Below are 57,671 nucleotides of genomic sequence, written 5' to 3'. Positions count from 1 at the left end.
AGAAACGAGTCCGTATTTTGCAACGGCAACAATTGGCGGTCAGATAACTAATCAATATGCTAGAGAATACGGAGCTACGATTTTTGTGTTCACGAATGCTAAAATCGATATCAATAAAAGATTACAACAAGAAATCAACGAAGTAAAAAGCGCTATTATAAATGATTAATTTCAAGGACCTATCGTATTTAGAAACTGGAAATCTAAAACAGCAAGCCGCATTTCATGTTTTGACTAAACATAGAGTTTTGGAAAACCTTACTGAGTTTGATCCTATTTTGGTTGGCACGATTCCGATAAATATTGATATTGAAAATAGCGATTTGGATATTGCCTGCTACTGGAAAAGCAAAGTTGATTTTATTGAAAGGATTAAATCTTTATTCGAAAAAGAAAGCAATTTTACCATTCAAGAAATTGTGATTGATAACCATGAATCTGTTGTGGCAAACTTCTTTATTGAGACTTTCGAAATAGAAATCTTTGGACAAAATATTCCAACCGAACTTCAAAATGGTTACAGGCATATGTTCATTGAGCACCAAATTCTAAGCTCAAAAGACGAAAACTTTAGATTGGAGATCATAAAACTGAAAGAAAGTGGCATAAAAACCGAACCAGCATTTGGCTTGCTATTAGGCTTAAACGGAAACGTTTACCAAGAATTACTGGATTTCAAATTGCAAGAAAAAACGTCTTTTCTGAAAATTATAAAAAATAAAGTACTAAAATTGTTTGCATAACCGTATTTAGTGTGTATCTTTGCACCCGAAACATCGCGGGATAGAGCAGTAGGCAGCTCGTCGGGCTCATAACCCGAAGGTCACAGGTTCGAGTCCTGTTCCCGCTACTAAGACAAAAGCTTCAGAGAAATCTGGAGCTTTTTTGTTTATTTTAGGTTTATAAAATAATACCTGATTTAGATTACGGGTGCAAAGTCAGAGACATTCGTACAGCTTTTCATAAGAACTCTTCGGATAGCGTGGGAAAGTATTAATTAATTTTTAATTTTAATTTCTTTTATATAAAAATTATCCTTCCAATAATTACTAGGCAAACTAAGTTGATTGAATTCACTTTTAAAATGAAATTTATTATCAATCAAATCATAAACTCTATATGATTTCTTTAATTCTCCACCAACAATCTTATATACACAAAAATACCATTGTTTTTCTTTTCTTGTTTGAATAAGAATTGCATATTTCATAAAGTCAGATGTAAATGAACGTATTTGATCTATTGTAGAAATCCCGCTCTTTGGATTTAATGTTATTCCATTGATCACTTGAACAGAACCAATTAAACATTTTGAGTCAAAAGAAACATAATCATCAGTTTCGTTTAACACCTCACATTTACGTAATTCCGCATAATCATAAATATGTATGTGCACATTGTTTACTGGTAAATCAGTGTTATTTTTAAAATTAAAGCAAAAATTATTTACTGCCATAATAGCTAAATCAACATCTAAAGTACCACTACCTACTACATTATCATTTAATTTTAAAGCAGTTTTCGTCAATTGACGTGAGAGTTCTAAATTATCCTTTAGCAAAATAGCCAATTGTTCTTTTAGTTCATCATTAGAAGCATTTAATTTATCAATCTTTACATTCAAACTATCTTTAGCTATATCGCTTAATCTTTCCGATTCTTTTGCTTCATAATACTGCCTAACAGCTAAGACCCCAGGAACGAAACTTGCTAAAATAATTAACACTAATGTTATCATTGATTTTTTCATTTGTAATAATTCTTATTCAAAAATAAACTTTTAAAAAACATAAATTATATAATAATTTAGATCTATCAGCAAAAAAGTGAACCTCTTAAAGTATTTATTTACAACTTCTGTGCATATTCTTTTTCGTAGTTTCAAAGTAAAACTTTATATTTTATATACTAGATTCTTCAAATCATCTACTACACGGTTCGAAAATTGTCCCGTTAGGGCTACTAAGATAAAGCTTCAGAGAAATCTGGAGCTTTTTTGTTTTTTGAACTATTGTTGAAACTTTTATATTCGTTGTGTTCACGAGCGGGATGACTAACACTAGCAGGTAAAAAATTTAAGAAATATCAAAACTGTTACTTACTTCCCTTTATAAGTAATTGTCCAGTTCAGATTATCTAAATCTTCAATTGTGAAGAGATATTTTTTACTATAAATATTTTTACTGAAAATTGTTTTCCATCCATACTTATCTACACTATCTTTTTCAACAATGAATAATCTTGCCTGTTTATCTTCTAATGAATTAAAGTAATTGTTCCAATATCGAGGTCTATCAGAATTCGCAATTATTTGCCCTTTTTTAATTTCCTCAAAAACAAAAGGCGCATCATAATCTCCTCTTTTACTTTCAGAAAAGTCATCTTTGTACTCATAATAAAATGATCCATCATTCATACTATCATTTCCTGACAGGATACCAAATATCACTTTCTCTGAATTATTTTTTAAAAGCAACTCTCTCGTATCCAATTTATCGCACGAAAAAAAAATAATTAAAAGAGCAAAAAAAAGAAGAGCTTTAACCTTTAGCATATTTTAAATTTAAATAGCAACAATTTATATTTTATTCATTGAATTATTCCACAGAGTGCAAATTAAACCCAACAGATTCGGCTCCTACATTTTTCACTTTGTAATTTCTCATTTCTATCCCAAGTCCGTGATCTCCTTCAAATGTCGAATTGAAACAGATTCCAAAATAACCTTCATCTATTTTTCCTGCCATATGAATTGCTTTTGGTTTTATCATTAAATCAATAATTTGAGCATCCTTATTCATTGGATTAGGATATTTATTATCATCTTCAAATTCATTCAAGTAATCGTTCCATAGAAATGTATAATAATCAAAAATACCTTTTCGGATGTCTTCTATAAATGATTCTTGATTTCTAACAATATATTCAATTGTTGATTTATGGATTTCTGAAATCTCTTCATTATCAATTATTAATTGACAATTATCACAATTAAAAATTCTAATTGGCAATCTGCACACTAATTGATCATCACTAATTCCGAAATTTGGATACGTATAATTTTCCCAAATATATTGACTTGGATATTCTCTTCTATGCCATTCATCAAATATTTCTTGTGTGCTCATTTATAGTTTTAAAGTTTGAGTTAATTATTTCGTGTTCCGCAAAATCTTCTTCATCAGTGCTGCGCAAATGTCTCTGACTTTGCGCTACTCAAAACAAATATATCTAAAAAACATAAGCACCTCAAAGTCTCTGACGTTAAAACAAAACTTCTAACAAGAGATGAACGAAAAAAAGTCGGGAAACTTTTGAGACGTTTGTATTCAATATGGCAAAAAAAAGCGCAAAGTCAGAGACATTTGCGCAGCTTTTCATGAGGAATTCTTCGGAGATTGGACTAGCTATTTCATTAGCAATTTATATTTTAATTTAGCATCCTTGTCTTCTGGCTCTTTTTCAATGTATAACTTTAGATATTCAATCGCTTGTTTTTTTTGACCTGAAAACCTATATGCCTCACTTATATAATAATACCCATAGGTGGAGTCTGGAAAAAGGTGATTATTTAACTTAAATAAATCTATTGCCTGATTCGTCTTTTTTTCGAACAATAGCTTACAACCATATCTTTCAATAAGATTTTCTCTTAATGAATACTTCTTCGAATTGCGTTCTACTTCTCTAATTCCAGCTTCATAACCTTTATTGCATACTATCTTAATTATATCTTTAGTATAAAAAAAATTGTCAATTGATGGTGCTGAACCCACTAATTGTTTTTTAATTAGATTACTTACTTCCCAATAATTTTCGACTTCTCCATTTGTTAGAATAATAACAGTATAGCCCAAATCCGGATAAATCATTAGTTCACAAGCAATACCATCATGCCCACCGGTATGTCCAAAAATTCGGTGCCCGTTTATTTTGTTTTCTTCAAATCCATATCCATACATTCCTTCTCTATACTTCACTTTACCCGATGTACAAAGAGCAATATTTTCTTTACTAAGCAAACGACCGTTTTGTAAAGCATTGGCAAAACTCAGCAAATCGTCAACGGTTGAATAGCCGCCACCAGCAGGAGTTCCTTTTAATAAATTTACGAAAATATTATTTTTCCATTGTCCTGGTTCCTCTAATGACATTGTATAGCCAGTAGCTAAATTTGGAATAGCATTATCCAATTCGTAAGCATCAGTATTAATCATTTTTGAAGGTTTGTATATATATTCTTTTACGTAATCAAAATAATTTTGAGCCGACACCTTTTCTATGATTAATCCTAAAACCATGTATCCAGAATTGCTATACGAGAAGCTGGTACCTGGGGCAAAGGCTAGTTTTTTATTGACAAACAATGGAAGGTAATCAGAAACCGTTTTGAATTTTTCTTTTGCAAGCTTATCGTATTCCTCCCAAAAACTGTTCATTCCCGAAGTGTGCGTTAACAATTGGTGGATTGTTACAGAGTCGGCAACAGTTTTATTGGGATAACCTGCAAGATATTTGCCTACTTTGTCTTGAAGCGAAATTTTGCCCGATTCTACCAATTGCATAATCGCTATTGCTGTAAACATCTTGTTTATAGAAGCTAAGTTGAACTTTGTGTCTGGCTTATTTTTTATACTGTCTGGCAAATTGGCAAAACCAAATGCTTCCCTATATATTGGTTTGCCATTTTTTGCAATAAGAACAACCCCACTTAAGTTATTCTCTTTTTCAAGATTTTCTAAGTAAGACCTTATCGGATAAACTACACTTTCCAAATTTTGTGATTGGACCGCGATAGGTTGCAAAAGCGATATAAAGAAGATCGATATAATAAAATATATTTGACGGGTTGTCATATGGTATCATTTTATGATTAAAGAGACAAAACTACTTTAACCATAAAACGAAAAATTGTATAAATGTAAACCTATAAAAACAGCCAGTGTACTTGTTTTCTTTCTAGCGCAGTTGTTTTTTCAAAAAAAACTTTAGGAGAGAACCCTGTCAATGATTTGAATTCTCTTATCATATGGGACTGGTCAAAATAATCAACACTATATGCAATATCCGTTAAGCTGTTTCTTGTATTGTTTGATGAGTATTTATTAACCGCATTTCGAAATCTTAGTATCTTTTTGAATTGAGATGGAGTTTTGCAGATATGCCTGCCAAAGTGTTTGTTTAGCGTTGTACGTGAAATAGCATTTTTTTTACATAGTTCTGTAATCGTTAAAGCATCATTTTCTTCACACATAATTTCAGACAAAATAGTTTCAAGAAAATCATGCTGAAACCCTATTAATTTGGATAACCAATAACTTTCAACAGCTTGAATTTTTTCGGTATCATTTTGCAAGGAAAGAATTTCAATCATAGCTTTTCTATAATCTTTAAAAGGTGAAAATTCAGAAAAATTTGAACTATTATAGTGGCTTAATTCATGCTCCAAAAATGAATTAATAGCTAACGGCTTAAAATAGATAGTAATTTCTTTTATTTCTCCTTCGTATTGAACATACACCGGCTTATTGAAATTAGAAACCAAATTTGTTTCAATCTTATTGTCATCGCATTGCCCAATTATTAACTTATTTCCTTTATTAATAGTTTTTGATTTTTCACTTATTGATACAATGGTAAAAATAGATGGGAAGGTTATATATTGGGCGGGGTTTTCTTTAGATGTATGCGTGAGTATATAAATACACTCTATGTATTTTTTAAGCAAAGGATTTAAAGGGGAATAAACTTTTATTTTCATAGTTTATAAAAATTGGATTCACCAGCTGTCAACGAGACTTTAAATTTGTTATGCATTGACAAATCTTTTACCGTTTGCCGTTTGGTTCACTAAAATTACTCCTAACTTATTTTATAAATGTGGTTATGCAAACAAAAAGAAGAGAAAAAAGTTAAGGTGTTCATTTTTAAAAATCATAATAATCAAAGATAATCTAGTTAGATGTTTGAATGCTTCCCGCTACTAAGAAAAATACCACTTAAAAAAGCTGATGTTTTTTTATTTTAAATCCTAACAGTTCGTTGGGCTTATATCCGCCACGACGGATGCCGATTCGAGTACTGTCCTCACTACCAATACAAAAGCTCCAGATTTCTCTGAAGCTTTTTTTAGAACTATCATTAAAACTGTTATATCCATTGCCTTCAAGAGCATTACGCTCAAATTAGCAGTCTAAATATTATTTAATACTGGGTTACTTCTTTAGCCAGATTACGTATTACAAACCATTTTGGGTTAGTCAAAAAAGATTCAGTGTTCCAATCTTTACTCTCAATATCTTGTAAAAGAATAAATAATTGTTCCAATTTAAATTTAATATCACCATCAATCAAGTTTTCTGAATGCAACTTATTGAGATTAATAGGATTCAGAAAGGTATAAAAATCACCCTCTAATTCTTCTAAATTAAATCTAATTAAATCATCCCTTTCATTAATGCTAATATGGTTTGGAATTGCCATTAATTTTAATGTCTCTTGTAAAGATCTAAAGATATCTACCATTGGGCTAATTCTTTTCCAATTCTGTTTCAGTATGCATCACACACGCCCACTTGCTGTTTTCTTTTATCCAAGTAGAAGTGCAGACACACTTTATAGGTTCTTTATGACTTTGATCTACTATCTCAAAATCGAGACGATATCCTATTACCGCAGTGTTTTCGGCAATTAGTTTTTCTTTTACATCATAGATGTTCAGCACTTTTATTTTATTGGTTTGCCCAGAGTCGAACATATTTTTGAACTCAGTCTCGCTGATACTCTGAATGCCATTTTTCCCGGCAACTATGCAAGGAAACAGCGTTAGGTTTCTTACCGTTTCATAGTCATTATTTTCAACTCCGTGCCAGTATTTTTTTTCCAATTCTATAATTTGCCCTTCCATATTATCTCGTTGTTAATTAGACATTTCACAAATTTCACATTAATATTGAAATAAAGGTGCTCTTTTAACATAGATTTAATTTCGTAAAAAAGCTTCTTAATAATCATCTTAATCAAACGAAATGGATTTAGGATCTATCAACTGTTGGCGTGAGCGTCTGGCTCGTGCTACGATTTTTTTAATTACTAACTCATAATTTTCAGGTTCAAACAATATGAAAAAATGAGAAAGAAAGAAGTTCCTGAATCTCTAAAGATTGTTGGAAATAATATAAATGAGATTATTAAAGAAAAAAACTAAAAGTTAGACATTTAGCGAGCGATTCTAATTTAGATATTGAAGCTTTAAGAAGATATATGTTAGGCAAACAAATTATGGGTATCGATAAAGTTATTAGAATTTCTAAAGCTTTAAGTGTCGAAGTATCGGAACTATCTCAGAAAACATGATTATTCTTCCCTTCATTAAAACATAAAACACAATAAAAGCATAGAAGAATATTCTCTCAAAAATAAAATTTTTCAATATTTTTAAAAATTATTTTTCACTTAAAAAACGAACATTTCGCCCACACAACCTCACAACAACAATTTATTAATCAAACAAATACAAAACAACTAACTCGATTAACATGCCAATACTGATCGTCCAAAATGGTTTTCCATCAAAAAAAAATTAAAAATTTTTCTCAAAATGCTTTGTACATCTCAAAAATAGTTGCACTTTTGCACCCGCAATAGCAAAGCAGGTCCGTTCGTCTATCGGTTAGGACGCCAGGTTTTCATCCTGGTAAGGGGGGTTCGATTCCCCCACGGACTACTTACTAAGACAAAAGCTTCAGAGAAATCTGGAGCTTTTTTTGTTTATATTTACTTCTTTAAATGTTTGAGGATTTTAGAACAGTATTAAAAGCGCACAAAACCTACAAATTGGCAATTAATAAAGACACAAATACAGCAAACACAATAACAAAGCAAACAAGAAGTTATGAATGAAGTAATTTCAGATTACAAACACAATCAGAAAATCAACCCAAATCTTAAAATGAAACACAAATTAATAGCCCTTTTATTTGTATTCGCCTTTGCAAATATGTCTGGACAAGCGCCCGCCAGCAAAACCAACTACACCAACAGCAAATTACCTGCAGAAGAAGCTGTTACTAATAAATCTCTAAAACCGCTTAAAAAGATTTCTCTAGACGATACCTCAATTTTAATTTACGATTACGACGGTTCGCTTTTTTCATGGGATCTGGAAGTCGAAAGCATTGTTTGGACAGTAAAAGCTTCAGATGCCCACACAGAGATGTGCGCCAACAAAATAACCATTCATGACGGAGTTGTGTATATTCCGTTTATTAATGGAGAAATTTACGCAGTAGATAATGGAACAGGAACTATTTTCTGGAAATCTAGAATAGGAAACATTACAGACCAGATTGTTCTAAAAGACCAAACTCCGATTATAGCTAACGGAAAACTTTTTATAACTGCTCAAAATCAAAATCAGAGCAGTAATTTATACGCTTTAGATTTAAAAGATGGCAGCTTGGCTTGGAACTACAAATTAGACACTCCAAACAACGATATTGAGCCACTTTTTTTCGATAATAAGATCTTTACCCAAAGCGGAACAAATGTATATTGTTTTGAGGCTAATACAGGAAAATTACTTTACCAAAAAAGCTTTGATGAAACCATGACCGGGAAACCAGTTACAGATGGCGAAAGTGTTTTTATAGCAGGCGATAAAAATTGGCTGTATGCTTTAAAACCAAATAGCCTTGATGTTTTGTGGCAGTTTAAAATAGAAGAAAACCAGAATAACGTTAAGGAACGTATAGTATGCCACGACAAAAAGCTATATTTTGCAGCGCAAGGGCCAGAAGTTTCTTCTATCTATGCTGTTGATTCTAAAACAGGAACTCAGCTTTGGAAAACAGATTTTAAAGGCGATAATGTGGAATACATCGTTAAAGAAGTTGATAATCTTTGGGGATACACTCGCAAAAAGAAGCTTTTTGAACTGGACTTATCAAACGGTGAAATTGCATTTGAAGAAAAACTAACTACACTGCCAATTTCCAATATAGAATTTCCTGCTGATGACAACCTACTTTACTATTATTGCGATGCAGGCTTAATTCAGTTTGATTTAAAAGAAAAAGACGAAAACGTATACTACATGCGTACCTCACTTAAAGACGATCCATATAGCGCTTATTTAAAGATAATTCGATAATAGCTTGCTGCTTTTTGAAATAAAAAAAAGACCATTTTTTCAAATGGTCTTTTTTATACTCTTTTGAGAAAAATTTACGCTCTAAACAAAGCATATTTATTATAGTTGTACAAAACTTTATCATAAGCAACATAAAGCGAAACTATTTTCTCTGACGATTCATTGAATGTGATTCCGTTATATTTTCTAAACAAGTAAATTTCTTTTAAACAATTAGAAAGACTTTGGTGAATTTCACTTGTAAAAGTCGGCAGTTTTTTATCTCCTACCAAAAGATCAACCTGGTAGTTGGAACTGCTTTTTGATAAGTTATTACCAATAATTCTAATTGTAAAAGTGGTTGGTTTTCCGTACTGTTCTCCTTGATATTGCAGTGTCATAATTTCTTCTTATTAAGTGATTAGTAATGCCGTTGGTTAATCGGTTTTTGGTTCTCCGGATACTTATATTAAAGTTATAAAAATTTAGGCAAACATAAAGAATTCAATTCTAAATTAAATGTTATTTTTTCAAAAAGACGAAACCTCTAGAAACCAGAAAACCGTAACGAATTACGGTTTTGGCAATTAACTAAATATATTTAATCAACTTGTTTAACGAGTGTAAAATTCATTCATAAGCATCGATTAATTTTGGGTAATTATTGTAATTTATTTTCTTGGTTTATTTCTAATAAAAACGGATTTCCATTTTCGTCTATCATGGTCATATTCAAAGCATCTAATAATGCTGTCTTTTTTGAAACCTCGCCTGTAAATTTATTGTACGAAAGATTCAATTCTTCAAGCTTGTTAAGCTTTTCAATTTCTTGCGGAATTGCGCCTGAAAATTCATTGTCAAATAAACTAAAATTTTCTAATACATTCCAATTAATAATTTCATTTGTCAAATTTCCCGACAGCTTATTATTATTCAGCAGCAATACTTTTAGACCAGAAATTTTATAAATCGAAACAGGCAGTTTTCCGTTTAATTCATTATTGCAAACAGCTAAAATTTCTAACTGATTTAGTTTTCCAATTTCCGACGGAAGCTCTCCAGATATCTTATTCATAAAAAGCTCCAAATCTTTCAATTTAGTCAACTGGCAAATCGAAGATGGAATTGCTCCTGATAATTTATTATCGGCAATATTAAGCATTTCTAACTCTTTCAGATTAAAAATGGCAGAAGACAAACTTCCTTCAATTTTATTTTTTTCCAGATTCAGCGATTCTAAATTCACAAGATCGTAAAAAGCTTCAGGCAATTCTCCCTGCAGATTATTATCTGCCAAATTGAGCGCGACCACTTTTCCGTTTTCGGCTTTAACACCGTACCAAGTAGAAACAGACAGACTTAAGTCCCATTTGTTTTTCCATTGCAAACCATTTGTTGCATGGTACAATTTTACAAGCGCTTCTTTTTCTTTATCCGAAATGGTATCTGCCAAAACGTTTAGCGAAAAAGCAAATAATAAAGAAAGAGTAATTAAAATTTTCATAACAGATTTGGGATTTGTTACTTGTGTAAAATTATGCAATTCACTGTTATAATACACCAAATATCGGCAAACTGTTTAAAAAAATTTTACAAGTAGGATTTAAGCTACTTTTATTATTTTTCAGAACCTGCATTTTTTTTGATTACATTTGATCAACTAATTCTAAAAACCTCACATTATGCAAATTAACTTCGTTGCTTTATTCCTTGCAGCAATTGTCACACTCGTAACTGGTTTTATCTGGTACAGCCCAAAAGTATTCGGAACAATCTGGATGAAAGAAAATAATCTTACTCAAGAAGAGTTAAAAAAAGGAAATATGCTTAAAATCTTCGGACTAACGTATATTTTTTCTCTAATGATTACAATGACTTTAATGTCTCTGACCATTCATCAGTCTGGTGCAATCGGAATGGTTGGTGGACCGCCATTAATTGACAGTGCAAAACCTTCATTTGCTGCTTTTATGGCAGATTACGGAATGGCCTACAGAACTTTCAAGCATGGTGCGCTTCACGGTTTTATGTCGGGACTATTTTTTGCTTTTCCCTTAATTGGAATCAACGGCTTGTTTGAAAGAAAATCTTGGAAATATATTTTTATCCATAGCGGATACTGGATTCTTACTCTGACCCTTATGGGCGGAATCATCTGCGGATTTGCTTAATATCATTTATAAAAAACCCGTTTGAAAAATTTATTTCAAATGGGTTTTTCTTAATAATAACTTAAACCCCATTAGTTATTATAAATATTATCTAATTTTGAAGAAATTAGCTCACTCTTTTGAATACAACATATTCTTTCCAGATTTACAAAAGCGCATCATTACTGCCTTTAGAATGGAACTCGCTTGCAGCAAATAATATTTTTTTGACACGAGAATATCTCGAAGTACTGGAAAATTCTTCTCCAGTAAATATGACCTGCCATTTTATTGGGCTTTTTGAAGAAAAAAAACTAATCGGAATTGCTTTAACGCAATTCTTATTTGCAGAAAAACTTGAATCTTTTGGAGAGCGTGATAAATGCTTAAAAACTTCGGTACGTAATTTTGCATTAAAGAATTTTGCTTCACACGTTTTATTTGTTGGAAACAATATGCTTACAGGACAAAATGCTTTTATTTTTGACAAGACCATCAAAGAATCCAAAGCGATTAAAACACTTCATAAGGCTATCAATCAGCTTAAAAAAGATTTGAAAGAAAGCGGAAGAAAGGTTCATATAACGAGCATAAAAGATTTTACAGCAAAAGAAATCGAACCGCTTCAGGCAGAATTCAAAAACAACTACACGTTTTCGACCCAACCAAATATGATTTTTGAAATCAATGAAAATTGGAAAACCGAACAAGATTATATTGATGCTTTATTAAAAAAATATCGCGATCAATACAAACGGGCACGCAAAAAATCGGAAGGAATTGTAAAACAGCAAATGTCTCTTTCTGACATTAAACAATATGAAGATGTGATTTACGATTTATATTTTCATGTTGCAAAAAATGCACCTTTCAATACCTTTTTTCTGGCGAGAAATCATTTCAGCTTTTTCAAAGAAATCATGGGAGACAACTTTCTTCTCTATGGCTATTTTTTAGATGAAAAACTAATCGGCTTCAACACTTTAATCAAAAATGGCGATGTAATGGATACGTATTTTCTTGGTTATGACGAAAGTGTTCAGCGCGAAAAAATGCTGTATTTAAATATGCTCTACGATATGATCGCTTATTCTATTAAGAAAGGTTTCAAAGAAATTGTTTTTGCCAGAACAGCTCTTGAAATTAAAAGTTCGGTTGGGGCAAAACCAGTTAAAATGTATGGTTTAATCACACATAGCAATGCATTGATTAACCATAACATTTCAAGGTTTTTTAATTATTTAGAACCAAAAACAGAATGGCAGGAACGTAATCCATTTAAATAAATCTACGGTACCGCAATTTTCATTTGCTTGTGCAGAATATGAATTTCTAAAGAAGTCTGAGCACCACAATATTCTCCATCAATTTGAAAATTAACGGGATAATCCGTTTTTATTTCAGCCTTATCGGTTGAAATAATCACAATATCATCAGAATCAATTGGCATATTTCCGGTAATTATTTTTCCGATTAAAAGTAGATCCAAACTTTTTAAAATCACCAGCTCAAACTTCCCATCATTCATAGCTCCATTTGGATTAATTACAACTCCAGTTCCATATTTCTGCGAATTGGCTATTACAATCATTCTTGCTACATGCTCTACCGTTTTGTTATTTGCCGAAATGGTAGCAACAAAAGGTTCCTCAGATTCTTTGAGCGTTGTGAAAGCTTGCAATGCATATCCCCAAAAACCACGCACATCACTTTCTTCATAATTTTTAACCAAATTGGCATTTAATCCGATATCACTTAAATGGATACTTTTTTTTCCGTTAATACAAATCATATCCATTTCGATATAATGGTGTAGAAACGCTATTTTAAGGTTCTCCTCTATTCCATCAGGAAGATTCAAGTCAACCGAAAGTCCGTTTGCAGAACCTGCAGGCAAAATCCCAATTATAACATCTTGCTCTTCTACCGCTTCAGCTACCATTTTTATCGTTCCGTCGCCTCCTGCAACAATAATGCGCTCTGGCTCATGTTCATTATATAAAGATTGTATGGTTCTTAGATCATTTTTTCCCGTAGTTTCGTAGACTTCCAAATTGAAATGATTGGTTGCTGCAAACTCTTCAACAGCATCAATAAGATCTGATTTATCCAAGTCACCAGAAATAGGATTTACAACAAATAGAATATTCTTTTTCAAAATTTTATTTTTAAAACCAATTAAATTAAGTAATTTACAGTTACATAAATATACGTAATTAATGAAACCAATTCTACAATTATATCGCGGTTATGCAAATGAGCAAGAGTTAATTGTAATGGGGCATGTTTTAAAAAGAGAAAACAAATACGATTTTGAGAAAAGAAAATTAAAAAATGCCACTTCGATACTCAGACTGTTCCGAATAAAAACCATTAAAAATTTTGATGTTTATCTTCATTATAATGGCGAAGTCATCCACACTAAAACATTAGATGATGGCTTTTTCAATTTTTGCATTCCATTAGAAAAAGAAACCCATTTTGGATGGATGTCTTACGAAGTGAGTTTAAAATATAAAGAAGAAACCATAACTTGCAAAGGCAGTTTTATTAGACCTCACAAAGGAAAACTCGGAATCATATCTGACATTGACGACACTTTTCTGATTTCACACACCAATAACTTTTTTCGAAAACTTTATATTTTATTATTTAAAAATGTAAATGACCGAAAAGTTTTTAAAGATGTTGTACCTCACTATCAAGCTTTAAGTTCTGCAGGAAGAGACAATGTCGAAGAAGTAAATGCTTTTTTCTACATCTCTAGCAGCGAATGGAATTTATACCGATTTATTGCTAAATTCACCCGAATTCACAAACTCCCTAAAGCCGTTTTTCTCTTAAAAGACATCAAAAGAGGAGTCACCGATTTCTTCATGAGCGGAAGAGGAAATCACGATCATAAATACGAAAAAATAAAGCATGTTGTAGAGTTCTACCCAACTTTAAAATATGTTTTAATGGGCGATGACTCGCAGCACGATCCAATGCTTTACGAAAGAATTTGCAAAATATTTCCCGTTACAGTTGTTGCGGTTTATATTAGACAAACGGGTAAATCTCCTAAAAAAGAAGTCCAAAAGATTCTAAAAAATCTGGAAAGCATAAATGTTTCCGTTTGCTATTTTAAAGAAAGCAGTAAAGCAATTGATCATTCTAGATCGATCGGGATTATTAAGTAGTTTGTTTCAAGTTTCAAGTTTTATAAAACGCAAAGTTCGCAAAGCTATCTATTGATAAAGCTTTGCGAACTTTGTAAATTGTAAATGCCAACTACAAAAAACTTAGCGTGCCTTGCGGTTAAATTTACTCGTCAACATGAAACTTGAAACCTGAAACCTGAAACAAAAACATTAAGCATTCAACCCATCAATTTCTTCTGAAACAACTTCCCAATCGATTAACAATTGCTCCAAATCTTCTTTCTTTTTATTGTAAGCAGTAAAAAATGAGGCATCTTCGATATGTTTGTCGTAATTAGTTTCTAACATCTTATCGTCGTGCTGAATTTGCTTTTCTAATTGCTGAATCTGGCTTTCGATTTTGCTTAATTTGTTCTGAAGGGCTTTTCCTTTCTTCTGATCTTCGTAAGATAATTTACTAGCTTCTTTTTCTTTTGCAGCTGGCGCATTTTTCACCACATCTTTTTTCTCTACTTCACGCATATTTTCAAGGTTGCGCTGTTCTAAGAAAAAGTTGATATCACCTAAATATTCTTTGATTTTTTGGTCTTTAAATTCGTAAACGATATTTGACATTCCTTGAAGAAAATCCCTGTCGTGAGAAACCAATAATAAAGTTCCGCCAAATTTTTGAAGAGCAGCTTTCAAAACGTTTTTAGATTTAATATCTAAGTGGTTCGTAGGCTCATCCATCAGCAAGACATTAATTGGCTGTAACAACAATTTGCAAAGTGCCAAACGGTTACGTTCACCTCCAGAAAGTACTTTCACTTTTTTCTCCACATCATCTCCACGGAACAAAAACGAACCTAACATATCACGTACTTTCATACGATTTGTGTCAGTTGCAGCATCTTCCATTGTTTGAAGCAAAGTAATTTCTCCGTCTAAGTATTCTGCCTGATTTTGAGCAAAATATCCTAATTGAACATTGTGTCCTAATTTGATATTTCCTTCATATTCAAATTCGTTTACAAGAGCCTTGATGAAAGTCGATTTTCCTTGCCCGTTTTGTCCAACAAAAGCAATCTTACTTCCTCTTTCAACCAGTAAACTTATATCTTTAAGAATCGTTTTGTCACCGTAAGCTTTCGTTACATGTTCAGCTTCAATAACAACTTTCCCAGGTTCTTTTGAAACTGGAAACGAAATATTCATTACTGAGTTATCATCTTCGTCAACTTCGATTCTTTCGACTTTATCTAATTTTTTAATCAGCGATTGCGCCATCGAAGCTTTTGAAGCTTTTGCACGGAATTTCTCGATTAATTTCTCTGTTTCCTCAATCTTTTTCTGCTGATTTTTTTGAGTAGCCAATTGCTTTTCTCGAATTTCATGGCGCAGTTCTAAATATTGAGAATATGGTTTATTAAAATCGTATGCTTTACCTAACGAAATTTCGATTGTTCTATTGGTAACATTATCCAAGAACATTTTATCGTGCGATACAATTACGACAACTCCAGGATAATTACGAAGGAAATTCTCTAACCAAATGATACTTTCGATATCTAAGTGGTTGGTTGGCTCATCCAGAAGCAATACATCGTTGGATTGTAATAATAATTTAGCCAATTCGATACGCATTCTCCATCCTCCAGAGAACGTTTCTGTTTGGTTATTAAAAACTTCTCTTTTAAAACCAAGACCTAAAAGAATTTTCTCTGTGTCTCCCACATAATTATAACCTCCAAGAAGTTCAAAACGATGTGTATAATCAGATAAATCTTCAATGATTTGCCCGTATTCTTCACTTTCATAATCGGTTCTAGTAACCAATTGATGATTGATTTCTTCCAGTTTTTTCTCTACAACCTTAATCTCTGTAAAAGCTTCATAGGCTTCTTCCAAAACGGTTCTTCCTTGTTCAAAATCAATATCCTGACGTAGAAAACCCATTCTGATATCTTTCTCTTGCGAAATAACTCCTGAGTCTGGTTTAAAATCTCCTGCCAGCATTTTTAGCATTGTAGATTTACCAGCTCCGTTTTTACCAACAAGACCTACACGGTCGCCGGCGCCTAAACGAAAAGTAACTTCTTCAAATAAATAGGTTCCTCCAAAAGAAACGGAAAGATTGTGTATATTAAGCATAATTTGAGTAAAAACTAAAGGCTGTGAAAAACCTTTATTTTATTAATAAAAAACAAACTGTAAATAAACCTTTGGCATTTACAATTTTGAAAGTGCAAAAGTATAACTTTTAATTGAAGTTTTTATACTGAAAAACAATCGCTTTTACCATATTCTAAAACAAAAAAACGGATTGAAAATTCAATGTGATTTTCAATCCGTTTTTAAAATTTAAATTATTGAATGCTTTTTTAAGCTTCTTTAGGCTCTGGCATTAAGATCGAAGCTAAAACAGAAATTAAAAGTACACCTCCAATTACTAATAAAGAATAAATAGATTCAATATGGTAGAATGGAGAAATAATCATTTTTATTCCGATAAATGACAAGATAATGGCTAGACCATATTGCAATTTACTAAACAAGTGAATAAAGTTGTCTAACAAGAAAAACAATGCTCTAAGCCCTAAAATTGCAAAAATGTTAGAAGTATAAAGAATAAATGGATCATTTGAAATTGCAAAAATCGCAGGAATAGAGTCTACTGCAAACAGTAAATCTGTAAATTCAATTACGGCTACAACTACTAAAAGTGGAGTTGCTAATTTTTTACCATTTTCGTATGTAAAGAATTTATCTCCGTCATACTTATCGCTAACTTTAAAGAACTTTCTAATCAATCTAGCTCCTCTAGTATTGTTGTAATCTTCATCATCGTCATCGTCTCCAGAAGACCAAGATTTAACCCCAGCATATACCAAGAACAATCCGAAAGCTGTCATGATTAAGTTAATATCATATTTAAATCCTTCTAATCCTGCAAGGCCTAAAAGTTTGTTTAAATACGTTAATTCGATTAAGAAAGCACCAGAGAAAATAAAGATTGCTCTTAAAACTAATGCTCCGATGATTCCCCAAAACAACACTTTATGTTTGTTGTTATTCGCAACATCAAAAAATTTAAATACTAATATGAATACAAAAAGGTTATCAACAGAAAGCGCTTTTTCGATCCAATATGCCGATTGAAATTCATAGAATTTAGCTGCACCTGCAAAATAGTACACTAAACCACTAAAGATCATGGCTAAACTGATCCAAACTAATGACCAAGTTATAGCTTCTTTATTTGTTACGACGTGACTTTTTTTGTTGAAGATTCCTAAATCTAGCAACAGCATAATAACTACTGCAACCGCAAAAACAATAATTAAACCGGGATGTTCCGAAAAGATTGGGTGTTGATTCATTTTAGATATTAATTAGGTTAATTTTTAAATTATATATTGGCCATTGTTACCACAATGACTCTTCCGCCCTCTTCATTAGAAAGCAGTATTTTTTTTCCGTGTGTAAGTTCTACCATTGTACCAATTGGAACTTCTTTGTCTTCAGTTAAATCTTTTAGCGAAGTCAGTTTTTGATTGACCAAAACCCACTTCCCATTAAAAAAAGTAAAGTAACCAACAGGCACTTTTTGCTGCGGTGTTAATTTCTCATTTCTGGCAATATTACGATTAACATGCCATTGAAACAAATATTGATCATTATAAACCATTAATCGATGATTCTCGGGCTTCCAAGTCGTTTCCTGAAACTGATAATACAGATCTAAAACAGGCAGTGTTCCTTGATGCGGAGTACCGCAAAAAGGACATTTTGGAGTATTTGTATTATCAAAAACATACCATTTTTGGTCGCAGGTCGGATTATGACATTTCTGCATTAAATCGGTTGTTTTTAACAATGCAATTTCCCATTCTTCTGCGTTTGGTCTTTGCATCGGATTGTGTAATCCGTCTATAAAAACTTTATCAAACAGGGTCTTCAAATAAGGTCCCGTTATGGTGTATGGCAATTTTGTTATATCTGCCCAAGGCAAATCCCATTTAGAAACTTGGTTTAATTTTGGCCTATTTGTAGCATCGGTTGGGTGTTCGATAAACATCGCTTTTTCGCCCATTGACAATAAATCGTCTTTTTCGGTATCTAAATCATGGACTTTTCCTCCTTTTAACGGATGCCTATGCAATAGAAACATATAAATCAAAACTGGCAATGCATGCAAATCTGTTAATCTGTTCGGCAATTTTCTGTTCGTATCATTTTTATCTAAATGTTTTGTTGAAAGAACCTCAGGGGCAATGAAACCTGGTGTACCTATAACCTCTGCTGGAAATACTCCTGGCACTACCAATCCATCAATATCTATTATACAGGCTGTTTTATCAATAGGATCTACCAGAACATTTTTATGAGATAAGTCAGAATGTGCCAATCCCATAGCATGCATTTTTTTTACACCTCTAGTTAAATTAACACAAATCTGAAAATAATTCAACCAATTACCCAATTCAGAATTTGCTACTCGAAGTGGATAATGAGGATTTCTAAATTTGGAACTTGAAAACCATAATCCTTCTTTTTCTTTTCCCTGAATTAAATCACTTGTTGCATATCCTTTCTTAAAAAAATAATTTGATTTATAAATAGGAACAATTACACCCGTCAAACCATTATAATCGATAACATCCGTTGGCCATCTGTAAACTTCATTTATAAAATAGTCTCCAGACTCTCCATTTGTAATTTGATCTAAAAATTTATTGGTAATTTTTTGCAGTCTTTCTTTCTGATTAAAATCTAATTTAGCTCTAAAAATAGCGACTACATATTTTCTGTCGGGACTAAAATAAACGTCTTTTACACCACCGCGCATCGGCTCTCCGTTATCAACAAATTGATACGTTTTGGTAGAGTCGTTTATTGATTTTACTGTAACTGTACTCATATTTAGTAAATTATAGCAAGCGTTCTGTCATCATGATTTCCTGGACTCCAAAAGTCCATCCAGATTGAAAGTTGTGTCGCAATATCTGCATTTTCATATTCAAAATCAACTTTAGATCCATCTTCATTATTGCCTTTTAAGTCAGACAGAAATTCATTCCATTTTTCTATTTTTTCTAAATTGGCTTCGACCACAAATTTAGGATCGTAAATTCCGTCTGTCATTAGTATTAAATAAGAGAAATCATCTACTAATTTAAAGCCGAAACGTGAAGAAAGTTTATCGCTTTGAAAAATTTCAGGCATGGTAATAAAACGTGTTCCACCACCAAATTCGCCTACATCGATAACATTCATCAATGTAATTTCGGTTAAATCTTTATTTAGCAAACCAATGGGACAATCCCCAACTCCAAAAGTTAAGATGGCATATCCGAAATCATATTTTTTAACTAAAGCAAAAATTAAAGTTGCATGAAATTTTTTCAGTTCTTCGTTATTCGCCGTCGCAAATTCTTCAATCTTTTGATTAACAAAATGAGCCGCTTTTGATAATGTATTGTAACCAAAATGACTTATTTTTTTTGATGAATCTGAATCTGTTTTATGGTAATGATGAAGTAAAATCTCGTCAAATTCTTTTAAATTTTCTTTATCTAGATTTTCTTCGAAGTACTCAATTAAAGTATCGCAAGCTAATTTTGAACCTTTTCTCGATAAAGCCGCCGAACCTGCGCCGTCTGAAACCGCCAAAACACTCCAGCCATTTGTATCAAAATTTTTGAATGCAAAATCGTCTTCTCTAAAAGAGCCCACATTGGCATGACTTCTTCCTCTTTTGGAAGCCACAACAATTTTTTTATCTAAAAAAGTACTCGCAACCGCTACATTATCTTCTTTAGCAAAAGGAGCATTTTTGTCACTTTCAATACTTTTCCAAAGTGATTTTGGGTCAGGATTTATAATTATGGTAAAAACTTTTTCGTTTAAAGGCGTTTCTTCCGATTCGCCATCAATTTTAAAAAGCATTTTTATTTTTAAATCGCCGCTTATTTTCGGATTTCCCGAAAGCACTTTTTCTTCGCGATCAAATGAAAGTCCGGTTTCTTCTAAATTTTCCATTTCGTACGAAATAATATCATCCCAACCCAATTGCATAAAATCAATTTTTGCTTGGTATGCTTTATTTACGGTACCGTTTGGCAGAAAAACAGATTGATTCGTAATATCATCTATTCGATTTATTAAGTTCCAATTTTGCATAATGATCTGCTGTTTTTCTTTTATTATTTTTACTGCTGCAATATTGTTTTCACTAGAAATAAAATCTTCAAAAAGCGATTGTTTGCCTTTTGGAATATCAATTTTATTCTGGAATAAAAAAGACTGAAGATATCTTTTGGTCTCTTCCATACGTATTATCCTTGCGTTCTGTTTACATCAAAACCACCTTCGCCATAACCGTAAGATCCTTGATTGTTACACCACGGGCATGTACTAATTTGCTCGTCGCCAATACAATGTATTTTTTCGCAAACACAAACTGCAAATGCAATTTGATTGCCGCAACATGGACAAGTTGGTGCACCAAACAATTCTTCTGTATTTACTTTTGTATTGAAATTACTATTATCAGCCAATTCAAAATAATTATTGTCAACTTGATAAGCGCCAACTAATTTGTAATTTTTTGACGTCAATTCGATTCCAGCATAAATAGATGGCGCAATATTTTTGCGGTATTTCATCAAATATGGTCTCTTAGTATTTTGACATTTTCCGCTTAAAACCACATAATTATCATCTACATATTGCTTGTTTGGTTCTTCTTTTGTCAAATCAATTTTAGAAAGCGTTTCTCCATCTAATTTTGCCAATTCAAAACCAGATGAATTATTTTCTACGCTAATACTGCTGGTTTTAATAGAATCTGTAACCCATTTAAAAAATTCTTTGTACGATTGTACATTTGTATTTTTAAAGTGAAGTACGTTTTCTGTCAACTGCCCTAATAATTTTGTATCCGTTTCGTTTCCAAATGAAACCGCAATTAAATTTGCAGTTCGCTGCCAATTATTTTTCCATTCGTTTATTGCTGCCTGCGTATCGTCTGTCGGAACTCCGTCAGTAAATAAAAAAACGATTGGTTTCCAATCTCCTTTTACTTCATAAGTCGTTTTAACAATATTATTTCTTAATTCATACATTAAATGCCCTAAACCTTTACTAAGCGATGTCCCGCTTCCAATTGGAAATCTAGGCGGATAAAAACTCACTATTTCCTGCAACGGTACTAAAGTTTTTGGCTGTCCTGCAAAAACGATGATAGAAACATAAACCGTTTCCAGAGCATGCGGATCTGTTTTTAATGCCTGAATAATAGTTGATAAACCTTCTTCAACTTGCTGAATAGGTTCTCCAACCATTGATTCTGAAATATCAATTAAAAAATATATTGGTAATCTTCTCATTTTAAAGGAATTTTAATAGCATTAAAAAAATAAATAAAAGGATAATTTGTGTCATATTAACTGCCAATCCAACGCCGACTTGAGCAGGTTTTACAAATGTTTTCAGGAAATTTAATATGGGGGAAAATATACTATTGAAAAAATCAAAATACGATTTAAACTGATGATGAAGCTTATCTTTATATGGCAATAATTTGGAATAAAAAAATAATGCAATAATCAGAATTTCAATAAGAATTTTAATTGTATACATTATGAAAGTGCCTTGATTATCTCGCTCGCTATTTCCTTAAAAGCCTCTCTTTCTGCGGTATTTTTGGTTGGATAGCCGTAAACTGCTATTCCGTTATTTGGTTGCATATAATTTATAGAGAAACAAGCGCCATAACATTTATTTCCTCCATTTAAAGGTATATCATGTTTCACTTTTAAATAAGCACAACTTTTTCTAACAATTACATCGTGGATAATAAAATCCTTTTTAATGTAATTCTGCTTTAAGATCTGCTCTACATTTTTAATATTGAAATCTTCAATACCTGTTGTCCCGTAACACATATTGATATTATCTATATTCATGGTGTCTAATATCTCATCTGAAGTTTGCTCTAAATTTTCAAGCTCATTTTCTTTTCCTTCATAATAAGCTTCATCCACTGCTGTGGCAACATGTATAAGCACTTTTGAAAATGTAAATAGCATATCAAGCATTTTTTTTAATTAAATCACAACTGTTATTTCGCTTGGCGGTGGCGGAAGCGTTACACTTTCTCCTGTTCCCTGGCTTTTATTTCCTTGTTCGATAGTTTCAGAAACCCATTTAAAAAATTGCTTTAAAGTAGAACTATCAGCAGAATCTAAATGGACAACATTGTCTGTAAGTTCCTTTAAAATACTGTCGTTGGCCATATGTCCGGCCGCACAACCTACAACTGCACCAAAATTTAAGGCTTTAATTTCTTGAATTTTTTCTCTGTAGAATTGAATATCTGATGGTTTTCCGTCTGTAAAAACAAATAATAATGGTTTCCAGTCGCCTTTTAAAATTGCAGATCCTTTTATAACTTCTGTTTTTACTTTCTGAATTACAAAATCTAAACCTGCTCCCGTATTGGTTGGACCACTTTGCGGACAAGTTATTTCAGGAAGCTGAAAATGAACCAATTCGGTTAAGGGTACAATTTCTTTTACTTCTCTGTCGTAGGTTATAATACTAATCCAAAGAGAATCTAATGCTTGCGCGTCTGAACGCAATGTATTAATCATACCACTTAAAGCATTATTCAAAGCTTGAATTGGCTCTCCGTACATTGAACCCGAAGTGTCTAGCAAAAAATATACTGGTAGTCTTCTCATAATAATTTTTAAAAACTAGTAAAACAATGAATTCGTGAACTATTAATTAGACGGTACAACCCCGCCTTTTACTGAATTTAAACCACAATGTTTAATTCAGATGGTGGCGGAGGTAATTCTTTTACATTTGTAAATTCTCTGCCTAAATCTTCAATTTTTGTAGAAGTTACACCAATTGAAGCTGTTACCCATTGAAAAAACTTGCCAATACTAGCGCTATCTGCGTTTTCTAAACTTACTACAGTATCGGTAATTTGTTTTAGAACATTGGTATCTGCACCGCCTCCCGCTGCACAAGCAACCGTAAAAGCTGTTTTTACTTTTTTAAATTCTGCCAGACCGCTTTCCCAATTATCTGTCGGAATTCCGTCAGTCATAATAAATACTAATGGTTTCCAATCGCCTTTTTGCTCTGTGGTTGTTTTTGCAACTTCAGTTTCTATTTTCTGTGCAGTCAATTTTAAAGCATCGCCTAAAGCCGTAACTCCAGTCGCTTTTAAATCAACCATTTGAAAAGATGCCAAATCGGTTAATGGAATAATCTGCTGTGCCGTACTGTCAAAAGTAATGACACTCAAAAAAGCAGTTTCTATGGCTTGCGGATTTTGTCGCAACGAACTGATCATCATTTGCACACCGTTTTTAACAGCTTCAATAGGTTCGCCAGTCATTGAACCAGATGTGTCTAAAAGTAAATATACAGGCAGTCTTCTCATGATATAACGATTTATACAGGAATATTATAGGTTGAAGTTTCAAAAGCGCTATAAATATTAGAGCTTCTTTTTAAAGTCGCTACTAAAAATGAAATAATGCATGAAAATATTACAAGTTTCTCAGCTTGATAAACAGATCTATCACCTGAGAAACTCTAATCCATGAATGTTTTCAATTTATAGGTAAGATTGAACTATTTTATGAATAGTCTGTCCTAAAAAAGTATCGTCTGTTGGATCTCCAATTGCGCTGAATTTCCATTCTCCATTACGTTTGTACAATTTACCCATAATAATAGAACGCTTGTTTACGTATTGACGGTCTGCGGCTACATTATACGACGCAAATTCAGAAACTACTTTTGTTGGAGTTCCTTCATACATTCTAATTTTTGCATAAGGAATTTGAGAAAAGTCTTCTTTTCCTGCATTATTCAAAAAGAAAAATATCTGATTTACTTTGGCATCAACTTTAGAAAGGTCAACTGTAATAATTTCATTATCCAAACCATCGTCGCCGCCTGTATCACCTGCAAGGTCATCACCGGTATGCTTCAATGCACCATCTACACTTATCAATTTACCTTTTGGCAAACCAAATTGTTGTAAAACTTCTACTCTGTAAAGTGGGGAATACAAATGATCACATAGTTTGTTTTGATCGTCGATTAATACACAGCTTAAATCTAAATCAATATCCACTACATTTTTTGATAATCCTAAAAAGCCTTTTGTTTCAATAGCTCCCCAGTTTACTCCAACACAGAAGTTGGTTAATGTTTCACCACTAGTTTTTCTTAAATCAATTTTTTGACCTTTGGTTAAGTTAATTGCCATTTGAGTTAATGTTTTAAAATTAATTATATTTATTTAAGTAATCTTGTAAACCGCCTTTCATTCCAATCCCAACAGCTTCAAATTTCCACTCTTCGTTTCTTTTGTAAATTCTACCAAATTCGACAGCCGTTTCTATAGAAAAATCTTCGTCAAGCTCATACTTAACTAACTCAACATTAGCTTGATCTAAAATTCTAATAAATGAATTTCTAATTTGTCCAAAATTTTGTCTTTTTGTATCAGCATGGTGAATGGTAACCACAAAACAGATTTCGTGAACTTCTGGAGAAATTTTAGATAAGTCGATGTATACTTTTTCATCATCGCCGTCACCATCTCCTGTTAAGTTATCACCTGCGTGAGTAACTGCTTGGTCAGGTGATTTTAAGTTATTGTAATAAATAAAATGATTGTCATTCGGAATTTTTCCATTTGCACCAACTAAAAAAACTGAAGCATCCAAATCAAAACTTGATCCTGTGCTGCTTGAATTACTATCCCATCCTAATCCAACAGTAAATTTTGGAGCATCGATACTTTGTCTTTGTCCTTTCTCTAAGTTAATTGCCATTTTATTTTTAATTAATATTAATATTCAACATTGTTTTTAAAATATTAGTCTGTTCATCAACATTCTGTAATTCATCCAGAAAATCGACAGACGAAATTTTTTCTAGATATTCATTTAGCACTTCTAAAACACTTTCAGGCAGTGTTGTTTTTATCGTACTAAGTTCATTTTTTAGGTCCGCATTTTTATTTTTCAGCCCTTTTATAATAATTTGTTTAGAAGAATCATTTTTAGAAAGATCAATTCCTTTTACAGCTTCTTCATTTAAGAAATAGAATGATTTTTCGTTAGCAACAAAAACAAATTTGTCATTAGAATCCCTGAATTCATAAACTTCTATAATCTCATTATTACAAACTAATCCGCAACAAAATTTGATCTTAAAACCTAAAATATTTAGTCGTCCTAAAAGCTTTCTTTCAAATCGTGCGTGTGCATTTTCATATACACTTTTATTAAACTGCGAAAGCTTCTCGTATTGATCAATAGTAATTTCTCTATAATATTCTGCTTGAATGCTTTGTGAGAAAGTCAACAAATCATTCCAATTGAAAAAAACATCTTTTTCTGTAACAAACAATTGATAGAGTTCTTCTATCTTTCTTGACATATTTTGAGCATGAAGCTGCAGTTGTTTTGCAAGCTTTGTCTCCCCGATTTCCGATTTTAATTTTGCTAAAATATCTTCGTTAATATAAATCTCATCTGAAATTAAAACATACTGCTGTTCTTTTGATTTTTTTAGTTTTTGAAACAAATCAATTAAACTGTTAGTATATTGAATATGAAAAAGTTCCAGTTTATTAATATCTAAAATTCTATTTTTTTCGAAGAGTTTGTGAATGATTTTTGTTCGTACCAAAACTCCAACAAGATCCTTGTGATTAAAGAAATTGGCTAACAATTCTAAAACCACTAATTTTCTATTACTCTCTTTTATTATTTCAAGATATCTTTCCTCTTCCTCCTGCATTTATTTAATTTCCAAACATTCAATTTTTATTAATCTTAGCTTACAACACCTTTTTTCAATTCTTGTTCTAGACTTTGTAAACCGGCATCAAGTTGTCTTCTGGTTTCTGCACCTTGCTCATGAATTTGCTTTACTTCTGTCAAAGTATCAATCAAAGATTTCGTTGTCATCTTAAGCGTTTCAAGAGAAACGACTGTATTTTCGTTTTCTTTAGCCACTTCAATACTATTTTGTTTCAGCATTTCAGCATTTTTCTGTAAAATAGTATTTGTTGTTTCTGATACTTTTCTTTGTACTTCTATATTTTGTTTTTGTCTTTGAAGTGCCACCGCAAGAGTAAGCTGATTTTTCCAAACTGGCATTGTTGTAGTCAGTATAGACTGTGCTTTTTCTGCAATAGAAGTATTATTGTTTTGCACAACTCTAATTTGCGCTAAAGACTGTAACATGATAAAACGTACAATCTTCATATCTGCCAGACGTTTGTCTAAACGATTGATGAAAGTTCTTTTATCTGATATTTGATAATCCTGATATTGAGCGCTATTTGCTTCCATTACAGCAAGCTCTTCGTTTAATTCTTTAAAACGAATTTGTCCTGCAATAATGTGTTTTTCCATTTCTTTGATAAGATTCACATTCCCATCAAACATAGTTTGAAGTGCGCTGTTATCTTTCACAGAATTAATCATTCCTGCTTTTACCTTATTACTGATTTTATCAATATTTACAGTAATTCTGTCGTATTCCTGAAATAATTTTTTTACGTCAATAATAAACTTATTAAGCAATGGAACTTTTGATATAAATCTTTTAAATGGACTTTGATTTAACTGCTCTACATCAATATAATTAAGTTCAGTTAATAAATCATTAATCAAACCTCCTACTTCGCCAGAATTATAAGTTCTTACATTCGTTAAGAAATTATCACTTTGTTTAGCAATAGAATTTTGAATTTCTGCACCATAATTCAGAATCGAATTGGCGTCATTTTCATTCAATTGGTTTGAAATGCTTTTATAACTATTTACTTCCGCTTCTGTAATTGAAGCTAAATTTACATTTCCATCTTTATCAATCAAAGCAGTATTCTCCTGAGTAACTAATTGATTCTCCATGATTTTTATAAGTGATTCTGTTGAATTGTAACAATAGTTTGTTCTAATTTTTTATCGCTTGTTGGTACTCCAACTGCGTTAAATTTCCATTCGTCGTTTCTTTTATAAAAAACACCTAAAATCATGGATACGTTACCGGCAAATGAAGCATCATTTGCAACATCGTAACGCGCAAATTCTTGAGTTACTCTAGTTGGAGTCCCTTCGTATATTCTGATAGATGCGAAAGGAATATCTTTAAAATCCTGACCTCTAAAACTGTTTATAAAAAACGCAACATGACTTGCAGAAGGCGTTAACTGAGAAAAATCTAAAGTGATAACTTCATTATCCAATCCGTCGTCACCATTTAAATCTCCCGTTAAATCATCTCCACTGTGTTTAATTGCACGATCATTAGAAATTAATTTTCTAAAGTTTACCGAATCAATATGATTTTTCTTGTCGTCATAAACAGCACAGCTAGCATCTAGATCTACTGCTTCTTTTTTTGTGCCAAAAAAACCTTTTTTCTCGATTGCTCCCCAATTCACACCTACACAGATGTTTACTAGTTTTGAGCCATTACTTTTTTCAAGATTAATACGTTGTCCTTTTTCTAAATTAATTGCCATATCTTAGTTATATTTATTTAAATAATCTTCCAATCCGCCTTTCATTCCAACACCCATTGCTTCAAATTTCCACTGCCCATCTTTATTGTAAATTCTTCCAAATTCAACTGCAGTTTCGATAGAGAAATCTTCTTCCAATTCATATTTAACCATTTCTGTATTGTTAGAATCATCTACAATACGAATGAATGAATTACGCACTTGTCCAAAATTCTGTCTTCTTTCTTGAGCATCATGAATTGTAACCACGATACAAACTTCTTTTACAGCGGGATTTATTTTAGTTAAATCTATTTTAATTTGCTCATCATCACCGTCTCCATCTCCTGTTAAATTATCCCCTGTGTGAATAACAGATTCGTCTGGAGCTTTTAGATTATTGTAAAAGATAAAATGAGAATCGGATAATATTTTTCCGTTAGCACCAACAATAAAAGCCGAAGCATCAAGATCGAAACTAGAACCTGTACTACTGTTGTTTGTATCCCATCCTAGACCAATTGTAAATTTTGGTGCATTAATATTTTCTCTTTGTCCTTTCTGTAAATTAATAGCCATAATCTAATCTATTTTTATTACGTTAATATTGTTTTGATATTCTAAAATCTGGTGATAATTATTACTAATTGCAAGATGAAATAATTCGTTACTTTTCTTTCTAGAAATATTAGAAATTAAATAAGCAAATTGTTTGTCATCCAGGCTTAATATATATTTTACGATTCTCGTATTGTATTGAAAATCTTCACTATTTACAATAGAGACAATGTCTTCTACGTTTTTAACCGCAAAATAATTGTAATGATTTTCTATTTTCGGATGAATCTCTTTATTAGTCAATTCTGCGTAGTAAACAAATAGAAAATCTCCTTTCACATTATACTGATCCAAAATTTTATTTACTGTATGCTCGTGGCTACCTGTTATTTTAATATCGTCTACAAAAATGCATAGTTTGCCCTCAATAAAATTACGATCGATGTAATACGTATCATTCGATATTAATTTTACTCTCTGTTCAAAATCTAAATTTCCGTAATCTGTTACGTAAGTTTGATTTCTATAAATTTTAGATTCAATACAAGCTTTTTTCCCATTTTTAAACAAATAGCTGTTTAGTTCTTTTTTAAAATAATAGCACAAAAAGTTGGATGCAGTTGGAATAGATAAATAAGGACTTGGTAAAATAACAATGTCTCTATTTGATAAAATTAAATCTTTATGTTGAGCAACAAATCCGTCAAAAAGATCTTCTGCAAATTTCTCTGCAAAAAACTTATCTCCAAATTTAAATCTGCTGTATTCTGTCTCTTTAAAAGGACAGATTTCTTCTTCAACAATTTTATGTAAACTATAGCTTATATTCACTTTTATATTTTTAATAGATGTGCATCAAAACCAAATTTTAATGCTCCATTATAATCAGCAATACTATTATCGCCAATATGTAAAACATCCTTTTTTTCTATTTTTTTATATTTATTAACTTCATCAAATACCAATTTAAAAATTTCAGTGTTTGGTTTTGAAAATCCGACTTCATCAGAATATATCTGAAATTTTAAATATTCAGCCAGATCATAATGTTCTAATATTTTTCTTAAAACCTTTCCTTTAATAAATGCTGTATTACTCAAAATATTTATCGATTTACCTTGATTAGTTACTTCTTTAAACATCTTTTCGATATCAGAATAAATTAAAACTGGCTTATACTTTAAAAATAGTTCTTCTGTATGGCTGTAAAACTCCTTTAAGCGATCTGTACCATTTTTATCAAAATCAACATTTAAAGCCGCTAAAATTAAATAATAAATTTCGTACGTATCAATATTTAATCCTGTTTTTTCGTTAATATTATTGCATAAAACATCGTAGTATCTTACGACTTCATTTACCCTTTCAATTCCATGCTCCATTTCAAAAAAGTCCTTAAATAACAGATTCCTTTTTTGTTTAAATTCTGGATTTGATTTTATTAATGTCAGCCATAAATCAAAAGAAAGATGGCTGTAATTTTTATGATTTATTTTCAAGAATCTCCTTTATTTAATTATTTCTCCCGAATAATATTTCTCTAAGAAGAAACCTAAATCAGCTCTGTAGCCAATTCCTGAAGCCTCAAATCTCCAGTTACCATTTCTCTTATATAATCTTCCGAATTCAACACCTGTTTCAATAGAAAAATCTTCTCCTAATTCATATTTAGCAATCTCCTGACCATTTGAATCGTCAACAATTCTAATATAAGAATTTCGGACCTGTCCAAAGTTTTGCTTTCTGCGCTCAAAATCTTCAATTGTAACTACAAAAAGGATTTCTTCTATTGCATCGTTAATTTTAGCTAAATCTACCTTTATCGCTTCATCATCGTCTCCATCACTATTTCCTCCAGTTGGATCATCACCTGTATGCAATAAAGCTCCATCTGGAGATGATAAATTATTATAAAAAACAAAATAGCTTTCACCTAAAAGTTTTCTATCAGCATTAATCATAATGGCTGAAGCATCTAAATCAAAATCATGGCCAGTTCCTTCATTTGGATCCCATCCTAAACCAACAGTAATATTAGAGAGGCCTATATCAATTTTTTGTCCTTTTTGTAAATTTATTGCCATTATTCTATTTTATATTAAAAAAATTAACTTGCACAATAATACGAAAAAGAAGACCATTAATAATGAGGAAAACCGTAAAAGCAAAAAAATTATCAACAAATTAAAGCACAATTCTATTAAAATTGCGTTGATTTAATTTTTACATAATAAATTATTTACCAACAAAAAATTACGACAAAGATTTATCTTAAACTAATGAGAATACAAGACCGAGCAAAAAACAAACATTATTGCTATATTTACATTTTATTCTAAAAACTCAAAATTGAAATTGTAAGCACTTTTATAAAGATTAATTCTTAGTTTACAATATTTCTAAAATTACATCAGCATTAAAATGTTTAAAAGAGGTTCCAAATTAAATAGCATTATAACAGGAAGTTGTCCAAAATGCCAAAAAGAAAGCATGTATGAAGACAAAAATCCGCTTCATTTGAGTAAGGTTCTCAAAATGAACGAGCATTGCAGCCATTGCGGATTCAAATACCAAATTGAACCTTCTTTTTTTTATGGCGCAATGTACGTTAGTTACGGATTAAATGTTGCGGTAGGAATTGCTGCTTTTATTGTTTCATTTGTCTTTTTTGGAGCCACAATCGAACAAGCCTTTATTGCAATTATCTTGACATTAGTTGCATTGTTTCCTTTTGTACTTCGTCTTTCAAGAAACTTATACATTAATATGTTTGTTTCGTACGATCCTAAGGCCGGTCAGGAATAAGAGATTTTAAATATCTTTTATGGAAGCGTTTTATATCTGCTTCTTTATCTATTGGAGTTCCGCTTTCAATATTATCATACAACATTTTCGCTAAAGCCGGTCCGAGCATTACACCACGTGTCCCTAATCCGTTAAGAAGATGAATCGATTCGTATGCTTCATGAGTACCTACCAAAGGTCTTCTGTCGGCAACTGTTGGTCTAACTCCAGCAAAATGTTTTACAATTTCAAAATCGCAGGTAATAATTTCTTTAATGCGATCTAAAAGCTCTTGTTTCCCTTCTTCGGTAGGAAGATCTGTTTTGTCATGCCAATTGTAAGTAGCTCCAACTTTAAACAAATTGCCTCCTACTGGTAAAATAAAAACACTGGTATTAACAATTAAATCCAATTTCAAATCTGGCGCTTTTATTAAAAACAGTTCCCCTTTTGTTCCATCCAAAGGGAGATAATTAAAATAAGGGTTTTTATGCAGCCCAAAACCCTCTGCAAAAATGATATGGCGTGCTTTAATATTTTTATACTGAATTCCTAAATCAAGAATTTCCAAGAAAGAACTATGGAAAGATTCTTCAAGAAGCAAATTATTTTCCTTTAAGTAGGTTTTATAGCTTTCTAATAGTTGTCCAGTTTTAACATAGCCTGTATGTAGAACTTCTCCATAATCATAAGGAGAATCAATACCTTGATACTTCTTAGTAATTAGTTTCGTTGATAAAAAAGGAGCCAAGTTTATTTTATCTGAAGCTGCAAACCAATTATTCTGTTCTTCAATTGAAAAAAACTTTCTAAGAATTGGCATTTTAAAATTGAATTTCTCGTTCAGTTTGTCTTCAACCTGTTGGTAAAACTCATTCATTAAAACCAAATGCTCTTTGGCGTTCCAGACTTCACTAAAACGCTTCAGAATAACGGGATTGTACAAACCTCCAGCAATTCTCGAAGAATTCTGAGATTTGTCATCAACAACTAAAATAGATTTATTGTTTTTTAAGGCGATTTCGGCAAAAGAAATTCCAGCCAATCCAGATCCGACGATTAAATAATCAAGCATTGTGAAGTGTATAGATAAAATAAAAAAAACTCTAACTACAAAGGTAGCAAGAGTTTTTCTTATTATGAGTTTATGAACTTAGTAATTCCACATATCTTCTTCAAAATTACGAATCTTCTCTTTTACTCTTTCAGATTCTAGCAATTGGCTTTGTGCATTATCTCTAATATAATCTTTAATCTCACGATCGCCATAGACGTTTTCTTCTTTATATATCACAGCATTAAAATGTCTTGAATTTAAAATCTGATCAAAGGAAATCGGCAAGGCGGAATTCTGTTCATTAAAAGCTTTTCCTTCATGCAGTACTTCTCGGGCATTGGGAAAGAAAACCCAGAATAGCTCAATATAATCTTTTTCATCACTATTCATAGTATAAACATCGGGCGTCACTGGGCAAATTCCCAGAAGGCGATATTTTAATGCACTTTCCCTCTTATCAAAATACCAAAATCCTTTAATTTTATATTGACTTACATCAGCCGCCGTAAGATCTTGCTTCAAAATATATTCGGCCGGAACTGTTCTAGTTGGTCCTACCGTTTGGTCTACATAATTGACTTTCTTATTTTTTCCAGAACCTGTAACCACTTTCTTCTTAACAACACGCGTTCTATAATCATCAGGATATTGATTAATAAGTTCTCTACCCGCGTCTGTTGTATCAACACGAGACAAAGATCCTTGAATGTCTTTTAAAGTCTTTTTTGTATTAAAATAACTGTCTGTATAAACTTCTGTTATTTTACCGTTTCTCATTGCTTTGGTTAGAATATCATAAAGCGAACGTCTATCTGGACCAATATTGGCCGTATCAACCGGAAAATATAACGGAAAATTTATCTTTTCATTTAAATCTATAATTTCCCAAACCATCTTTCCCATCAAAACATCTCGATCATCAACATAACCATACGCTAGAGGTTTATCATTATCAGATATCATTTGAGCGGGTGTCTTATACCCTATCTGATCAGCAGTTTTGGCATTAAGTAAATTAGACTGAGCATTAGAAGATATGCCTCCAAGAACAGTAACAATAGCGATTAATAAATTTCTTACTTTCATCATGATAATTTTTACAAGACATTAAACGAAATTTTATCATAAATATTGTTATTTTTCTTACATAAATATAAAATAATATATCTTACCTACATTAGGCAGCTATATTAACATATTGACATAAAAAAAAACTCTTACTACAAAGGTAGTAAGAGTTTTTTAATTATCATGCTATGTATCAACTTAATAGTTCCACATATCTTGTTCGAAGTTGCGAATTTTTTCTTTCACTCTTTCAGATTCCAACAACTGATTTTGTGCGTTGTCTTTCATATAATCGCTAATTGCTCTGTCTCCATAAAGATTTTCTTCTTTGTAAACAACAGCATTAAAACGTCTTGAATTTAAAATCTGATCGAATGAAATTGGAAGAGCTGAGTTGTTGTCATTGAAAGCTTTTGCTTCATGCAATGCTTCTCTGGCATTTGGGAAGAATACCCAAAACAATTCAATATAATCCTTTTCATCACTATTCATTGTATAAACGTCTGGAGTTACAGGACAAATTCCTAGTAAACGATATTTTAATTCACTTTGACGTTTATCAAAATACCAGTATCCTTTAATTTTATACTGAGTAACATCTGCAGCAGTAAGATCTTGTTTTAAGATATATTCAGCAGGAACAGTTCTTGTTGGCCCAACTGTCTCTTCAACATAAGAAACTGATTTATTTTTACCTTTACCTGAAACAACTTTTTTCTTCACAACACGTGATTTATAGTCATCTGGATATTGGTTAATTAACTCTCTACCTGCATCTGTTGTATCAATACGAGATAATGAGCCCTCGATGTCCTTCATAGATTTTTTAGTATTGAAATAACTGTCAGTATAAACTTCAGTAACTTTTCCACCTTTAATAGCTTTAGTTAAAACGTCATAAAGAGAACGTCTGTTAGGACCAATATTAGCTGTATCTACTGGAAAATATAATGGAAAGTTGATTTTTTCATTTAAATCAATGATCTCCCATGTTGTTTTTCCCATCAAGATATCTCTATCATCTACATAACCATAAGCCAATGGCTTATCATTATCAGATATTAATTGAGCAGGAGTTTTAAGTCCAATCTGAGCAGGAGTTTTAGCGTTTAGCAAATTAGATTGCGCATTAGAAGCAAAACCTCCAGCGATAGAAACAATAGCTATTAAAAAATTTCTTACTTTCATCGTGGTATCGTTATAAGATATTGAATGTAGCTTACACTACTTTATTATTGTATTTCGTAAATTACAGGAGCAGTTCTTGGTAATAAATAACTACCAGCTCCAACAAGTTTAGTTTTAATTTCAGAAATAGTAACTTGGTCTCCTTTACCTGCTCTTGAAAGTACTTGTTTACATTGTGCATTCATTTTGTTTCCTGTAACAACAACTGTAGGTTGTCCAGCAATTTTCATATTGAATCCAACAACATCTAAACCAACTTCAAAATCAAAATCAAGAAGTTTAGCTCCAATAGTAGCAATCTCTAAGTTAGATTTAGGACCTTTAACAACTCCCATCTCACCTCTAATTGTTCCTGTTGGACCAGGAATACCTTTAATTCTGAATGTTTTCTTATCAGTTACTTTGTCACCGTTTGGTAAAGTACCTGTTACAGAAATTGTAGTTTCAGTACCTTGACCTGGGCTCATGTTATATTTTCCTGGTTTTCCAGCAGAAGCTAAACCTGGAGCACTTGCAACAATTTTGTTTGCATCAACACCAGCAAAAGATACAGAGATTGGGTTAACAACTCCTCTATATACTACGTTCATTTTGTCTGCAGAAATTGTAGCAGCGTTTGGTCTTGGAACTACAACATATTTTCCAGAGAATTTTAAAGGAATATTTTTTCCATCCTCTAAGAAAGTAAATTGTCCGTTGATGTCTTGTTCTCCAACTCCACCTGCAGTTAAAGAGATAACAGCTTGTCCGTTCACAATTTGTCCTGGACCTTGAAAAGAAGTTGGTGTAGTATTTTCATCATAACGACCCAAAACAACTTTACCTGTAACTTTTTCTCCTTGGAAATAAGCATTTTTATCTAAAACAACGATTGCTTGGTAGTTGCTGTAAGAAGCAGCTGCAACTGCAGCTTTACCTAAAGCACTGTTGTAAACGTCTGTTTCAACTTTTTTAACGTCATTCTGCCAAGCTGAAAGTTTTGCAGCTGTAGCAATTGCAGGGAATCCTTTAAAGTGGTACGCTAAGTATTTTTCTTTAATCCCTTCTTTGTTTTTAACATCAGAAACATCGAATTTCTTTTCAACCTCAGAAATAATTGACGCGTATTTTTTGTCTGTTCCTAAAGCCGCTTTAATATCAGCTTTATATTTTTCGATTTTAGATATAATTTCGTTACCTTTTTTAGTGTAACCGTCTCCTGTAAACCAGTCGTCGATATTATCTCCTCTATCCATAGACTCGTAAGGCATTTTTCCTGTTGCTTTATCAACTTCGAAACCTTTAACTGCCTGAGCTTTTAGAGTAGCTATATAATCATAAAAATCTTTTGTAATTGTTTCAACTTTGTGAGCTGTTACTGCAGCAATAGCAAATTCTCCTTTTGCTTCAGCAGCTTTTTGATCTAAAGAGCTTAATAAACCAGCGTTTGACTCTATAGAACTAGTGTTTGCACCTTCGAATTTTTCATTCATCAAACCAAAAGCAGAAATTACTTCTTTTGATACGTTCATTGCTAACATTGCGATGAAAACCAGGTACATCAGGTTAATCATCTTCTGTCTAGGGGTTAATTTTCCTCCTGCCATTTTTCTTTAATTAGTTCTTATTAATAAATTTAATATTTAGTTAAAAACTAATTATCCTTTGTTACTCATTGCAGAAAGCATACCACCGTAAACACTGTTTAAAGAAGCAATGTTTGCTGTCATAGAAGCCATTTGTTCTTTTAATTTTGTAGCGTTTTCAGCAATTTCTTTGTTAGCCTCAGCATTTCTAGAAGCACTTTCCAATTGTACTTTGTACAAACCGTTTAATGATTCCATTTGAGTAGCAGCCAAAGTTAATTCATCAGAATATTTCTTTTGTCCAGCGATTGAATCTACAGTTGGAGCAATTCCTTTAGCAGCAGATTCGAAATTTTTGATGCTGTTTCCTAAACTTGACATTAATTCACCGTCAATTTTAGCTTCTTTTAATAATGTGTCTAATTTTTGAGATAATAATCCTTGAGCATCAGTTGCAGATTCAGGTTTAGCTTTTTTCTCTCTTGCTTGTCCATTAGCTAATTCTGGGTAAACTAGAGTCCAATCTAGTTCTTCTTCAACTGGTTCGAAAGCAGAAAGCGCAAAAATTAACGCCTCAGTAACTAATCCTACTGAAAGCATAACTGTACCTGTTAATGGTCCAATCTCAAAGTGAGTAATTTTGAATAACGCTCCAACGATTACCACTGCCGCTCCCATACCATAAGCGAAATTCATTGCTTTTTTACTTAATAATGCCATAATACTTTTTTTTTAGGTTTAAAATAGATTTGTTGGATATTGATAAAATTATAAAATTACTTTTTTCTGTTTCCTGTAACTTGAGTACCCATGTAATCTTGTACAGTTCTGAATCCGATATAACTTCTAGCAGAATCAGCATATTCGTGGTCACGAGTACTTACCTGTAGGAAATAAGCAACGTCTTTCCAAGAACCTCCACGAACAACTTTTCTTTGATTTTTACCATCAATTACGTTTGGATTCATTGTAGAAACATATTCGTATGCGTTTGGATTGTAAGCTGAATCTGTCCACTCTGAAACGTTTCCTGCCATATTGTATAATCCATAACCATTTACGTCATATGATTTTGCTTCTACTGTATATAAAGCTTCATCAGCAGCATAATCTCCTCTACTTGGTTTAAAGTTTGCTAAGAAACAACCTCTATCACTTTTAGTATAAGGACCTCCCCAAGGGTAAGTAGCAGATTCCAGACCTCCTCTAGCAGCGTATTCCCACTCTGCCTCAGTTGGTAATCTGAAAGAGTTTACAAGATCACGTCCTTTTTTCTTAGATTTAATATAACTGTTTTTGTTTAAAGTTCTCCAAGCACAGAATGCTTTAGCTTGCTTCCAAGTAACACCAACTACAGGATAATCTCCATAAGCTTTGTGCCAGAAATAATCGTTGTGCATTGGCTCATTATATGAGTAAGCGAAATCTTTGATCCAAACTGCAGTATCAGGATAAACATTTACCTGTTCTGTTTTTACGAAATCACTTCTTTTTCCAACTTTAGCTTTTGCAGCAGCTTGAATATCCATCCAAGAATAACGGAATTTCAACTTATTTACATCAATTGTTCTTAAACCATTGTATGATTCTTCAATTGGCAAATACATAGAATCCATTACTTCAGCGTAATACTCATCTGGATATGCTTTTGTATCTTTAATTAACTTAACTTTTCTGTTTAATTTTCTTCCAGCATATGGATCATCCTTAGTACCAACACTATAGTAGTTGTCATACATATATTTATCATAAGCTGTCATTTTTTCTGGATCAGAATCATTAAAAGCGTAATCAGCAATGCTTCCGCCTTTTTTACCTTTTCCATCAGTAGCTTTCTGTCCAGTTTCATCTGCTAAGATTGCTAAACGAACTCTCATTGTAGAATCTTTCACCCATTCTACGAATTGACGATATTCACTATTTGTAATTTCTGTTTCATCCATATAGAATGAACGCACGGTTACAGTTTTAGTTGGAGCATCTTCTACGTTAGCTAAATCAGCATCTGATTTACCCATAATAAAAGATCCGCCCGGAACTAATGTCATTCCATAAGGCTTCTCGGGATGCCATTTCCCTCCTGTAACACCAACTAATTCACCTTTGTCACCTGACTTACCACAGCCGATTACTAGTGTTAACATTGCTGCAAATGCAATAAACTTCTTCATATAAATTTGGGATTATCTATTCATTATTAAAAGTCCGTAAACGTATTTATTATTTATCTAAAAAACAATACTACTTGCGAATTTATTTTACCGTTCAAAAATAATGTTAAATAAAATAAAAAAAAAATATTTTATCGATAAACTGTTCTAAAAAATCGATGTAAAACGTTAATTTTTATATATTACACGTATTTTCTTACTAATTAATTTTAACTATTTTAAACAAGTTTTAAAAATTTAAGATTTCGCTTAAATTTTCGAACTACAAAGCGTTTTTTCGTTGCGCTTTCCACCATCTTTCCGGCAATTCTTGATTGCAAGCTGACAAATATTCGTCGTAAGAACAGGGTAATAACGTATTTCTTTTCAATTTATTGTTGCCGTTTGATTCAAATGGAATTTCTATCCACCAACGATCTGTTTTGTCACTTTTATAGAATATCAATTCTTCATCATCCAACGGAACTATATACTTTAAATAGTTTGCTCGGCTTCCAAATGGATATTCTTTTGAGCGATAGTGATAGCCTTCAATAAAATACCAAACAATCTGAGCAATAATAGCCGACTCCGCCGTTGTACTGTTATGATTAAATATTCCAAATGAAGAAACTTTATCACTAATACCAGCATATCTTGCTAAAGCACAAATTTCTTTTCCATTAAATCCGTTTGGCTCAAAAGTAACCATATTTGCTGAAGCAGAAGACTTTACAGAATTCAAATCAATACTAACCAAGTCTGCATCTCTGAAAACTGGCTCAGCCAAAGTGATTTTGTTTGAAATTTCGCCCAATCGATATGCATCAAAGAATAACTTTTCGATTAGATCAATTTCTTCTTGCGAATTATAATAGGTCTGATATCCTATATTACAGTAATTGAAAAGGTTATTTGGTTCATCAATAATAATTTTTGTCAAGTACGAATTAGCCGAAACTGATTCATTTTCCTTACCAAAATCAAATCTATTATCAACTGCAACCAAATTTACCATTTGCTCTAAATCATCGTAAGCACGATACAAAGCATAGGTCAAATCCTGAGAACCTCCCAGGACTATAGGAATGACTTTATTCTTAATTAATGTAGCCGTAACCTTCTTTAATGCATAATAAGTATCCTCTACAGAATCGCCTGCAAGTATATCTCCAAGGTCTGCAATTGAAGCATCCCAGTTGCCAGGAAACATTCCATAAAGCTTTTTACGCACAGCAGAAAGATTAACTTCGTTAATCATATTGATATTTGTACGGTCTTCTAAAACACCAATTATAGCAATATTAATCTGTGCAATATCAGGAAACTGATCTTGGGTATGAAAGACAACTTTGCTTCCAAGCTCTTGTGAAGACAGTGCGCCGACGAATTTTACAATTGCGTCATTAACTGGTTCTAGAAAATCAAATTCCATTTATACTTATTTCTTTTTAGCAGCTGTTTTTTTAGCTGGAGCTTTTTTAGCCGTTGTTGTTTTTTTAGCAGCAGTTTTCTTTGCTGGTGTTTTTGCCGCGATCATTTCTTGAACTTGAGCCAATGTTAATTTCGTTGCATCAACATCTTTACTTAATTCAATTTTGATTTTTCCTTTCAGAATCACAGAGCGTCCCCAACGGGCTTTTTCTACTACAATTCCTTCTTCTTCCCAATTATGGATAACCTTATCAATGTTTTTCTGAAGTTTGTCCTCGATCAACTCTTCAACATCAGCTTGAGAAAGATTATCAAAATTATATTTCTTGCTTACGTTTACAAAAAGTCCGTTCCATTTAATGAATGGTCCAAAACGTCCCACTCCTTTTTGAACAGCTTCTCCTTTATAAACTGCAATTGGCGCATCAGCTAGTGCTTTTTCGTCAATTAATTCCTGAGCTCTTTCTTTAGAAATACTTAGCGGATCTTCTCCTCTAGGCAGTGAAATAAAAACGCTTCCGTGACGAACGTAAGGACCGTAACGACCATTGCTCACTTCCACTTCTTCTCCTTTATATTCACCTAAACTTTTTGGAAGCAAGAACAAATTCAAAGCTTCTTCTAATGTTATGTTTCCAATATTCTGATCTGCCATTAAGCTAGCAAACTTTTTATCTTCATCGTCTGCTTCTCCAATTTGAGCCATTGGTCCAAATTTTCCTAAACGAACAGAAACTTGTCTTCCGTCTGCATCTTTTCCTAGAATTCTTTCACCACTTTCACGTTCAGCATTTGCTTCAACTTCTTTTACATTTGGGTGAAATTTGTTGTAGAAATCCTGCATCATTTTTGCCCAGTCAATATTTCCTTCGGCAATTTCATCAAAATCTTGCTCAACTTTTGCAGTAAAATTATAATCTAGAATATTTCCGAAATTCTTCACTAAGAAATCTGTAACGATAGTTCCGATATCTGTTGGAACCAATTTTCCTTTATCAGAACCTGTATTTTCTTTTAGAAGCTTCTCTCCTACTTTACTATTCTGCAAAGTAAGTTGTGTATAATTACGTTCTACACCTTCAAGAGTTCCTTTTTCTACGTAATTTCTATTAATAATTGTAGAAATAGTTGGTGCATATGTAGATGGACGACCAATTCCAAGTTCCTCTAATTTTTTAACCAAAGATGCCTCAGTGTAACGGGCAGGCGGTCTTGAATATCGTTCTGTGGCTGTAATATAATTATTCGCCAGTTTTTCGTTTACTTTTAAAGCCGGAAGCATTCCTTCTTGCTCTTCCTCATCATCATCATGACCTTCTAAGTACACCTTTAAGAAACCTTCAAAAAGCAATACTTCTCCAGAAGCTGTAAAAATTTCGCTGTGATTATCTGCTTCGATTTTTACATTTGTTCTTTCCAATTGTGCGTCGCTCATTTGCGAAGCCAAAGTTCTTTTCCAGATCAAATCGTATAAGCGAGCTTGGTCACGGTCAATATTTACGGTGTGAAGAGACATATCAGTTGGACGAATTGCTTCGTGCGCTTCTTGTGCTCCTTTACTTTTATTAGCAAAAACTCTTGGTTTAGAAAATTCTTTCCCGTAAGATTTGATAATTTCTGCTTGTGCAGCATCCATTGCTTCTTTAGAAAGGTTTACCGAGTCGGTTCTCATATAAGTAATAAGTCCGGCTTCGTATAGACGCTGTGCTAATTGCATGGTAATTCCAACTGGCAAGTACAATTTTCTTGCTGCTTCTTGCTGCAATGTAGAAGTTGTAAAAGGTGCTGTTGGAGATTTTTTGGTAGGTTTAGTTTCTAAATCAGCTACCTTATATTTAGAACCGATGTTTTGATTTAAGAAATCTTCGGCTTCTTTTTTAGTATTGAAGTTTTTTGGAAGTTTTGCTTTGAAAGCTTTTCCTGCTTCATTTACAAATTCTGCAACAATTGAGTACGTTGCAACTGCATTAAAGTTTTGAATTTCGCGTTCTCTTTCCACAATCAAACGTACAGAAACTGACTGTACACGACCTGCTGAAAGTCCGCCTTTAATTTTTCTCCATAAAACTGGAGATAATTCATAACCCACTAAACGGTCTAAAACACGACGTGCTTGTTGTGCGTTTACTAAATTATAATCAATTTCTCTTGGATTGTTGATTGCCTTAAGAATCGCAGATTTTGTGATCTCGTGAAAAACAATTCGTTTGGTCTTTTTTCTATCTAGCTTTAATTCTTCCGCCAAGTGCCATGAAATAGCCTCTCCCTCGCGGTCCTCATCGGATGCTAACCAAACCGTTTCGGCATTTTTAGAAAGTGACTTCAGCTTCGTTACCAAGGCTTTTTTATCCGGAGAAACTTCATATTTAGGTTTAAAACCATTTTCTACATCTACTCCTATTTCCTTTGATGGTAAGTCCGCTATGTGTCCATAACTTGACTCCACCTGAAAATCACTCCCAAGAAATTTCTCGATCGTTTTCGCCTTTGCAGGTGACTCCACTATTACTAAATTCTTTGCCATTGCTCTATTTTTCTGCAACAAAAGTATTTATTTTTTTTAAATATTAACCTTACGAATGCATTTTTGAGGTATTTTGATATTATGAAACTTAAAATTGCAGATTTATCTGTAATAATCTCGATAATATATATAGGTATAACTTTTAGTGATTTTTAACCAAGAAATCCCTTTTAATTTTAGATTTCAGAGCTAAAATTTTAAATTGTAAAAAACATTTCTTAAAATCTACGATTTAATTTGCAACTTACTTTAGTTAAGTTTTCTTTTGAAATCGAATTTCCTAGCCCAGATTGCAACGGAAAGCCCGGAGTAAAAAAAAGCAAAAGTTTCTTGTTTTAAAAAAGCGACCAAAGGAAGCTCTTTTTATAACATTAGAAACTTTGCTTTTTTTATGAGGACTTGAAGTGGAAAGCTGGAAATAGCTCCTAAAATATTGTAAAAACGTAAAAGAGAAATGTAAAATACTATTAATCAACATTTCTCAAAACATTGTTAATTCTTTATCTGACATCTTGTCATATTAGATTCAATTACCCTATCTTTGCACTTTGAATTTTTACAATGGAAAAGATTATTGAAGAAAGCAAACAGGGCGAAAGTCTTGTTTTGGAAAATAAACCTGAGAATACTAAAAAACTATTTATAGAAAGTTACGGTTGTGCGATGAATTTTTCGGACAGTGAAGTCGTAGCTTCCATCTTGTCTGACGGAGGTTATAACACTACTTCTGTTCTAGAAGAGGCCGATTTGGTTTTGGTCAACACTTGCTCTATTAGAGATAAAGCAGAACAGACTATTCGCAAGCGTTTAGAGAAATACAATGCAGTAAAACGCACGAATCCAAAAATGAAGGTAGGCGTTTTGGGCTGTATGGCGGAGCGTTTGAAAAGCCAATTTCTAGAAGAAGAAAAAATCGTTGACTTAGTTGTTGGTCCAGATGCTTATAAAGATCTTCCGAATTTATTGGCTGAAGTTGAAGAAGGACGTGATGCCATTAATGTAATTTTATCAAAAGAAGAAACGTATGGAGATATTTCACCCGTACGTTTAATGAGTAACGGAATTACAGCTTTGGTTTCGATTACTCGTGGATGCGATAATATGTGTACGTTCTGTGTTGTGCCTTTTACACGCGGACGCGAACGCAGTCGTGAACCACAGAGTATTATGGCTGAAATTCAGGATTTATGGAACAAAGGCTATAAAGAAGTTACTCTTTTAGGCCAAAACGTTGACAGCTACCTTTGGTATGGCGGCGGTTTGAAAAAGGATTTTGTAAACGCTTCTGAAATGCAGAAAGCAACTGCGGTTGATTTTGATCAATTGCTAGAAATGGTTGCTGTTGGTTTTCCAAAAATGCGTATTCGATTTTCGACTTCTAATCCGCAGGATATGCACGAAAGCATTCTGCATGTTATTGCGAAATATCCAAACATCTGTAAACATATTCACTTACCGGTTCAATCTGGAAGTAATAGAATTTTAAAAGAAATGAATCGTCTGCATTCTCGTGAAGAATATATGGCTTTGATTGATAAAATTAAGGCAATTATTCCTGATGCTTCGATTTCGCAAGATATGATTGCTGGTTTCCCAACAGAAACTGAAGAAGACCACCAAGATACAATGAGCTTGATGGAATATGTAAAATATAATTTCGGTTATATGTATTCGTATTCTGAGCGCCCTGGAACTTTGGCAGGGAGAAAAATGAAAGATGATGTGGAGGAAGAAACTAAAGCAAGAAGATTACAAGAAATCGTTGATTTACAACAAAAACATGCTTGGTTTAGAAGCGAAGAATTTGTTGGAAAAACAGTTGAAGTTTTAGTCGAAAAAGTTTCTAAAAAATCCAAAGAAGAATTCTCAGGAAGAAACTCTCAAAGCATCACAGTAGTTTTTCCAAAGGAGAATTATAAGATTGGAGATTTCGTAAACGTAAAAATCACAAGCTGTACTAGCGGAACTTTAAAAGGTGAAGCAGTAGGATATTCTGATATGAATTAAATTGTTTCAGGTTTCAAGTTTCAGGTTATTTCCGTAACTTGAAAATAAAAATCTGAAACAAAACTATAAGCCAAAACTATAAGCCAAAAGTTTAAAAGTTAAAGGTTAACGGTTAAAACTTGAAACCTGAAACAAACAAAAACTTGAAACAAAAAACTATGGAAACAGTTCAAGCAATAAAACAGCGATTTGAGATTATTGGTAATGATCCAAAATTAAATCGTGCTATCGAAAAAGCCATTCAGGTTGCTCCAACTGATATTTCGGTTATGGTAACTGGGGAAAGTGGTGTTGGTAAAGAAAATATTCCTAGAATTATACATTCGCTTTCGCACAGAAAGCATGGTAAATATATTGCCGTAAACTGTGGTGCAATTCCGGAAGGAACAATTGACAGTGAACTTTTTGGTCACGAAAAAGGAGCTTTTACAGGCGCAACAAGCACGCGTGAAGGTTATTTTGAAGTGGCTGATGGCGGAACAATATTTCTTGATGAAGTTGGAGAATTACCATTAACAACTCAAGTAAGATTACTTCGTGTTTTGGAAAATGGTGAATTTATAAAAGTAGGATCTTCTCAGGTTCAAAAAACGAATGTGAGAATTGTTGCAGCAACCAACGTGAATTTATTTAATGCTATTGAAAAAGGTAAATTCCGTGAAGATTTGTATTATCGTTTAAGCACAGTCGAAATTACTTTACCTCCATTAAGAGAAAGAAACGACGATATCCATTTGTTGTTTAGAAAGTTTGTAGCCGATTTTGCTCATAAATACAAAATGCCTCCTTTAAGACTGGATGATGATGCTGTTCAGCTTTTACAGAAATTCAGATGGAGCGGAAATATTCGTCAGCTTCGAAATGTGGCAGAACAAATTTCAGTTTTAGAAACTAATCGTGATATTACCTTAGCTACTTTACAATCTTATTTGCCTGCCGAAGGAAGCAATTTACCTTCAGTTATTAACGACAGCAAAAAAGAAAGTGATTTTAGTACCGAAAGAGATATTTTGTACAAAGTGCTTTTTGATATGAGAAGCGATTTGAACGACTTGAAAAAACTGACTCTCGAATTGATGAAAAATGGGACTTCTAAAGTTCAAGACATTAACCCGAATTTGATCCAGAAAATTTACGGAAATCAGCAAAATGATAGCGAGATTGATTTTGAAGAAGAGCCAAGAACCGCTGTTGTGACCTCTCCTGTTGTTCGTGAAGATAATTATCAGATGCAAGACGATAATTATTTATTTGCTGAAACTATCGAGGAGGAAGAAATTTTACGTTTGGAGCAGAAAGAAATCGAAATGATCAAAAAATCATTAGAAAAAAATAAAGGAAAACGTAAAGCCGCTGCTGATGAATTAGGTATCTCTGAAAGAACTTTATACCGTAAAATCAAGCAATTCGACCTATAATAAATCTCAATTTTTAAATACCAAATCCCAAATTACTATATTTGGCGAAATTTCGAATTTGGAATTTGACTAATACACATTATGAAAAAAATATATTCTCTTTTCGCACTATTAAGCCTTTTTATGTTGAGTGGCTGTTCTGTTTATAACTTTACAGGAACTGGAAAAATCGATGCCAAAACATTTCAGGTTAACTTCTTTCAGAATAATGCAGATTTGATTGAACCAGGAATCGATAGAACTTTTACTTTGGCTTTGCAGGATTTGATAATGAATCAGACCAACTTAAACTTGGTTAGCAATAGTGGCGATTTGGTTTACGAAGGTGAAATTACAGATTACCGAATTACACCAATGACTGCAACTGCAGATCAGCAGGCTGCACAAAACCGTTTATCTATTCGTGTAAATGTGCGTTTTACGAACAAAAAGAAAGAAACAGACGATTTTGAAAAATCTTTTGAATTCTATTACGATTTCCCTGGACGAGATCTTCCAACAGGATCTGTTTTAAACGAAGCAATCAGAGTAATTTTTGAGAGAATCACCCAAGATATCTTTAATCAATCATTGGCAAAATGGTAGTTTTGCCTGTTTGTTTAATCGTTAAACTATAAAACCGTTTAATCGATAAAACAAGCAAAAACAAATAAACAATTAACCGATCAAACAAAAAAACAAATAATGAACGTTAGCGATTATACCTACTTAATGAATAAACCCGATGCTATTACAGAAAAGCAGGCGGACGCATTAGGAAGTGTTTTGAATGAATTTCCGTATTTTCAAAGTGCGCGCGCATTGCGATTAAAAGGACTTTACAATCAAAATAGTTTTAAGTATAATTATGCTTTGAAAGTTACAGCAGCATACACGGCTGATCGTTCTGTTTTATTTGATTTTATTACATCTGAAGCTTTCACTTCTATTCAAAATGATTTTTACGAACAGAAATTGAGAGATCTTCTCGAGATTACTGTTTTTGACAGTGAAATAATTTCACCAGAGCAGATTCAAAAAGCAATTGAAGTAAAAACCGATATTGAAGAACTGCCTGTTTCAGATACAACTAAAGAAGCTCAAACTTCTGTCGTTGAAATACCTTCGGTTGTACAGCCTGTAAAAGTTGAAGAATCTGCAAAAACTGAAGAACCAGTAAAAGTTGAGGAAATAAAAGCTCAAGAACCAGTAATTGTTGAAGAGCCTAAAAAATTTCCAGAAATAGATCCTTCTATTTTTCTTGCCATAAAAGAGGCTCAAACAATAACTTTTGAAAAGCCATCAATTAAGGAAGAAGAGCCAAAACCAATTCCTGAAATAGATTTTTCTATTTTTGCGATAAAAGAAGCACAAAATGTAACTTTTGAAAAACCTATAATAGAAGAGGAAAAACCAAAACCACTTCCGGAAATAGATTTATCTACTTTTACTGCCATAAAAGAAGCGCAAACTGTAACTTTTGAAAAACCTACAATAGAAGAGGAACAGAAAATTGATTCTGTTGAACTTACTATTTCAGGTAATATAGAAGAAGAAGTTGAAACAGCTCCGTTTTCAGAATCAATACAAACTGAAGAACCTAAAATTGATCGTATAGAGAGTTCCATTTTAAGTTCGATAAAGGGCTCTGAAACACCTTCTCTACCAGAACCTGTAAAAGCTGAAGAACCTAAAAATGAGCGTGTCGAAAACTCTATTTTAAGTTCGATTAAAGAAGCAGAAGCCAAAAGCGCTGAACAACCTATAGAAACTGAAGAAGTAAAAGCAGATCCTATTGTAGAAGAACCTGCTCTAAATGTTGTTGAAGAAGATGAAGACGACAGCGTAATTGAAGAAATGATTATTCCAGAATTTAAAATGAACTCTGTTGAACGATCTATTCTTTCTTCGATTAAAGAAGCTGAAACAAAAACACCTGAGGAACCAAAAGCAGAAATCCTAGAAGTTCTTAAATCTGAGGATAAAGAAGAAGAGCAAATCATAGAAGAAAATGAAGAGCCGCTTGAAGAAATAATCGAAGAGGAAGAGCCTAATGAGCCTGCTAGAACAGCTGCAGAACATTTAGAAATTGGAAAACCTTTGGATTTTTCTCTTAGCGAAAAACATTCATTTCAAGAATGGCTTCAATTGTCTCGAACAGAACCAATTGACCGCTCAAATGAAATTTCTCCAGAAGAACAAGCTAAAATTGAAGCGGCTAAAGAAGAAGAGAGACAAAAGAAGGCTGAAATTATCGATAAATTTATCGAAACCAATCCGAAAATCTCTCCAATTAAACCTGGAACAAGTACTCCAACAGTTCAAATTGAGCCCGTTATAGAGGACAATTCGTATTTAATGACCGAGACTCTGGCCAGAGTATATCTGGAACAAAAGAAATATACAAAAGCAATTCAAGCTTATGAAATATTAATTTTGAAATATCCAGAAAAAATTACTTTCTTTGCAGACCGCATATCGGATATAAAGATTTTACAACAAAATAACAATAACAATAATTAAGTAATGAGCACATTTTCAATTTTTTTAGTTTTAATTACAATAGTTTGTTTTCTATTGATCATCGTTATCATGGTACAAAACCCTAAAGGAGGCGGATTGTCTTCTACTATCAGCGGAACGCAGATGTTAGGTGGAGTACAAAAAACAACTGACTTTTTAGATAAAAGTACTTGGACTTTAGCTACTGTTTTAATTGTGCTAATTTTACTTTCTAGCTTAAGCTTCTCTGGATCTTTAAGTGATACAGATTCTAAAATCATTGATAAAACTGAAGCTCCTGTAAATGCACCTGCAGCTCCAGCACAAGGAACTACTCCTGCTCCTGCAACACCTGCACCAGCAAAATAAAAAGTAGCTCGATATACAATCTAATGCCAGCCTGTCAAAGCTGGCATTTTTTTTAAGAAATAATGTCAGTTTTTCTAGCATGGCATAGTTTCTGAAAGTTTATAGAACAGAAAAAAAACGTATAACTTATAATAATATAAAATCATGGCTTTAAACATTAAACCGCTTTCAGACCGCGTACTTATCGAGCCTGTTGCAGCTGAAACTAAAACTGCCTCAGGTATTTTTATTCCAGATACTGCCAAAGAGAAACCACAAAAAGGAACTGTAGTTGCAGTAGGAAACGGAACTAAAGATCACACAATGACTGTAAAAGTTGGAGATACTGTTCTTTACGGTAAATATGCAGGAACCGAGTTAAAACTAGAAGGCACTGATTATCTAATCATGCGCGAGGATGATATTTTAGCGATTATCTAAAAATATTGTATTAAGTACGAAGTATTAAGAATTAAGAACTTCAATAACTTGAAACAAATCAAACTTTAAACAAAAATTAAAATGGCAAAAGATATAAAATTTGATATTGAAGCACGTGACGGATTAAAACGTGGTGTTGATGCATTAGCAAATGCTGTAAAAGTAACTCTTGGACCAAAAGGTCGTAACGTAATTATCGGAAAATCATTTGGTGGACCAACTGTTACTAAAGATGGTGTTTCTGTTGCAAAAGAAATCGAATTAAAAGACGCACTAGAAAATATGGGTGCGCAAATGGTAAAAGAAGTTGCTTCTAAAACCAATGATTTAGCTGGAGACGGAACTACAACGGCTACAGTTTTAGCGCAAGCGATCGTAAAAGAAGGTCTTAAAAACGTTGCAGCAGGTGCAAATCCTATGGACTTGAAACGTGGTATCGACAAAGCTGTTGAAACTATCGTGGCTGACTTAGCGAAACAAGCTAAAGTTGTTGGAAGTGATTCTGATAAAATCAAACAAATTGCTTCTATCTCTGCTAACAATGACGAAGTTATTGGTGAATTAATCGCTACAGCTTTCGCTAAAGTTGGAAAAGAAGGTGTTATCACTGTAGAAGAAGCTAAAGGAACTGATACTTTCGTTGACGTTGTTGAAGGAATGCAGTTTGACAGAGGATACCTTTCTCCTTATTTCGTAACAAATCCAGAGAAAATGGAAGTTGAATTAGATTCTCCTTACATTTTATTATACGACAAAAAAGTATCTTCTTTAAAAGAATTACTTCCAGTTTTAGAGCCAGTTGCTCAATCAGGAAAACCATTATTGATTATTGCTGAAGATGTTGACGGAGAAGCTCTTTCTACATTAGTAGTAAACAAATTAAGAGGTGCGCTTAAAATTGCTGCTGTAAAAGCTCCAGGTTTCGGAGACAGAAGAAAAGCAATGTTAGAAGATATCGCAATCTTAACTGGCGGAACTGTAATTTCTGAAGAAAGAGGTTATACTCTTGAAAATACAACTATCGAAATGTTAGGAAACGCAAAAAGAGTTTCTATCGATAAAGATAATACAACTATCGTAAGCGGTGCTGGCGAAGCTGATATCATCAAAAACAGAGTAAACCAAATTAAAGGTCAGATGGAAACTACTACTTCTGATTACGATAAAGAAAAATTACAAGAGCGTTTGGCTAAATTAGCTGGAGGTGTTGCAGTTCTTTATGTTGGTGCAGCTTCTGAAGTTGAAATGAAAGAGAAAAAAGACAGAGTTGATGATGCTTTACACGCAACTCGTGCTGCTGTAGAAGAAGGAATCGTTGCTGGTGGTGGTGTTGCCTTATTAAGAGCTAAACTTGCTTTAGCGGACTTAAAAGCAGACAATGCTGACGAAGCTACTGGAATCCAAATCGTTTCTCGCGCGGTTGAAGCTCCATTAAGAACTATCGTTGAAAACGCTGGTCTTGAAGGTTCTGTTGTTGTGGCTAAAGTTTCTGAAGGTTCAGGTGATTTTGGATACAACGCTAAAACTGACGAATATGTAGACATGCTTACTGCTGGAATTATCGATCCTAAAAAAGTAACTCGTGTAGCTCTTGAAAACGCTGCATCTGTTTCTGGAATGATCTTAACTACAGAATGTGCATTAATTGATATTAAAGAAGAAAATGCTGGAGGCGGAATGCCAATGGGAGGCGGAATGCCAGGAATGATGTAATTTCATTCTCTTCTTAAAAATTAAAAGCGCTAGATTTACTTCTAGCGCTTTTTTTGTTCGTCACGAATTCACGAATTATATTTTCAAATCTGTGTGTTTATTTTTTGCCACAGATTTCATTGATTTAATGGATTTTCCAAGCTTTGTCTATAATTTTTTTCACGCAGATTTTACTGATTTTGGCAGATCTATGCAGATTAAAATTTAAAAAATCTGCTTAAATCTCTTTTAAATCTGCGTGAAAATTTACTCCTACAGATTTCGCAGATTTTATTTTAATCCTTTTAATCTGTGTAATCTGTGGCTAACAAAATAGATACAGATTATAAAAAAATAATTCGTGAATTCGTGGCTATTCTCAATGGTCAAATCGTGGCTGTCTTTTTATTTAACATTCTCTTTTTCTTTAAAAAATCTGTTATATCTACCTTTGCAGGCATAATATATTCAAAAAATGAAAAAGTATTTTACTTCACTCCTATCTTTAGTTTTTCTTTCTCTTTCATTCGTTTTACAAGCCCAAAATAGCAAAGACAATTATGTTGTTTTAATTTCGATGGACGGATTTCGCTGGGATTATGGCAAAATGTATAATCTTCCGAATCTGAAGCAAATTGAAAAAGAAGGCGTTCATGCCAAATCAATGAAACCTTCTTACCCAAGTAAAACTTTTCCAAATCACTATTCCATTGTAACGGGACTTTACCCAGATCATCACGGAATCATCAATAATGTTTTTTATGATGCTTCTTTGAATCAATCTTTCTCATTATCTAGTAATGCTAAAAATGATTCGAGATTTTATGGCGGAAATCCGATTTGGAATTTAGCCGAACAGCAAGGTGTAAAAACCGCTTCTTTCTTTTGGCCAGGTTCTGATATTGACAAAAGAAATCCGAGTTATTTCAAAAACTACGATGGCAAAGTTCCATACGGAGCTAGAATCGATACGGTTATGAAATGGTTACAGCTTCCAGAAAAACAACGTCCGCATTTGGTTACTTTATATTTTGACGAACCCGATCATACAGGCCATAATTTTGGTCCGCTTTCGCCAAAAACTGAAAAAACAGTGATCAAAATGGATTCGATTATGGGCGAAATATCAAGAAGATTAGATCAATTGCCTATTGGAAAACAAATTAATTTAATTATCGTTTCAGATCACGGAATGGCCACCATCAGTAACGATAAAAAAGTAGCTGTTTTAGATTATTTAAAACCAGAATGGCTAGGATATAAGGATGTTGTCAATCCAATTATGAGTTTGCAGGCAAAACCAGGCTATCAGGATTCTATTGCCAATGCTTTGAAAAAAGTGCCACATATTAAATTTTGGAAAGCGACAGAAGTCCCAAAAAGATTACATTACGGAACAAATCCGCGTGTGCATGATTTCGTTATAGAAGCCGATAAAGGTTGGAGTTTAGTAAGCAAAGAAAGCACACATATAAATGGCGGAACGCATGGTTATGACAATGAGGAAAAAGACATGCACGCTATATTTTATGCAAAAGGTCCTGCTTTTAAAGTTGATAAAACAGTAAAAACATTTCAGAATGTGTCGGTTTACCCTTTAATTGCTCATATTTTAGGTCTGCAGATTGGAGAAATTGACGGGAAGTTAAGTGATGTAAAATCGATGCTTCGCTAATAAGAGAATGAGGCAATTAGAAAATTTGATAATTAGAAAATTCTTGAATTAAATAATTAATTGAATTGCCTGCAACTAAAGCTGAATAAAAAAATTAAACTTTATAAGAGAAAGGCTTTAGGCAAACTTTGTCGTTTGGCTAAAGCCTTTCTTCTATTCTAAATGCTTACCTCCAGCTAAAGCTGGAGGCAATTCAAAAAAAACAAATTCGCACAGTATATATCTGTAGAGACGCACCGCAGTGCGTCTAGGTTACGCATATCAATCATTGTGGTTACGTTGCGTGAGACGCACTGCGGTGCGTCTCTACAGACATACATGAGGTCAAATCATTATCAAATTGACAAATTATCAAATTGACACATTATCAAATTGGCCCATTAAAAACCAGTCGAAACCGAAACCGATTTCCATCCTTCTAATTCTTTCTGAACACTTGCTATTTTTTGGTTTGCCATATTAAAAGCATCTTCACCTAAAAATAAATGCAAAGGCGGATTTTGGTCTTGACTTACTTTAATTAAAGCTTCCGCCAATTTAACTGGATCACCTGGCTGATTCTCATTGATATCGTCTTTATGAGCACTTTCAGATTGTCTCACTTCTTTATACTCGGCAATTGGATTTTCTGGCACTAAAAGCGAGCTGTCTTTTAAGAAATCGGTTCTAAAATAACCTGGATAAACAATTGTAGCATGCACTCCAAAAGGCTTAATTTCTGCCGCTAAAGATTCAGTTAGACCTGCAACCGCAAACTTAGTCGAGCAGTAAATTCCCCAACCCGGAAATTCTCCATAATATCCTCCAACAGAAGAAATATTAAAAATATGCCCCGATTGATTGGCACGAAGAATAGGCATTGCATTTCTAATTACATTTAATAATCCGAAAACATTTACTTCGTAGTTTTTTCTAGCTTCTGCATCTGTTAATTCTTCTAAAGCTCCCAACAATCCGTAACCAGCATTATTGACTAAAACATCGATTGTTTTAAAATGGTTTACGGCTCTATCAATTGCTGTTTTTACACTTTTTTCATCCACTAAATCCATCTCAAGAGGAAGAAAATTCTCTGATGCTTTTCCTAATGCTGCACTTAAAGAAGCTTCATTTCTTGACGTTGCAGCCACTTTAAAACCCTCTGCTAATAATTTTTTCGCTAACTCTAATCCAAGTCCTTTTGAAGCACCTGTAATAAACCAAACTTTGTTATTTTCCATGATCTTAAATTTTTACGTTTATAATTACAGGACAAAGGTATTGCCAAAGGGCTTCTTAAAAATTAAAGCAATCAAGTAAGAAGTTGCAAAAATCAATCAATTTCTGCTAATCGATAGTTTTTAGGAGAAACCTGAACATTTTTTTTGAAGAAATTAATAAAATGAGACAATTCTTCAAAACCTAAACACCAAGCAATTTCATTAATATTCCAATTGGTTTGTTTTAAAAGAATCATAGCTTCCTGAACAATTCTCTCCGAAATAATCTGAGAAGTTGTTTTTCCTGTTGTTTCTTTTAACGCTTTATTTAAATGATTTACATGTACATTTAACTGATTGGCATATTCTGACGGCGAACGAAAATTAATTTGCTGTGAAATGGATTCGACAGGAAATTGCCTTTCTAATAATTCTAAAAACAAAGAAGAAACGCGAATTGTAGCATTCGATTTACTATATAATGAAGCAGTTACGGTTTGTGTTTTTAATGCTAAATGAATAATTTCAAAAACCAGATTTCGAAGCACATCATATTTAAAAGCATAATCAGAATTGATTTCTTCGAACATTTTTAAATAGACCGTTTTTAGAGATTCTGCTAATGCTGCAGAAACAGGAACAACAGGATTCCCGCCTGGCTGAAATAATGGGTATTCTTTTAAATTTCCAAACTGACTAAAAAATGCATCTGTAAAAATACAGAAAAAGCCCGTTTGATTTTCATCAATATGCTCCCAACTATACGGAATTTGTGGATTTGCAAAGAATAATGCCTGATCTTCAATCGCTACAACCTTATCTGCATAATGCACTTTGTTTTTACCAATGATTAGACTTATCTTATAAAAGTCTTTTCTGGTATAAGGCAATGGATTGCAAGTACTTCCAACATAATCATCCAATTTAAAAACATTAAAATGTCCGATTTCCTTTTTAAGATTCTCGGGCATTCCTTTTATTTTTACTGTATAAAAGTCTTCTAGTGTTTCTGTCAGTTTCATTTGGCAAAGTTACGAAAATCAAATTATTCTAATTAGATAATTTGAGAATGTGTTAATTTGAGAACTTGAGAATGTGTCAATTAGAAAATTAGAAAATTTGATAATAAACTGATTGTCACCTTGAGGGAAGTCGAAGGGCGCTCCAATTAGCACGCGGGCTTCGACTTCGCTCAGCCTGACAAAAACAGCAAACCCGACAGGTTTTAAAACCTGTCGGGTTTGTTATTTATATACATTGTGTAGATGCACTGCAGTACGTCTCTACAGATACACGTTTCCAAAATCATTATCTAATTATCAAATGGACACATTATCTAATTAACTAACCACTTTATATGTGGGATCTTCAATAACATTAACATTTATAACCGCATCTGCATTTTTGAGTAATTGCCTGCAGTCTGGGCTTAAATGCTGCAACTCTACTGTTTTATTTAGCTGATTGTATTTTTTTGTCAGATTATTTAAAGCTTCTATTGCCGACATATCAGAAACTCGACTTTCTTTAAAATCTATTATAATATGATCAGGATCGTTCTGAATATCAAATTTTTCTAAAAAAGCGGCAGTTGAACCAAAAAATAATGGCCCATAAATTTCGTAATGTTTTATTCCATCTTCGTCAATATAATTTCTTGCACGAATTCGTTTAGCACTTTCCCAAGCAAAAACCAAAGCCGAAATAATTACGCCAATTAAAACCGCCAAAGCCAGATTATGCAATACAATCGTGATTAATGCCACTAGAATTCCAACAAAAATATCATGTCTTGGCATTTTATTGATAATCTTAAAACTTGCCCATTCAAAAGTTGTAATCGCAACCATCATCATGACTCCAACTAAGGCCGCCATGGGCAGTTTTCCAATTACAGGCGCTCCAAAAAGTATGATAATCAAAATGGTAAGAGAAGCAATAATTCCTGAAAGCCTAGCCCTAGAACCAGCTCCAAGATTCACCAATGTTTGTGCAATCATTGGACATCCACCCATTCCGTAAAAAAAGCCGTTTAAGATGTTCGAGCTTCCTTGGGCAATACATTCTCTATTGCTGTTTCCTCTTGTTCCTGTAATTTCGTCAACTAAATTCAGCGTAAGCAAACCTTCTGTTAAACCTACAGCCGCAACTATTACCGAATACGGAAATATCACCTTAAAAGTCTCAAAAGAAAATGGAATATTCGGAATATGAAACGGAGGAAATCCGCCTTGAACCGAAGCAATATCTTCTACCGTTTTGGTTTCAATATTAAAAACAATGACCAAAGCAAAAACGACCATAATAGCTACTAAAGATGCTGGAACCGCTTTTGTAATCTTCGGAAAAATCAAAACAATTGCAATGGTCAAAGCGACCAAACCTAACATAATGTAAAGTGGAGTTCCCTGAAGCCAAGAAACCTGACCGTTCACCATGGTTTTAAACTGTTCTAGCTGCGACATAAAAATCACAACTGCCAAACCGTTTACAAAACCAAACATAACGGGCTGCGGAACTAATCGAATAAATTTTCCAAGTTTAAAAAGTCCGATACAAATTTGAACCACACCGCCCAATGCGACTGCGGCAAAAACATATTCAATTCCGTGCGATTTCATTAAGGCAATCAAAACAATTACCGTTGCCCCTGCACCGCCTGAAATCATTCCGGGTCTTCCTCCAAAAATAGCCGTAACCAATCCCGCAATAAAAGCAGCATACAAACCAACTAACGGCGGAAATCCAGCTAAAATAGCAAACGACAACGATTCTGGAATCATGGTCATGGCTACAGTTAAGCCCGCTAAAATTTCGTTTTTATAATTGACTTTCTGGCTAAAATCGAAGAGTTGGAATGCTTTTTTCATGGGCACAAAATTAGAAAAATAATATGCAAAAAAGCACAAACCTTTTCGGAATGAAAAAGCAGTAACGATGGGAGAATTTAAACAGCTTTATTAAGTGAGCTGTTCTAAAAGGAAAAGTAAAATCGAAAGTATAAAACCGATCATTTCTGTATTTAATTTTAAATTAAAATATTATGCAAAATACTTACAAAAAAAGGAAATACAGCTGCGTATTTTCACCCGATTTAATTTTGATGGTTTCAAAACATTATTCTAATCGTACACAAGTATAACCTAAACCTGCAACATGACTCACAACATTATCGTATTGCAAATCAAAGCCTTCTATTCTTAATATCTTATCACAATCTTCCAAATCAAAATTAATTTTGCATTCTGGAAACTGCTTTTGCATCATGGTTACCACATAGTCTCGATCAGATTCTTTCTGAACATTTGTTTTAAAAATTTCCACGACCATATCGGCATCTTTTAATTCTTTAAACTGGTACATTTTTATTTTTTATTAAAAAGAGATTAGAAATTCGAATTCAAAAATAAAGGAGAAGTCCCTATTTTAACAGCAATTTTATACCAATGGCGTATGATTTATACGAATGGCGTTGGTATAAATTATTCCTGATAAATACCTACAAACTATACGATTGTATTATTTTTGCCGCTATGACAATTGCAAAAATCTACCAGAACTTTTTTCTACGAAACCTAATCGTAAACACACTTGTTTATTTAGTCATTTTCGCCTGTATTTACGACGAAGTCAAACTCGACGGACATAGCTGGTCTTATATTCTGGGTAAAATTGCCATGGGCTATTTTCCTTGTATCGTTTGGATTACGATTTTTAATATTTGTATCATTAAGCCTTTTTTATTTCATAAAAGGTTCAAAATCTTTTTTACGCTTCTTGCCATCTATTGGACTTGTTTTTATTTCTTCATGAACTGGTTTCTTCCGCTTGTGGAGTTAGGAAATTTAAAAGCGCTTCAGATTGTGTCGTTAATCATAAATGGCTGTTTTTTTTATTTCCTGCATATTGTTATTAGCAAAAAAATGAGTCAAGCCGATAAAGACATTATGAATTTTAAGTCTGAACTTTCGTTTTTAAAACAGCAGCTCAATCCGCATTTTTTACTGAATGCAATGAATAATCTTTACGGAGAAGCCCTTGCAGAACCCGACAAAGTTCCAGATCGAATTCTAAACCTTTCAGACATGCTGCGCTACCAAATTGAAGCTTCTAAAAAGG

At 32.9% G+C, this 57,671-nt stretch carries 55 protein-coding genes and 2 tRNA genes (2 of these 57 cut by a window edge); 18 read left to right on the top strand and 39 right to left on the bottom strand.

What is annotated here, in order from left to right:
• The 3 genes from QLQ95_RS12985 to QLQ95_RS12975 form a co-directional block, all read left to right on the top strand.
• A protein-coding gene (locus QLQ95_RS12985; RefSeq protein WP_428238042.1) for a glycosyltransferase family 39 protein crosses the window boundary here: on the top strand, positions 1-169 show its final stretch. It extends 1,364 nt beyond the left edge of the window; the window shows 169 of its 1,533 coding nt (coding positions 1,365-1,533); its start codon lies beyond the left edge, outside the window; the stop codon is at positions 167-169.
• Positions 162-743, top strand: coding sequence for a DUF4269 domain-containing protein (locus QLQ95_RS12980; protein WP_482500227.1), 582 nt, complete (start codon positions 162-164; stop codon positions 741-743). The genes QLQ95_RS12985 and QLQ95_RS12980 overlap by 8 nt, the downstream gene beginning before the upstream one ends.
• A 34-nt stretch (positions 744-777) precedes the next feature.
• Positions 778-850 (top strand) — tRNA-Met (locus tag QLQ95_RS12975).
• A gap of 147 nt (positions 851-997) precedes the next feature.
• On the opposite strand, the gene QLQ95_RS12970 is transcribed toward QLQ95_RS12975, so the two are convergent.
• From QLQ95_RS12970 to QLQ95_RS12940, 7 genes are all read right to left on the bottom strand, one after another.
• Entirely contained in the window at positions 998-1,750 is a 753-nt protein-coding gene (locus QLQ95_RS12970; RefSeq protein ID WP_482500226.1) for a hypothetical protein, read from the bottom strand.
• A gap of 348 nt (positions 1,751-2,098) precedes the next feature.
• On the bottom strand, positions 2,099-2,449 hold the full coding sequence (locus tag QLQ95_RS12965) for a hypothetical protein (protein WP_141248124.1): 351 nt from the start codon (positions 2,447-2,449) through the stop codon (positions 2,099-2,101).
• A 148-nt stretch (positions 2,450-2,597) separates the two neighbouring features.
• On the bottom strand, positions 2,598-3,128 hold the full coding sequence (locus tag QLQ95_RS12960) for a DUF6985 domain-containing protein (protein WP_095928669.1): 531 nt from the start codon (positions 3,126-3,128) through the stop codon (positions 2,598-2,600).
• A 279-nt stretch (positions 3,129-3,407) separates the two neighbouring features.
• Positions 3,408-4,775, bottom strand: a complete 1,368-nt coding sequence (locus tag QLQ95_RS12955; protein ID WP_482500225.1) for a serine hydrolase domain-containing protein — start codon at positions 4,773-4,775, stop codon at positions 3,408-3,410.
• Between the two features lie 152 nt (positions 4,776-4,927).
• Positions 4,928-5,761 carry a helix-turn-helix domain-containing protein gene (locus QLQ95_RS12950; RefSeq protein WP_095928667.1) on the bottom strand — a complete coding sequence of 278 codons (834 nt, stop codon included), beginning with the start codon at positions 5,759-5,761 and terminating at the stop codon, positions 4,928-4,930.
• A 443-nt stretch (positions 5,762-6,204) separates the two neighbouring features.
• Entirely contained in the window at positions 6,205-6,483 is a 279-nt protein-coding gene (locus QLQ95_RS12945; protein ID WP_095928666.1) for a hypothetical protein, read from the bottom strand.
• 46 nt (positions 6,484-6,529) lie between these two features.
• Entirely contained in the window at positions 6,530-6,907 is a 378-nt protein-coding gene (locus QLQ95_RS12940) for a nuclear transport factor 2 family protein (RefSeq protein ID WP_482500224.1), read from the bottom strand.
• A 747-nt stretch (positions 6,908-7,654) separates the two neighbouring features.
• Here QLQ95_RS12940 and QLQ95_RS12935 point away from each other — a divergent pair.
• Positions 7,655-7,726: transfer RNA gene (locus QLQ95_RS12935), tRNA-Glu, on the top strand.
• A 168-nt stretch (positions 7,727-7,894) separates the two neighbouring features.
• Complete coding sequence (locus QLQ95_RS12930) at positions 7,895-9,151, top strand: PQQ-binding-like beta-propeller repeat protein (RefSeq protein WP_253251764.1); 1,257 nt, start codon at positions 7,895-7,897, stop codon at positions 9,149-9,151.
• Between the two features lie 74 nt (positions 9,152-9,225).
• Here the strand turns inward: QLQ95_RS12930 and QLQ95_RS12925 are convergent, their stop codons facing one another.
• Both QLQ95_RS12925 and QLQ95_RS12920 read right to left on the bottom strand, forming a co-directional pair.
• Complete coding sequence (locus tag QLQ95_RS12925) at positions 9,226-9,531, bottom strand: hypothetical protein (RefSeq protein WP_095928660.1); 306 nt, start codon at positions 9,529-9,531, stop codon at positions 9,226-9,228.
• Between the two features lie 260 nt (positions 9,532-9,791).
• Positions 9,792-10,634, bottom strand: coding sequence for a leucine-rich repeat domain-containing protein (locus QLQ95_RS12920; RefSeq protein ID WP_095928659.1), 843 nt, complete (start codon positions 10,632-10,634; stop codon positions 9,792-9,794).
• A 178-nt stretch (positions 10,635-10,812) separates the two neighbouring features.
• Between QLQ95_RS12920 and QLQ95_RS12915 the strand changes: the two genes are divergently transcribed.
• Both QLQ95_RS12915 and QLQ95_RS12910 read left to right on the top strand, forming a co-directional pair.
• Complete coding sequence (locus QLQ95_RS12915) at positions 10,813-11,301, top strand: DUF1761 domain-containing protein (protein WP_095928658.1); 489 nt, start codon at positions 10,813-10,815, stop codon at positions 11,299-11,301.
• A 119-nt stretch (positions 11,302-11,420) separates the two neighbouring features.
• Positions 11,421-12,566, top strand: a complete 1,146-nt coding sequence (locus tag QLQ95_RS12910) for a GNAT family N-acetyltransferase (RefSeq protein ID WP_320492864.1) — start codon at positions 11,421-11,423, stop codon at positions 12,564-12,566.
• A gap of 2 nt (positions 12,567-12,568) precedes the next feature.
• On the opposite strand, the gene QLQ95_RS12905 is transcribed toward QLQ95_RS12910, so the two are convergent.
• On the bottom strand, positions 12,569-13,438 hold the full coding sequence (locus QLQ95_RS12905; RefSeq protein WP_320492863.1) for a diacylglycerol/lipid kinase family protein: 870 nt from the start codon (positions 13,436-13,438) through the stop codon (positions 12,569-12,571).
• 61 nt (positions 13,439-13,499) lie between these two features.
• On the opposite strand from QLQ95_RS12905, the gene QLQ95_RS12900 reads away from it, so the two are divergent.
• Positions 13,500-14,462: an App1 family protein gene (locus QLQ95_RS12900; RefSeq protein WP_320492862.1), complete on the top strand. Its 963-nt coding sequence runs from the start codon at positions 13,500-13,502 to the stop codon at positions 14,460-14,462.
• Between the two features lie 171 nt (positions 14,463-14,633).
• On the opposite strand, the gene QLQ95_RS12895 is transcribed toward QLQ95_RS12900, so the two are convergent.
• The 17 genes from QLQ95_RS12895 to QLQ95_RS12815 all read right to left on the bottom strand — a co-directional run bounded on the left by QLQ95_RS12895 (position 14,634) and on the right by QLQ95_RS12815 (position 30,605).
• Entirely contained in the window at positions 14,634-16,556 is a 1,923-nt protein-coding gene (locus tag QLQ95_RS12895; RefSeq protein ID WP_482500223.1) for an ABC-F family ATP-binding cassette domain-containing protein, read from the bottom strand.
• 230 nt (positions 16,557-16,786) lie between these two features.
• A complete protein-coding gene (locus QLQ95_RS12890) occupies positions 16,787-17,785 on the bottom strand; it encodes a TerC/Alx family metal homeostasis membrane protein (protein WP_095928653.1) in 999 nt (332 codons plus the stop codon).
• A 29-nt stretch (positions 17,786-17,814) separates the two neighbouring features.
• Entirely contained in the window at positions 17,815-19,326 is a 1,512-nt protein-coding gene (locus QLQ95_RS12885) for a helix-hairpin-helix domain-containing protein (protein ID WP_428237262.1), read from the bottom strand.
• Positions 19,327-19,328: 2 nt separating this feature from the next.
• Positions 19,329-20,738, bottom strand: a complete 1,410-nt coding sequence (locus tag QLQ95_RS12880) for a PP2C family serine/threonine-protein phosphatase (protein ID WP_482500222.1) — start codon at positions 20,736-20,738, stop codon at positions 19,329-19,331.
• 5 nt (positions 20,739-20,743) lie between these two features.
• Positions 20,744-21,796 carry a TerY-C metal binding domain-containing protein gene (locus QLQ95_RS12875; RefSeq protein ID WP_320492858.1) on the bottom strand — a complete coding sequence of 351 codons (1,053 nt, stop codon included), beginning with the start codon at positions 21,794-21,796 and terminating at the stop codon, positions 20,744-20,746.
• A 252-nt stretch (positions 21,797-22,048) separates the two neighbouring features.
• On the bottom strand, positions 22,049-22,498 hold the full coding sequence (locus QLQ95_RS12870) for a hypothetical protein (RefSeq protein ID WP_141248123.1): 450 nt from the start codon (positions 22,496-22,498) through the stop codon (positions 22,049-22,051).
• A gap of 18 nt (positions 22,499-22,516) precedes the next feature.
• Positions 22,517-23,152, bottom strand: a complete 636-nt coding sequence (locus QLQ95_RS12865) for a vWA domain-containing protein (protein ID WP_482500221.1) — start codon at positions 23,150-23,152, stop codon at positions 22,517-22,519.
• Positions 23,153-23,229: 77 nt separating this feature from the next.
• Entirely contained in the window at positions 23,230-23,868 is a 639-nt protein-coding gene (locus QLQ95_RS12860) for a vWA domain-containing protein (RefSeq protein ID WP_482500220.1), read from the bottom strand.
• A gap of 177 nt (positions 23,869-24,045) precedes the next feature.
• A complete protein-coding gene (locus QLQ95_RS12855) occupies positions 24,046-24,705 on the bottom strand; it encodes a TerD family protein (protein WP_095928645.1) in 660 nt (219 codons plus the stop codon).
• Between the two features lie 19 nt (positions 24,706-24,724).
• Positions 24,725-25,276 (bottom strand): TerD family protein, encoded by a 552-nt coding sequence (locus QLQ95_RS12850; protein WP_095928644.1) that lies wholly within the window; start codon positions 25,274-25,276, stop codon positions 24,725-24,727.
• A gap of 7 nt (positions 25,277-25,283) precedes the next feature.
• A complete protein-coding gene (locus QLQ95_RS12845; RefSeq protein ID WP_095928643.1) occupies positions 25,284-26,249 on the bottom strand; it encodes a hypothetical protein in 966 nt (321 codons plus the stop codon).
• Between the two features lie 35 nt (positions 26,250-26,284).
• On the bottom strand, positions 26,285-27,370 hold the full coding sequence (locus QLQ95_RS12840) for a toxic anion resistance protein (RefSeq protein WP_095928642.1): 1,086 nt from the start codon (positions 27,368-27,370) through the stop codon (positions 26,285-26,287).
• A 5-nt stretch (positions 27,371-27,375) separates the two neighbouring features.
• A complete protein-coding gene (locus QLQ95_RS12835; protein ID WP_095928641.1) occupies positions 27,376-27,984 on the bottom strand; it encodes a TerD family protein in 609 nt (202 codons plus the stop codon).
• Positions 27,985-27,987: 3 nt separating this feature from the next.
• Positions 27,988-28,542: a TerD family protein gene (locus tag QLQ95_RS12830; protein WP_095928640.1), complete on the bottom strand. Its 555-nt coding sequence runs from the start codon at positions 28,540-28,542 to the stop codon at positions 27,988-27,990.
• 3 nt (positions 28,543-28,545) lie between these two features.
• Positions 28,546-29,352, bottom strand: coding sequence for a phosphoribosyltransferase family protein (locus QLQ95_RS12825; RefSeq protein ID WP_095928639.1), 807 nt, complete (start codon positions 29,350-29,352; stop codon positions 28,546-28,548).
• 2 nt (positions 29,353-29,354) lie between these two features.
• Complete coding sequence (locus tag QLQ95_RS12820; protein ID WP_095928638.1) at positions 29,355-30,020, bottom strand: HAD family hydrolase; 666 nt, start codon at positions 30,018-30,020, stop codon at positions 29,355-29,357.
• A gap of 9 nt (positions 30,021-30,029) precedes the next feature.
• Positions 30,030-30,605, bottom strand: coding sequence for a TerD family protein (locus QLQ95_RS12815; RefSeq protein ID WP_095928637.1), 576 nt, complete (start codon positions 30,603-30,605; stop codon positions 30,030-30,032).
• A 337-nt stretch (positions 30,606-30,942) separates the two neighbouring features.
• Here QLQ95_RS12815 and QLQ95_RS12810 point away from each other — a divergent pair, with 337 nt between their 5' ends.
• Complete coding sequence (locus tag QLQ95_RS12810) at positions 30,943-31,326, top strand: DUF983 domain-containing protein (protein WP_095928636.1); 384 nt, start codon at positions 30,943-30,945, stop codon at positions 31,324-31,326.
• Here the strand turns inward: QLQ95_RS12810 and QLQ95_RS12805 are convergent.
• The 8 genes from QLQ95_RS12805 to topA form a co-directional block, all read right to left on the bottom strand.
• Complete coding sequence (locus tag QLQ95_RS12805) at positions 31,307-32,380, bottom strand: NAD(P)/FAD-dependent oxidoreductase (RefSeq protein ID WP_095928635.1); 1,074 nt, start codon at positions 32,378-32,380, stop codon at positions 31,307-31,309. The genes QLQ95_RS12810 and QLQ95_RS12805 overlap by 20 nt on opposite strands.
• A gap of 78 nt (positions 32,381-32,458) precedes the next feature.
• Positions 32,459-33,448, bottom strand: a complete 990-nt coding sequence (porN, locus tag QLQ95_RS12800; protein ID WP_095928634.1) for a type IX secretion system ring subunit PorN/GldN — start codon at positions 33,446-33,448, stop codon at positions 32,459-32,461.
• Between the two features lie 180 nt (positions 33,449-33,628).
• A complete protein-coding gene (gene porN / locus QLQ95_RS12795) occupies positions 33,629-34,618 on the bottom strand; it encodes a type IX secretion system ring subunit PorN/GldN (RefSeq protein WP_095928633.1) in 990 nt (329 codons plus the stop codon).
• A gap of 44 nt (positions 34,619-34,662) precedes the next feature.
• A complete protein-coding gene (porM, locus tag QLQ95_RS12790; protein ID WP_095928632.1) occupies positions 34,663-36,204 on the bottom strand; it encodes a type IX secretion system motor protein PorM/GldM in 1,542 nt (513 codons plus the stop codon).
• Positions 36,205-36,255: 51 nt separating this feature from the next.
• Positions 36,256-36,903: a type IX secretion system motor protein PorL/GldL gene (porL, locus tag QLQ95_RS12785; RefSeq protein ID WP_095928631.1), complete on the bottom strand. Its 648-nt coding sequence runs from the start codon at positions 36,901-36,903 to the stop codon at positions 36,256-36,258.
• Positions 36,904-36,959: 56 nt separating this feature from the next.
• Positions 36,960-38,354: a T9SS ring complex lipoprotein PorK/GldK gene (porK, locus tag QLQ95_RS12780; protein ID WP_095928630.1), complete on the bottom strand. Its 1,395-nt coding sequence runs from the start codon at positions 38,352-38,354 to the stop codon at positions 36,960-36,962.
• Between the two features lie 262 nt (positions 38,355-38,616).
• A complete protein-coding gene (locus QLQ95_RS12775; protein ID WP_320492854.1) occupies positions 38,617-39,768 on the bottom strand; it encodes a formimidoylglutamase in 1,152 nt (383 codons plus the stop codon).
• A 6-nt stretch (positions 39,769-39,774) separates the two neighbouring features.
• Positions 39,775-42,291 carry a type I DNA topoisomerase gene (topA, locus tag QLQ95_RS12770; protein WP_482504051.1) on the bottom strand — a complete coding sequence of 839 codons (2,517 nt, stop codon included), beginning with the start codon at positions 42,289-42,291 and terminating at the stop codon, positions 39,775-39,777.
• Positions 42,292-42,852: 561 nt separating this feature from the next.
• On the opposite strand from topA, the gene miaB reads away from it, so the two are divergent.
• From miaB to QLQ95_RS12730, 8 genes are all read left to right on the top strand, one after another.
• The gene (gene miaB, locus QLQ95_RS12765) at positions 42,853-44,298 is read left to right on the top strand and encodes a tRNA (N6-isopentenyl adenosine(37)-C2)-methylthiotransferase MiaB (protein WP_482504050.1); all 1,446 of its coding nucleotides are present in this window, start codon (positions 42,853-42,855) and stop codon (positions 44,296-44,298) included.
• Positions 44,299-44,456: 158 nt separating this feature from the next.
• Positions 44,457-45,716, top strand: coding sequence for a sigma-54 interaction domain-containing protein (locus tag QLQ95_RS12760; protein WP_095928623.1), 1,260 nt, complete (start codon positions 44,457-44,459; stop codon positions 45,714-45,716).
• Between the two features lie 81 nt (positions 45,717-45,797).
• A complete protein-coding gene (locus tag QLQ95_RS12755) occupies positions 45,798-46,301 on the top strand; it encodes an LptE family protein (protein WP_095928622.1) in 504 nt (167 codons plus the stop codon).
• Between the two features lie 99 nt (positions 46,302-46,400).
• Positions 46,401-48,218, top strand: a complete 1,818-nt coding sequence (locus QLQ95_RS12750) for a tetratricopeptide repeat protein (RefSeq protein ID WP_482504049.1) — start codon at positions 46,401-46,403, stop codon at positions 48,216-48,218.
• Between the two features lie 3 nt (positions 48,219-48,221).
• Entirely contained in the window at positions 48,222-48,566 is a 345-nt protein-coding gene (gene secG, locus QLQ95_RS12745; RefSeq protein WP_095928621.1) for a preprotein translocase subunit SecG, read from the top strand.
• A 144-nt stretch (positions 48,567-48,710) separates the two neighbouring features.
• Positions 48,711-48,986, top strand: coding sequence for a co-chaperone GroES (locus QLQ95_RS12740; RefSeq protein ID WP_008467105.1), 276 nt, complete (start codon positions 48,711-48,713; stop codon positions 48,984-48,986).
• A gap of 81 nt (positions 48,987-49,067) precedes the next feature.
• On the top strand, positions 49,068-50,699 hold the full coding sequence (gene groL / locus QLQ95_RS12735; RefSeq protein WP_095928620.1) for a chaperonin GroEL: 1,632 nt from the start codon (positions 49,068-49,070) through the stop codon (positions 50,697-50,699).
• A gap of 454 nt (positions 50,700-51,153) precedes the next feature.
• The gene (locus QLQ95_RS12730; protein WP_320492848.1) at positions 51,154-52,353 is read left to right on the top strand and encodes an alkaline phosphatase family protein; all 1,200 of its coding nucleotides are present in this window, start codon (positions 51,154-51,156) and stop codon (positions 52,351-52,353) included.
• Positions 52,354-52,733: 380 nt separating this feature from the next.
• Here the strand turns inward: QLQ95_RS12730 and QLQ95_RS12725 are convergent, their stop codons facing one another.
• The 4 genes from QLQ95_RS12725 to QLQ95_RS12710 form a co-directional block, all read right to left on the bottom strand.
• Positions 52,734-53,573: an oxidoreductase gene (locus tag QLQ95_RS12725; protein ID WP_320492847.1), complete on the bottom strand. Its 840-nt coding sequence runs from the start codon at positions 53,571-53,573 to the stop codon at positions 52,734-52,736.
• 92 nt (positions 53,574-53,665) lie between these two features.
• On the bottom strand, positions 53,666-54,574 hold the full coding sequence (locus tag QLQ95_RS12720) for a helix-turn-helix domain-containing protein (RefSeq protein ID WP_320492846.1): 909 nt from the start codon (positions 54,572-54,574) through the stop codon (positions 53,666-53,668).
• 318 nt (positions 54,575-54,892) lie between these two features.
• Complete coding sequence (locus QLQ95_RS12715; RefSeq protein WP_095928616.1) at positions 54,893-56,422, bottom strand: SulP family inorganic anion transporter; 1,530 nt, start codon at positions 56,420-56,422, stop codon at positions 54,893-54,895.
• A 247-nt stretch (positions 56,423-56,669) separates the two neighbouring features.
• The gene (locus QLQ95_RS12710) at positions 56,670-56,915 is read right to left on the bottom strand and encodes a hypothetical protein (RefSeq protein ID WP_428238995.1); all 246 of its coding nucleotides are present in this window, start codon (positions 56,913-56,915) and stop codon (positions 56,670-56,672) included.
• Between the two features lie 83 nt (positions 56,916-56,998).
• On the opposite strand from QLQ95_RS12710, the gene QLQ95_RS12705 reads away from it, so the two are divergent.
• A protein-coding gene (locus QLQ95_RS12705) for a sensor histidine kinase (RefSeq protein WP_482504045.1) crosses the window boundary here: on the top strand, positions 56,999-57,671 show its 5' portion. It continues 410 nt past the right edge of the window; only the first 673 of its 1,083 coding nucleotides appear in the window; its start codon is at positions 56,999-57,001; its stop codon lies beyond the right edge, outside the window.

It is taken from the genome of Flavobacterium sp. B330r (genome assembly GCF_056824325.1).
Note: the sequence above shows the minus strand (reverse complement) of the source record. Positions and strands in the feature narration are given on the sequence as shown.

Excerpts from the sequence above, each read along its gene's own strand:
- QLQ95_RS12980 (WP_482500227.1), top strand. The coding sequence starts at position 162 with ATGATTAATTTCAAGGACCTATCGTATTTAGAAACTGGAAATCTAAAA.
- QLQ95_RS12970 (WP_482500226.1), bottom strand. The coding sequence starts at position 1,750 with ATGAAAAAATCAATGATAACATTAGTGTTAATTATTTTAGCAAGTTTC.
- QLQ95_RS12960 (WP_095928669.1), bottom strand. The coding sequence starts at position 3,128 with ATGAGCACACAAGAAATATTTGATGAATGGCATAGAAGAGAATATCCA.
- QLQ95_RS12950 (WP_095928667.1), bottom strand. The coding sequence starts at position 5,761 with ATGAAAATAAAAGTTTATTCCCCTTTAAATCCTTTGCTTAAAAAATAC.
- QLQ95_RS12945 (WP_095928666.1), bottom strand. The coding sequence starts at position 6,483 with ATGGCAATTCCAAACCATATTAGCATTAATGAAAGGGATGATTTAATT.
- QLQ95_RS12940 (WP_482500224.1), bottom strand. The coding sequence starts at position 6,907 with ATGGAAGGGCAAATTATAGAATTGGAAAAAAAATACTGGCACGGAGTT.
- QLQ95_RS12930 (WP_253251764.1), top strand. The coding sequence starts at position 7,895 with ATGAATGAAGTAATTTCAGATTACAAACACAATCAGAAAATCAACCCA.
- QLQ95_RS12925 (WP_095928660.1), bottom strand. The coding sequence starts at position 9,531 with ATGACACTGCAATATCAAGGAGAACAGTACGGAAAACCAACCACTTTT.
- QLQ95_RS12920 (WP_095928659.1), bottom strand. The coding sequence starts at position 10,634 with ATGAAAATTTTAATTACTCTTTCTTTATTATTTGCTTTTTCGCTAAAC.
- QLQ95_RS12915 (WP_095928658.1), top strand. The coding sequence starts at position 10,813 with ATGCAAATTAACTTCGTTGCTTTATTCCTTGCAGCAATTGTCACACTC.
- QLQ95_RS12900 (WP_320492862.1), top strand. The coding sequence starts at position 13,500 with ATGAAACCAATTCTACAATTATATCGCGGTTATGCAAATGAGCAAGAG.
- QLQ95_RS12895 (WP_482500223.1), bottom strand. The coding sequence starts at position 16,556 with ATGCTTAATATACACAATCTTTCCGTTTCTTTTGGAGGAACCTATTTA.
- QLQ95_RS12890 (WP_095928653.1), bottom strand. The coding sequence starts at position 17,785 with ATGAATCAACACCCAATCTTTTCGGAACATCCCGGTTTAATTATTGTT.
- QLQ95_RS12885 (WP_428237262.1), bottom strand. The coding sequence starts at position 19,326 with ATGAGTACAGTTACAGTAAAATCAATAAACGACTCTACCAAAACGTAT.
- QLQ95_RS12880 (WP_482500222.1), bottom strand. The coding sequence starts at position 20,738 with ATGGAAGAGACCAAAAGATATCTTCAGTCTTTTTTATTCCAGAATAAA.
- QLQ95_RS12875 (WP_320492858.1), bottom strand. The coding sequence starts at position 21,796 with ATGAGAAGATTACCAATATATTTTTTAATTGATATTTCAGAATCAATG.
- QLQ95_RS12870 (WP_141248123.1), bottom strand. The coding sequence starts at position 22,498 with ATGCTATTTACATTTTCAAAAGTGCTTATACATGTTGCCACAGCAGTG.
- QLQ95_RS12865 (WP_482500221.1), bottom strand. The coding sequence starts at position 23,152 with ATGAGAAGACTACCAGTATATTTTTTGCTAGACACTTCGGGTTCAATG.
- QLQ95_RS12860 (WP_482500220.1), bottom strand. The coding sequence starts at position 23,868 with ATGAGAAGACTGCCTGTATATTTACTTTTAGACACATCTGGTTCAATG.
- QLQ95_RS12855 (WP_095928645.1), bottom strand. The coding sequence starts at position 24,705 with ATGGCAATTAACTTAACCAAAGGTCAAAAAATTGATTTAAGAAAAACT.
- QLQ95_RS12850 (WP_095928644.1), bottom strand. The coding sequence starts at position 25,276 with ATGGCAATTAACTTAGAGAAAGGACAAAGACAAAGTATCGATGCTCCA.
- QLQ95_RS12845 (WP_095928643.1), bottom strand. The coding sequence starts at position 26,249 with ATGCAGGAGGAAGAGGAAAGATATCTTGAAATAATAAAAGAGAGTAAT.
- QLQ95_RS12840 (WP_095928642.1), bottom strand. The coding sequence starts at position 27,370 with ATGGAGAATCAATTAGTTACTCAGGAGAATACTGCTTTGATTGATAAA.
- QLQ95_RS12835 (WP_095928641.1), bottom strand. The coding sequence starts at position 27,984 with ATGGCAATTAATTTAGAAAAAGGACAACGTATTAATCTTGAAAAAAGT.
- QLQ95_RS12830 (WP_095928640.1), bottom strand. The coding sequence starts at position 28,542 with ATGGCTATTAATTTACAGAAAGGACAAAGAGAAAATATTAATGCACCA.
- QLQ95_RS12815 (WP_095928637.1), bottom strand. The coding sequence starts at position 30,605 with ATGGCAATAAATTTACAAAAAGGACAAAAAATTGATATAGGCCTCTCT.
- QLQ95_RS12810 (WP_095928636.1), top strand. The coding sequence starts at position 30,943 with ATGTTTAAAAGAGGTTCCAAATTAAATAGCATTATAACAGGAAGTTGT.
- QLQ95_RS12805 (WP_095928635.1), bottom strand. The coding sequence starts at position 32,380 with ATGCTTGATTATTTAATCGTCGGATCTGGATTGGCTGGAATTTCTTTT.
- porN (WP_095928634.1), bottom strand. The coding sequence starts at position 33,448 with ATGAAAGTAAGAAATTTATTAATCGCTATTGTTACTGTTCTTGGAGGC.
- porN (WP_095928633.1), bottom strand. The coding sequence starts at position 34,618 with ATGAAAGTAAGAAATTTTTTAATAGCTATTGTTTCTATCGCTGGAGGT.
- porM (WP_095928632.1), bottom strand. The coding sequence starts at position 36,204 with ATGGCAGGAGGAAAATTAACCCCTAGACAGAAGATGATTAACCTGATG.
- porL (WP_095928631.1), bottom strand. The coding sequence starts at position 36,903 with ATGGCATTATTAAGTAAAAAAGCAATGAATTTCGCTTATGGTATGGGA.
- porK (WP_095928630.1), bottom strand. The coding sequence starts at position 38,354 with ATGAAGAAGTTTATTGCATTTGCAGCAATGTTAACACTAGTAATCGGC.
- QLQ95_RS12775 (WP_320492854.1), bottom strand. The coding sequence starts at position 39,768 with ATGGAATTTGATTTTCTAGAACCAGTTAATGACGCAATTGTAAAATTC.
- topA (WP_482504051.1), bottom strand. The coding sequence starts at position 42,291 with ATGGCAAAGAATTTAGTAATAGTGGAGTCACCTGCAAAGGCGAAAACG.
- miaB (WP_482504050.1), top strand. The coding sequence starts at position 42,853 with ATGGAAAAGATTATTGAAGAAAGCAAACAGGGCGAAAGTCTTGTTTTG.
- QLQ95_RS12760 (WP_095928623.1), top strand. The coding sequence starts at position 44,457 with ATGGAAACAGTTCAAGCAATAAAACAGCGATTTGAGATTATTGGTAAT.
- QLQ95_RS12755 (WP_095928622.1), top strand. The coding sequence starts at position 45,798 with ATGAAAAAAATATATTCTCTTTTCGCACTATTAAGCCTTTTTATGTTG.
- QLQ95_RS12750 (WP_482504049.1), top strand. The coding sequence starts at position 46,401 with ATGAACGTTAGCGATTATACCTACTTAATGAATAAACCCGATGCTATT.
- secG (WP_095928621.1), top strand. The coding sequence starts at position 48,222 with ATGAGCACATTTTCAATTTTTTTAGTTTTAATTACAATAGTTTGTTTT.
- QLQ95_RS12740 (WP_008467105.1), top strand. The coding sequence starts at position 48,711 with ATGGCTTTAAACATTAAACCGCTTTCAGACCGCGTACTTATCGAGCCT.
- groL (WP_095928620.1), top strand. The coding sequence starts at position 49,068 with ATGGCAAAAGATATAAAATTTGATATTGAAGCACGTGACGGATTAAAA.
- QLQ95_RS12730 (WP_320492848.1), top strand. The coding sequence starts at position 51,154 with ATGAAAAAGTATTTTACTTCACTCCTATCTTTAGTTTTTCTTTCTCTT.
- QLQ95_RS12725 (WP_320492847.1), bottom strand. The coding sequence starts at position 53,573 with ATGGAAAATAACAAAGTTTGGTTTATTACAGGTGCTTCAAAAGGACTT.
- QLQ95_RS12720 (WP_320492846.1), bottom strand. The coding sequence starts at position 54,574 with ATGAAACTGACAGAAACACTAGAAGACTTTTATACAGTAAAAATAAAA.
- QLQ95_RS12715 (WP_095928616.1), bottom strand. The coding sequence starts at position 56,422 with ATGAAAAAAGCATTCCAACTCTTCGATTTTAGCCAGAAAGTCAATTAT.
- QLQ95_RS12710 (WP_428238995.1), bottom strand. The coding sequence starts at position 56,915 with ATGTACCAGTTTAAAGAATTAAAAGATGCCGATATGGTCGTGGAAATT.